The sequence below is a fragment of the Clostridium oceanicum genome (genome assembly GCF_039521385.1).
GTDB classification, from domain to species: Bacteria; Bacillota; Clostridia; order Clostridiales; family Clostridiaceae; genus Clostridium_F; species Clostridium_F oceanicum.
The window spans coordinates 173,015-230,685 of the sequence record NZ_BAAACG010000003.1 but is presented as its reverse complement, the minus strand read 5'-3'; the positions used below and the strand labels follow the sequence as shown (position 1 = coordinate 230,685).

Below are 57,671 nucleotides of genomic sequence, written 5' to 3'. Positions count from 1 at the left end.
TGCCACCTTCAATTAAAGAATTTGTTTTAGGTATAAGACTATCTTTTATTACAAAGCCACCAATACCTTGAGGTCCTAAAAGACTTTTGTGACCAGTAAAAGTTATACAATCTGCGTTTATTTTTTTCATATCAATATCTAAAAATCCAGCAGTTTGAGCTGTATCTACTATAAAAATTAGATTATTTTCTTTGCATATTTGTCCAACTTCTTCTAAAGGGAGAACAGTTCCACACACATTAGACCCATGGGTCATAATTATAGCTTTCGTGTTATCTTTTATTAAAGGAAGAATATCTTTTGGATTTAATTCACCTTGTAAATTACATTTAACTTTAGATATTTCTATTCCTTTCTTTGATAAAGAACTTAAAGGTCTCATAACTGCATTGTGTTCCATAGAAGATATTATTACATGATCATTTTTTTTAAGTAAACCTTTAATTATAATATTTAAACTTTCTGTTATGTTTTTAGTAAATACAACATTTTCAGCTTTATCATAATTAAATAAAGAACAAATGAGTTCTCTTGTTTCAAAAAGTATATTTTCAGCAGTTAAAGAATTAGCGTATACTCCCCTATTAACATTACAACCTATATTTGTTATGTAGTTAGAAATACTTTGGGAAACTTTAGGTGCTTTAGGAAAAGATGTAGCTCCATTGTCTAAATAAATACCATTCATATTAAAACCCCCATTTTTATTATTAAAATAAATAGTGTAATTTTATAATTTAATGTGTCTTAATTAATAAAAATAATTAAAATACTGCTAGTTATGCTAAAAAATATGTCTATTTTAGTTACTTAGATTTTAACATACAAAGGAGTATTTTGGATATTACTATAAGTTTTGGTTATAGTTTGTAGAACCATCTATAAAAATAAACTATTTAACTTATTATGAATATTTTGTTAATCTGTAATTGGCATATTACAATAACTTAAAATGAAACAAAAAAGATGAGGGGGAAGTAAGAGTGGATAGTAAAAAAGGTATAATATTTACTGGAGCTGTAGTGGGAATAATTGCAGTTTTATTGGTTTACTTTGGTAATCCAGTTAATATGGGATTTTGTATTGCTTGTTTTATAAGAGATATAGCAGGATCACTTGGTCTTCATAGAGCTCCTGTAGTTCAATACATAAGACCAGAAATAATTGGTATGGTATTAGGTGCTTTTGTTATGGCAGTTTCAAAGAAAGAATTTGATTCTAGAGGAGGATCATCACCTTTTATAAGATTTATATTAGGATTTGTAGTTATGGTAGGAGCTTTAATGTTCTTAGGATGTCCTTTAAGAATGGTTTTAAGATTAGGAGGAGGAGATCTAAATGCTATTACAGGACTTTTAGGATTTATAGTTGGAATAGTAATAGGTATAGTCTTTTTAAACAAAGGATTTAGCTTGAAAAGAAACTATAGATTAACTAAGACAGAAGGATACTTATTTCCAGTTGTAAATGTATTTCTTTTTGTACTTTTAGTTGCTGCTCCAGCTTTTATACTTTTTAGTAAAAAGGGACCAGGAGCCTCCCATGCACCAATAGTTATTGCTTTAACTGCAGGTCTTATAGTAGGAATATTAGCACAAAGAAGTAGACTTTGCATGGTTGGTGGAATAAGAGATTTGATAATGTTTAAAGATAGTTATTTATTATCCGGCTTTATAGCAATTTTTATCTTTACTTTAATAGGTAATTTAATAATAGGAAAATTTAAACTTGGATTAGTAGGTCAGCCAGTTGCACATGCAGATGCTTTATGGAACTTTATAGGTATGACTCTTGTAGGATGGGCTTCAATACTTTTAGGGGGATGCCCTATGAGACAGTTAATACTTTCAGCTGAAGGTAATATAGATTCAGTTATGGCTGTTTTAGGAATGTTAGTTGGAGCGGCATTTTGCCATAATTTTAGTTTGGCTGCAAGTCCAAAAGGACCTACACCAAATGGGAAAATAGCTGTAATAATAGGATTAGTATTAGTACTTGGAATTTCTTATTTTAATATAGAAAAAGATGTTAATGTAAAGATGAAAGGGGATGCTAAAGTTGAAGCAAATTGATGCTAGAGGAGTATCTTGTCCTCAACCAGTTCTTATGACAAAAAAGGGCTTAAATGAAAATCCAGATGGAATAGATGTTTTTGTAGATAATGTAACTGCAAAAGGTAATGTACAAAGATTTATGAAAAATTCAGGGTATAAAGTTAATATAAAAGAAGAAAATGATTATTATGTAATGTCAGCGAGGAAATAAAATGGAGTATATTAGTATATTTTTTACTCATTCAGGAGCTATAAAGTATAGCAGGTTTTTAAAAAAGCAAAATATAAAAAATAAAACTTTACCAGTTCCTAGAAAATTAAGTTCAAATTGTGGTATAGGTGTAAAATTTTTTTATGATAAGGATGTAAGTGAAATAATAACAGAAGATATAGAAAAAATATTTAAAATGTCAGATAAAGAGTATTGTTGTATTTATAGAAATGAATAATTAAAAGGATTGTTTAAAATAAAGTAGACCCTATAAATTGGAGGCTAAGGAAAGTGCCTAATTTATAGGGTTATTTTTTATTTAATATAGTAATTTTATATGTTATGATTCTGTTATATTAAAATTAATTTATATAATTTATTATTTACAAATAAAGGTAATTTTGTTTAAATTATAAGAGGAGTATAAAATCCTATAGACTAATACAAAATATAATTTAAAGATTCAAATATTATGATTATATTTTTTTAATGTTCCTTATACAAATTGATATAAATTGAGAGGTATTATAATGATAGAAGATATTAAAAATTTAGTTCAAAGATTTCTTGATGATGAAGTGTTAGCTTTATCTTCTCAATTAGCATATAGCTTAATAATTTCTGTATTTCCTTTTTTAATATTTTTAATTACCTTAGTAGGTTTTTTGCCTATAAAAGCAGATGATTTATATTTAGGACTAAGAGAAATACTTCCTAAAGAAACATATCTATTAATATATAGTACTGTTACTGATATTATTAATAGTCAAAATAGCGATATTCTTTCTTTAAGTATATTTATAACTATATGGGCAGCAACAGCAGGATTTAGAGCTGTTATAAGAGGACTTAATAAAGCTTATGATATAGAAGAAAATAGATCTTTTATAAAGGTACAAATAATGACTTTAATTAGTACAATTGCATTAGCAATAATATTAATAATGACAATATTTTTATTAGTATTTGGTAGAGTTATAGGAAAAACAGTTGTAGCTAAATTAGGTCTTGCATATGAATTTAATAATATATGGAATATAATAAGATATGTAATAATGGTTTCTATTGCAATTTTAATATTTGCATTAGTATATTATTATACTCCTAGCATAAGATTAAGATGGAGAGATGTACTTCCAGGGGCACTATTTTCAACAGTAGCTTGGATAGTTGTATCTTTAGGATTTTCATTTTATGTTGATAACTTTAATAATTATTCTAGGTTGTATGGCAGCATAGGTGCTGTAATAGTATTTTTGGTATGGCTTTATTTAACATCTATAATAATAATTACTGGTGGAGAAATAAATGCAATGAGGGCATTTAAAAGAGAAGGGAAAGAAAAACCTAGAAGAAAAAACTATTTATAGATAATTATGTTGATTTATTTTAAAGGATAATGTATAATATATTCAAAAGTTAATAAAAACTCTTATCAAGAGAGGTGGAGGGACTGGCCCTATGAAGCCCAGCAACCAGTAAGGTAATTAATTCTTATCTTGCAAGGTGCTAATTCCAGCAGGTATGTACCTGGCAGATGAGATATAAAGGATATCAAACTTCTTGTATTAATCTGCAAGAAGTTTTTTTATTATACAAAAATAAGGGGGAAGAGTAATGGAGCAAAAAAAATTAAGTAAAGGAAATGTATTTGCTTTAATGCCATTATTGGTATTTTTGATTGTTTACGTATTTATAGGAATTATTTCTAGGGATTTTTATGCTGTATCTATGAGTGTGCCTTTTTTAATAGCAGGAATTTGTGCTATTTTTATGAATAGAAAAAAGACTATATCAGAAAAACTAGATATTTTTTGTACTGGAGCTGGAGATTCAAATATAATTTTAATGTGTATAATATTTATATTAGCAGGAGCTTTTGCGCAAGTAGCTAGAGATATGGGAGCTGTTGATTCTACAGTAAACTTAGGATTAAGTATATTACCAGGTAATATACTTATAGCAGGTATATTTGTTATAGCCTGTTTTATATCTATATCAATAGGAAGTTCTATGGGAACTATAGTAGCCCTATCTCCAATGGCCGTTGGAATATCACAAAAAACTGGTATAATTATGGCATTAGCAGTTGCAGCAGTTGTAAGTGGTGCTATGTTTGGAGATAACTTATCTATGATATCAGATACTACAATAGCAGCTACAAGAACTCAAAATTGTAAATTAAAAGATAAATTTAGAATGAATTTTTCTATAGCATTACCAGCAGCTATAATTACAGCAATAATTTTTGCTATTATAACAAAAGATAAAACAGCATTACTTCAAGGAAATTATAGCTATTCTTTTATAAAAGTTATGCCTTATATATCTGTTTTAATAGCAGCATTATTAGGATGTAATGTTATATTAGTTTTAGTTGGAGGCGTAGTTTTTTCAGGAGCCATAGGATTAATTTATGGTAATTTTAATATAATAACATTATTTCAATCTATAGGAAAAGGAATATCTGGAATGACTGAATTAGTTATTATATCACTTATAATAGGTGGAATGGTGGAATTAATAAAACATAACGGTGGAATAGATTTCTTGTTAAATTTAATAAAGAAAAATGTTAAAAGTAAAAAGGGAGCAGAAATTGGAATTGCTCTTTTAGTTAGCGTAGTAGATATATGTACTGCAAATAATACTATAGCAATTGTTATGGCAGGACCTATAGCAAAAGATATAGCAGATAAATATGATGTTGATCCAAGAAAAAGTGCAAGTATTTTAGATACATTTTCTTGCTTTTGCCAAGGAATAATACCCTATGGAGCTCAACTTTTAGCAGCAGCAGGAATAGCTAAGATATCTCCTTTTTCTATAATGGGATATTTATATTATCCTTATTTATTAGGAATAATATCACTTTTGGCTATAGTTTTAGGAGTACCTAAACTTAAAGCTTCTTCTGTTAAAGCACAATAGAATATTAATATATAGTTATAAAAATATAGAAAAACTCTAATACTATCTAGTGTTAGAGTTTTTTTATATTTTTAATATTATTTATAATCGGGAAGAAGGCGGTTTTATGAAAAGAGTATATAGAGATTTTTCTTCATTTGTTGAACAGTCTGTTGCTAAAAGAATAAATTTTTTAGTTTCAGACGCTACTTTTAAAACTACATTCGAAGATAGAGTTAAAAAAATGATTGAAGATGTAAAGAAGAAAAAAAATGAAGAGATAGATTTAGTTATATTGTTTAATACAGAAGGTAATATAGCAATAATAGATGAGTATATAATAAGCAAGTTTATAACAAACAATTATATAAATTTAATAAGAATGTACTATAGAGTAGGTCAAACAAATAAGGTTATTAAGGACATAGTTAATAGTAATAATTCGGTAAAAGAAAATTTTCTTATTACTTCCTATAAAACTATATATAACTCTATCATAAAAATTTATGAAGATATGACATGTAGAAGAGATGTAATAATGAGGTATAAGATAAAATATCAACTTCTTGATTATAACAAAGAAGATATTTCAGCAATAGTAATAACTATTATGATTATGGAAGATATTTGTAAGTGCATTGGACTTAAAAAAAGAAGCTTATTGGATATAATTAAAAAATTTACTAAAAAAAAACAATAGCAAAATAATACTATAAATGACAAGAAGTCCAAGTAAATAATAACATAAATGTATTTTTATTACATTTAAAGCAGAAAAAAAGAGATATATATGAAATTAATATGTTTATGTTGTCAAGATAATGTGCACGTTTATTTATAACAGTTATCATGAAATGACAGAATTTTATATAGTATGTGTGTTAGCATATTATTAAAGTCAATAGTATTGGGGGGGAATATATGATAACTGTAGAAGAAAATTTAGTTAAGAAAGCTAATATTGATGGCAAACAGTACATATATCATTATGAATTATTACAAAATGACATATATTTTTCATCAGAATGTGATAAAGTTAAAGTCATATCTTATGGCATAGGCATAGAAAGAGAAGATTTTATAGATGGAAAACTTGTTGGTAAAAATAAAAACTACATAAAGAACGTTAGTCCTAGAAAAGTTAAAGTAAAAAAATTATTAAAAATGCTATATGACAATATAGTATCTCCAATACATTTAGTTGATATATTAGGAGAGTATGTTGATAACTATGTATTAGATTATGATAATGCTTTAAAGGAGAATTTATAATAAAGAGGAACTGGTATTTTACCAGTTTTTTTTTTATAAAATATAAATTGGATTAAGACTTTTTGAATATTGCAATATTCATAAAATAAAAAATATACAAACAATTAATTGATTAACTATTGAACTAATGGTATAATTTTCTTTGAGCAAACTAATCTTAAGCATTAGTAGATATATTTTAAAATTAATTTTTACATATCATTAAATTTATTTACAACATCATTTGTATTTTTATTTAAGCAATTTACATAATTAAAATTATACTCATTCAATTTTATAATACCGACCTTATAAATTTATCTAAAAACTTCCAATGTATACTAAAAAACAAATCATCTTAAAATTTCTTTATAACTGTGACTAATTTTTCATAAATATAATAGTAATCTTTACAGTAAACGTTTAACTTAGTTAGGCTAGTTTATTTATGTTTTTTATAAAATCGTATATTTAGCACTTATTTATTTTAAGGTGATTTATTAAAAAATTAGATTTAATTAAAAGGTTAGTTTTATGTACTAATGATGAATTTAAAAAACAAGGGGGAAAATAATGGAACAATTCATGAAATATTTAACTGTTATTAACGATTTTTTATGGGGTGCACCACTTTTAGTCATTTTAGTAGGTACTGGGATTTATTTAACTATAAGACTTAGGGGAATGCAAATTTCTAAATTACCTATGTCTTTAAAAAGTATATTTGATAAAGGTGAATCAGATTCAAAATCAGAACAAGGAGATGTATCTAGTTTTGCTGCTTTATGTACTGCCCTTGCAGCAACTATAGGTACAGGAAACATAGTTGGAGTAGCAATAGCAATAAAAACAGGAGGTCCAGGAGCCTTATTTTGGATGTGGATGGCAGCGTTATTTGGAATGGCTACAAAATATGCAGAAGGATTTTTAGCTATTAAATATAGAGTTAAAGATGAAAATGGTGAAATGTCTGGTGGACCTATGTATTACATAGAAAGAGGTATTAATAATAAAATTTTAGCAAAAATGTTTGCTGTGTTTGGTATAATAGCAGCTAGTTTAGGTATAGGAAGTTTAACTCAGGTTGATTCTATAGCAAGTGTTGTTAATGTTAATTTAGGAGTACCAGTACCGATAACAGTAGTAATTATAATGGTACTAGTAGCTTTAGTAATATTGAGGGGAATAAAAAGTGTATCAAAAGTTGCAGAAAAATTGGTGCCATTTATGGCTACACTATATGTATTAGGAGCATTAACTATAATAATAACTAATATAGATAAATTACCTGGAACTATAAGTCTTATAATAAAATCAGCATTTACACCAATGGCGGCAAGTGGTGGATTCTTAGGATCTACAATTATTTTAGCTATAAGAAGTGGTGTTTCAAGAGGAGTATTTTCTAACGAAGCTGGACTTGGAAGTGCACCAATTGCAGCGGCAGCCGCAAAAACTAAATCAGCAGTTAAACAGGGGCTTGTATGTATGACAGGAACGTTTTTTGATACTGTTGTTATATGTAGTTTTACTGGAATAGTTTTAGTTATAACTGGAGCTTGGAATACTAAAGGAATAGAGGGTGCAGCTATTACAAGTTTAGCTTTTCAAAAAGGATTACCTTTTCCAAGTGTAGTGGGAAGTTTCATAATAACATTAGGCCTTGTACTATTTGCTTTTACTACTATATTAGGGTGGAATTATTATGGAGAAAGATGTGTAGTATATTTATTTGGTGTAAAAGGCATAAAATTATATAAGATTATATTTATACTTTTAATTGGATTAGTAGCTATACCATCTTTTGATTTACATGTTATATGGAAAATAGCAGATATATCTAATGCCCTTATGGCTTTACCGAATTTAATAGCTATTATAGGTCTTAGTGGTATTATAGTGAATGAAACTAGAAAATATTTTAAAGAAATTAATGATAATAATCTTATAGAAGAAGATATAGAAGAAGTAATAAGTTAATTTTAATAGATTAAACCACATTTTTAGAAAAAAAGTTCTTTAGTGGTACTTTATTATATATTTTAAAAGTATAAAATATAATAATAAGATAACTAATTTATAAAATAAATATTTTAAAATAGTATTTATTTAAATGTACCTTATGAAATTGCTTATTAGTTAGGAGGAAAGACTTTGATAAAAGGGATAGGAACAGACATCATAGAAATCCACCGCATTAAAAAAGCTATAGATAGAAATGAAAATTTTATAAAAAACCTCTTTACTGAGAAAGAAGTTATATATTTTAAGAATAAAAAAAATATGCAGGAATCTATAGCAGGAAGATTTGCTGCTAAAGAAGCAATATCAAAAGCGTTAGGTACTGGATTTAGAAGATTTGGTTTTAAAGATATAGAAGTGTTAAATGATAAGTTAGGTAAACCTATAGTGAATCTTTATGGAAATGCATTAAATATTGCCAAAGATTTAGGAGAGTATAAAATTCATGTAAGTATATCTCACAGTAAAAAAGATGCTATTGCATATGCTTTGTTGGAGGTGATTTTATGAAAATAGCTTCATGTGAAATATCAAGAAAAATAGATAGCTATTGTATAAATAATCTAGGTATACCAGGAATTGTTTTAATGGAAAATGCAGTTTTAAAAGTTATAGATAATATAGATTTAAATAACTACCATAATTTTGTTGTAGTATGTGGAAGTGGAAATAACGGTGGAGATGGACTTGGAGTTGCAAGACATTTATATACTTTAAACAAAAACGTAAAAGTTTTTTTAATTGGATCTTCAAAGAAATTAAGTAATGATTGTAAGGTTAATTATGAAATACTTAAAAATATGAAAGTAAATATAACTAAAGTAGAAAATATAGAAGATGTAACAAATTTAAGAGATGCTATAAATAAAAGCGATATGGTTATAGATTCTATATTTGGCACAGGTATAACAAGGGATGTAGCAGGAGTTTATGATTCAGTTATATCTATAATAAATGAAAATAGTAAATATACTTTATCAATTGATGTACCTTCAGGATTAAATGGTGATACTGGAGAAGTTCAAGGTAATTGTATAAAAGCAAATAAGACTGTATCTTTTCAATTATATAAAGAAGGATTTTTAAATTATGGTACAGATAAATTTACTGGAAAGATAGTTGTTACAAGTATTGGGATACCAGAAAAAGTTATAGATAAGTTTTATGAAAAAAAATTTATTATAGAAGAAAAAAATATTAAGGAAAATCTTATTAAAAGAAAAAAATATGGACATAAAGGTACCTATGGAAAAGTATTAATTGTATCAGGCAGTAAAGGATTTTCAGGAGCTCCTTATATATGTACAGAAGCTGCAGTAAAATCTGGATCAGGACTTGTAAATTTAGTATGTCATAAGGATATATATGAAGTGGTTGCATCTAAATTAGTAGAAGCTATGGTATTTACTTATGAAGATAGTATTGTTGAATCTTTAATAGAGAAAAGTAATTCTATTGCTATAGGACCAGGTATGGGTAACAATTCATATACAAAAGGATTTTTAGAAAAAATAATAAAAAAATCTAATTGTCCTTTAATTATAGATGCAGATGGAATAAATGCTTTAAAAGATAATTTGGATATATTAAAAAAAGCAAAATCAGATATTATATTAACACCTCATTTTGGAGAATTTTCAAGAATAACTGGCTATTCAATAGAGGATATAAGTAAGAATAGATTAAAATTAGCAAAGGAATTTGCTAATAAATATGGAGTTATACTTCTTTTGAAAGGCTATAATACAATAATTACTGATGGAGAAAGCTTAATTATAAATTCTACAGGAAGTAGTGCTATGGCATCTGGTGGAATGGGTGATTGTTTAACTGGAATGATAACATCCTTTATAGGTCAAGGTTATAGTAGCATGAAAGCAGCATATTTAGCAGCATATATACATGGTTATACAGGAGATAAGTTAGCAAAATCAATGTTTTCTGTTAGTGCAAGTGATGTATTAAAAGAAATACCGATTTCTATAAAAGAATTCCAATATAAATAATTATATTTATATGAAGGTCTTTAGTAATATATATATATTTATAAGAATAATATTATTAATGAATTATAAGGCAATTCTAAATAAATAATTAGTCAGTATATTAGTGTTTTTGCTAACTACTTTTCTCTTAGAAATTAGTCATAGCAAAACTATTGTTAGAAGCTAACTTACTGTATTTAACAAAATATCTGTGGATTTTTGACTTGTTATTTATTTCTATATGCCTAAAGGAATATATTTTGGAGGCCTCATATGAAAAAAATAATTATTATAAGCTCTATAATTGCAATAGTTTTATCTTCTATATTATTTTTCTATTTTAAAAATAATGATAAAAATTATGGAGAAAGTTTACAGTATTTAAAGAACATAGATAACTATACTTGTAGTGCAGATATAGTTATAAAAAATGATAAGCAAGAAATTAAACATAAAGGAAAGCAATTTTATGATAAGAATTTAGGATATAGAATGGAACTTAATGAAAAAAGAGTATTTTTGTATAATGACAGTAAAATATTTGTGAAAGATATAGGTAACAACATAAAATATGATACGGATAAAGACTTTGATAAAATATATAAATTAACTTTTATAAGTGAGTATATAAGTTTACTTTATACAAATGAAGAAATAAAAGTAGATAATGTGGACATAAATGATACTGCCTATGAGGTTATAAAAACAATAATACCAGGTAATAACAGAAACACTTCTAGAGCAGAATTGTATGTAAGCAAAAAAGAACATATACCATATAAGTTAATAATTTTTGATAATAAAAACCGTCAAAGTGTTAATGTTATGTACAAAAATTTTAAACCAAATGTAAGTCAAAATAAAGACTTATTTAATCCTAATAAATTATAGATAAAAATTTAAAAGGTTGGTGGGAGTTTGTTAAGATACTTAAGACCAGTTTGGGCGGAAATTGATTTAGATAAATTAAAAAATAACATGAGAGAAATAAGAAGAATTTCTAAAAGTAAAGAAGTTATTGCAGTAGTAAAAGGAAATGCATATGGACATGGAGCTATAGATATTGCTCCTGTATTATTAAAAAATGGTGCATCTTCTTTAGCTGTAGCTGTATTAAGTGAGGCATTAGAACTTAGAAAGGCTAAAATAGATTGCCCAATAATGATACTTGGATATACTTCTCCTTCTTTAGGGGATATACTTATAGATAACAATATAGAACAAACAATTTATTCTTATAAAGATGCTTATGAATTATCAAAATTGGCAAGAATAAAAAACAAGACTTTAAATATTCATATAGCTTTAGATACAGGAATGGGAAGATTAGGTTTTTTACCTAAGGATGATAGCATAGAAGAAATATGTAAAATAAATCAATTGCCTAATATAAATATTAAAGCAATATTTTCTCATTTTTCTGATGCTGATGAATCAGATAAAGAATATACATTATTTCAAATTAAAAGATTTAAATGGTTTATAGATAAATTAAAAGAAAGAAATATAGAAATACCTTTAAAACATGTAGCTAATAGTGCAAGTATTATAGATTTAGAAGATATTCATCTTGATGGAGTAAGGCCTGGAATAATAATTTATGGATATTATCCATCCCATTATGTTTTAGAAGAAAAACTTAAATTAGAACCAGTTATGTCTTTGAAAACTAATATAGTTCACATAAAAACATTACCTAAAGGGGAATATATAGGATATGGTAGAACTTTTATAACAAAAAGAGAAAGTGTAATAGCTACTTTGCCTGTAGGTTATGGAGATGGATATAATAGATTACTTAGCAATAAAGGTAAAGTTATTATAAATAATCAGTTTGCACCTATAGTGGGACGTATTTGTATGGATCAGTGTATGGTTGATGTTACAGATATAAAAGATGCTAAAATTGGAGATCCTGTAACAATTATGGGAAGTTCTAATGATTTAAGTTATACAGCTGAAGATATAGCAAAAGAAATAGGTACAATAAGCTATGAAGTTGTATGTAATATTAGTAAAAGAGTACCTAGAGTCTATGTTGAAAAGGGCAATATAGCTAATATTAGAAACTATTCATAAAAAATCAATTAATACAATAAAATACATTATGAATTTCTTTGACAGACATTTTAATGAAATATATAATTAATCTATACATTTTTAGCATAAGCTGAAATAGGAGGTATTAATTTTAATATGTCAGGGGAAAAAAAAGTTGTTGTAAATCTCTCTGAAACACTATATAAAGAATTAGATGAAATATTAAAGCAAGAATCTAAAAAAAAGAGTGAATTTTTTAGGGAAGCTATAATACTATATATAGAGAAGAAAAAAAAGTTAGACCAAATAGAACAAATGAAAAAAGGTTACATGGAGATGGCAAAAATAAATAGTGATTTTGCAGAAAGCGGTTTTGTGAAAGATATAGAAGATTTGAAAAAATATGAAGATATGCTTTCGGAGAGTGATTTTCCAAATGACAACTATAGTGAAAAGAGGAGATATATTTTATGCTGATTTGAGCCCAGTTGTAGGGTCAGAACAAGGGGGAATAAGACCAGTTATCATTATACAAAATGATGTTGGTAACAAGTACAGTCCTACTGTTATAATCGCAGCAATAACTTCTCAAATAAATAAAGCTAAGCTTCCAACACATGTAGAAATATCCTCAGAAGCTTATGGTTTAAATAAAGATTCGGTAGTTTTATTAGAACAAATTAGGACTTTAGATAAAAGAAGATTAAAAGAAAAGATTGGTCATATGAGTCAAGACGATATGCAAAAAGTAGATAAAGCGCTTTTAATAAGCATAGCTTTAAACTAGAAAAATAAGGATTTTTTATTCCTTAGAATTATTCAAGAACCAGTGACAATTTTCACTGGTTCTTTGTCTTTATTTATATATAAAATTAAAATTTTATGATACAATAGTTATAGTTAATACCTAGGATAATAAAATTAAACGGAGGTAAAGTAATGAAAAAAAACATAGAAGAGCTTAAACAAGTATCTAATCAAATAAGAAAAGATATAATTTCAATGCTTACAGAATCTGCTTCTGGTCATCCAGGCGGATCTTTATCTGCAACAGATATACTTACAACTTTATATTTTAATGAAATGAATATAGATCCTAAGAATCCTAAGGATCCAAATAGGGATAGATTTGTACTTTCTAAAGGACATGCAGCTCCAGCACTTTATAGTACTCTTGCAAGAAGAGGGTATTTTGATGTGGAAAAATTAAGTACATTAAGAAAATTAGGTTCAATTCTTCAAGGTCATCCAAACATGAATGATGTTGATGGGGTAGATATGTCTACAGGATCTTTAGGTCAAGGAATATCTACAGCAGTAGGAATGGCTTTAGCTGCTAAATTAGATAATAAAGATTATAGAGTATACACAATTTTAGGAGATGGAGAGTTAGAAGAAGGTCAAGTTTGGGAAGCATCAATGGCAGCAGCTCATTATAAGTTAGATAACTTAACAGCTTTTGTTGATTGGAATGGATTACAAATAGATGGACCTTGCAAAGAAGTTATGTCAGCAGATCCAGTACCAGAGAAATTTAAAGCTTTTGGCTTCAATGTAATAGAAGCTGATGGACATGATTTTAATGAATTAATAGATGCTATAGAAAAAGCTAAAGAAGTTAAAGGAAAACCAACTATGGTTGTTTGTAAAACTGTAAAAGGAAAAGGTGTATCTTTTATGGAAAATGAAGCTGGTTGGCATGGAAAAGCTCCAAGTAAAGAAGAATGCGAAAAAGCTTTAAAGGAAATCGGAGGTGACATGTAATGACAAAAAATATAGCAACTAGAGAAGCTTATGGAAAAACATTAGCGAAATTAGCTTCAGAAAATAAAAATGTAGTAGTTTTAGATGCGGATCTTTCAAAATCTACTAAAACAGCAGAATTTAAAAAAGTTTGCCCAGAAAGATTTATAAATATGGGAATTGCTGAAGGAAATATGATGGGTGTAGCAGCAGGATTATCAACTTGTGATAAAATACCATTTGCTAGTACCTTTGCTGTATTTGCAACTGGAAGAGCTTTTGAACAAATAAGAAACTCAATATGTTATCCTAACTTAAATGTAAAAGTATGTGCAACTCATGCAGGTATAACAGTAGGAGAAGATGGTGGTTCTCATCAATCTGTTGAAGATATATCTTTAATGAGAAGTTTACCAAATATGACTGTAATTTCTCCAAGTGATGCTGTTGAAACAGAAAAAGTTATAGAAGCAGTAGCTAAGTATGATGGACCTTGTTATGTAAGGCTTGGAAGAGCAGCTGTACCTGTAATAAATGATAATGAAGATTATAAATTTGAGATAGGTAAAGGTGTAGAATTAAAAGAAGGTTCAGATATTACAGTAATGGCTACAGGAATAATGGTTTCAACATGTATGGAAGCTTGTGAAGAACTTGAAAAAGAAGGTATAAAGGCAAGACTTGTAAACATACATACTATAAAACCTATAGATAAATGTATAATAGAAAAAGCAGCTAAAGAAACAGGTTGTATAGTTACAGTAGAAGAACATAGCATAATTGGTGGATTAGGTTCAGCAGTTTGTGAAGTAGCAAGTGAAACTTGTCCAGTACCAGTTGTGAGAGTAGGCATAAAAGATGTCTTTGGTCAAAGTGGTAAACCAGCTGAATTATTAGAAGCTTATGGTTTAACTAAAAAAGACATAGTAGAAAAAGTAAAAGAAGCAATGAAATTAAAATAATTGCTGACGAATAATAAAGGGTTGGTGGATAACACCTTCCCTTTTCTATTTGCAAAATTAGAGAAATATTTACTGATAATTAATGATTTTAATCTTAATATGAACATATAATTGAACTATTTTTTATATTTTGGAATATTTTTATAAGTTTATTTATATTATTTATTTAGGTAAATATTTTAAAATAGGATGAGGATACTATTTATATAAGGCACATTCAAATTTAGTTATTTTTATATGCCTAAAATATGTTTTTATATATTATGTGGGGAGGTAAAATTATGAAGAAAATAAAAGAGTATGGTCTTATAACTTTAGGGGTTTTTTTAGTTGCAATAAGTGTAACATTTTTCTTAAAGCCTAATAACATAGCAGCTGGAGGAACTACTGGTATAGCAATTATTATTAATAGTTTTTTTCCTGCTTTATCAGTAGGACTTCTTATGCTTATAATGGAGATCTTTTTATACATAATAGCATTTATAGTTATAGGGAATAAGTTTGGAGCTAAGACTATATATGCAGGGCTTATGCTAGCTGGTATAGTAGGAGTATTAGAAAAAATTAATCCAAATAATCATGCAGTAACAAATGATTTGTTTTTAGCAGCGATATTTGGTATTTTTATATCAGCAATAGGAATGGCTATAGTTTTTAATCAAAATGCCTCTACTGGAGGAACAGATATATTAGCTAAAATACTTAATAAATTTTTTCATTTAGATATAGGAAAAGCTTTACTAATAGTAGATTTTATTGTTACTTTATTTGCAGCGGCTTCCTTTGGCATAGAAATAGGTATGTATGCTTTATTTTGTGTAATTATTAATGGATTTATGATAGATTATGTAATTGAAGGACTTAATATGTCAAAGCAAATATTAATAATTAGTAAAAATTATAAAGATATAAGTAAATATATAATAAATGACCTAAATAGAGGGTGTACAGTGTTTACTGGAACAGGAGTATATACCAATTCTTCAGGATATGTTTTATATACTGTATTAAATAGAAAAGAGTTTATAAAACTAAAGAATTATATAAAAGAAGTAGATAGGAGAGCCTTTATAACAGTTAGTGATGCACACGAAGTTTTAGGGGAAGGATTTAAAGATATAGTAGGAGAAAACTAAAAAATAAAATAGATGTAGCCTAAAGATATCTGTATTCATATACAGATATTTTTTGTATATTTTACAATAATTTAATTTTTTATTTTCACATTCAATGTGATATAATGTTCATAGTCAATTATATTTATAGTGTATGACGAAACAAGTCATAATAAGGGGAGATTAGGTTAATGATTGAATTTAAGAATGTTAGCAAGATGTATGATAAAAATAAATACGCTCTATCTGATATAAATATAAATATAGAAAAAGGTGAATTTGTATTTTTAGTAGGGCCTAGTGGTGCTGGTAAATCTACCTTTATAAAACTTTTACTAAAGGAGATTGAGCCAACTAATGGGAAAATAGTAGTTGCTGGAACAGACATTACTTCTATTAATAGAAAACAGGTACCTTATTATAGAAGAAAGTTAGGAGTAGTATTTCAAGATTTTAGACTTATACCATCCTTAAATGTATATGAAAATGTAGCTTTTGCTATGAGAGCTATAGAGGCAAATCATAGAGATATAAAGAAAAAAGTTCCTATGGTTTTATCTTTGGTTGGATTGTCTAATAAATACAAAGCTTTTCCACATGAACTTTCAGGTGGAGAACAACAAAGAATTTCTTTAGCTAGAGCTATAGTAAACAACCCATCATTGTTAATTGCAGACGAGCCTACTGGTAATCTAGATCCAGAGACATCTCTAGAAATAATGGATGTTTTAAATGATATTAATCGTGCTGGAACTACAATAGTTATGGCTACTCATGCTAAAGATATAGTAAATCAGATGAGAAAAAGAGTAATAGCTATAGAAAATGGTGCTGTTGCTAGTGATAAAGAAAGAGGTGTTTACGTATATGAAGATTAGTACAATTAAATATTTTGTTGTAGACTCCTTAAGAGGATTAAAAAGACATAAGACATTAAGTATTGCGTCTGCAGCTACAGTAGCTGCTACTTTATTTATTTTAGGTGTATTTGTTTTATCAATGATGAATGTGCAACAGCTTATAAAACAAGTAGAATCTAAAGTAGAAGTTAGAGTAGTTCTTAAAGATAATATAAACATTAAACAAGAAAAAGATTTAAAACAAAAGGTAAATGAAATTAGTGATGTAGAAAAAATTACATATGAAACAAAAAATGATGCTTTAGATAAATTTAAAGAACAACTAGGAGAAGAAAATGAAAGTTTAGTTGAAGGGTTAAAAAAAGAAAATCCCCTTCCTAATTCATTAATTATCAAAGTTAAAAAACCAGAAGCAGTATCACAAGTAGTTAAAAAGATAAAAGGTAATGCTGGTATAGAAGAGATAAAAGATGGAAGAGAAATAGTAGACAAGATTACTCAAGTAACTGGTACTTTAAAATGGATAGGCTTAGCTTTATTTTTAGTATTTATAGGAGTTTCATTATTCCTTATAGGTAATACTATAAAAATAACAGTTTATTCAAGAAAAAGAGAAATCAATATAATGAAATATATAGGAGCTACAGATTGGTTTATAAGATGGCCTTTTATATTTGAAGGTATAATTATAGGTATAATAGGATCTTTGTTATCTGTAGGAATACTTTATTGGATATACGGAATAGTTTTCCAAAAAGCATCTGTAGGCTTAGTATTTATTAAGTTATTACAACCTTCTTATATAATATCTAATGTATTATGGATATTTATTATAGGAGGAGTTATAATAGGTGCTCTTGGAAGTATACTATCTATAAGAAAATTCTTATCAGTATAAACATAAATAATTAATAAAATTAACAATTTTAGCATGCATAGATATAAGAATATTTTGGATATATATTTTCTTATAAACTGTGCATGCTAATTTTATAGGGACTTTTTAAAAATGAACTTAATGTTAAAATTATACTTTATTGCTTTATATATTATAATATACATATATAATACTATATAAGTAAGGCTTGAATTGAAGAGGTGAATAATTTGAAAAGTAAAAAGAAGTGGATAATATGGACCGTAGTTATTGTTATACTTACTAATATTGGGACTTTTGTTTTAAGTAATCTTATACCGTTGTATTTACCAAATGGTAAAGTTATAATAGGTTCTAAAGAGTATGACTATATATCAAAGTATAGTAAGATGTTTTTAATCAGAAATCAGCTTTATAAGTACTATGATGGTAAAATAGACGAAAATGACTTGATAAACGGTTCTATAAAAGGTATGGTATCCTCATTAAAGGATCCTTACACTGTGTTTATGAATGAAGAAGAGTATAAAAGTTTTAATGCACAAACAGAGGGAAACTATAGTGGTATAGGCATACAAATAGATACTAAAGATGATAAAATAATAGTAGCAAAAGTATTTGATAAGTCACCAGCTAAAAAGGCTGGAATATTAGCAAATGATGAAATTGACAAGGTTAATGGAGTTAAGGTTTCAGGTAAAGATACAACTAAAGCAATTTCTCTTATGAAGGGAAAAGAAGGAACAGAAGTTACTATTGAACTTAACAGAAAAGATAAAGGTTCTTATAAAGTAACAGTTGAAAGAGCAAAAGTAGCTTTACCTACAGTAAAAGGAGAAATAATAGAAAACAATCTAGGTTATGTAAAGGTAGATATGTTTGATGAACATACAGGTGATGATTTTAAAAAGTCATTAAATAACTTAAAATCTAAAGGAATGAAATCACTAATTATAGATTTAAGAGAAAATCCAGGTGGATTATTAGATCAATGTATAGATATGGCTTCTAATTTTATACCAAAAGGAAAAGAAATTGTTTCAACTGTAGATAAGTATAAAAATAAAAAGTCTTATAATTCAAAAGGTGGAGATTTCATAGGACTTCCAGTAACTATACTTGTAGATGGAAACACTGCTAGTGCATCAGAAGTATTTTTAGGAGCTATGAAAGATTATAATTTAGCAACAGCTATAGGAACAAAAACTTTTGGTAAAGGTGTTGTTCAAACTATTTTAGAAATTAGAGATGGAACAGCATTAAAAGTTACTATTTCTAAATATTATTCACCAAATGGTAAAAACATAAATCATATTGGTATAAAACCAGACGTTGAAGTTAAGTATCCTAAAGAATTATTAAATAAAACTTATAATAGAAGTTTAGATCCACAATTTAAGAAAGCACTACAAACTGCAAAAGACAAAATCAAATAATGACATATTTTCAGCTTTATGGTTTAGTTAGATTTTGTCCTAACTAAACCATAATTATAGAGAGGAGAACTTTTTTTAATGCACATACTAATGAATACATTAAGAGCTTTAGCATATACGCTTACTGAACCTTATTTTTTAATAGTTTTAGTATTACTAGCTATAATACTATACAGAAAAAATAAGAGAACTACAATTATGCAAAAGATAGTTATAGGAGAAAAAGTTAATACAGCATTTGAGCTTACTATATCTCAGGTGGTATTAGGCATATTTGCAGGAGTATTTGCTAGTATAATTATGGCTTATTTGGGAATATTTTTTTCAGAAGATTCTTCTATAGAACTGATATTTTTGGTATCTATATTTTTTATGCTTTTTAATCCTAGATTTATATGTTTTTCCTATTCAGGCTCAGTTTTAGGAATATTAAGTATATTATTGTTATGGATTTCTAAAGTTACAAATAATCCTTCATTAAATTTTATAAATATAGATATTTCAGCTTTAATGGCAATGGTGGCAGTGCTACATTTTGTAGAAGCTATATTAGTTATGATAGATGGTGATAAAGGATATATTCCTGTTTTTTCTAATAGAAATGATCGTATAATAGGAGGCTTTGCCCTTCAAAGATATTGGGTTATTCCTATAGCTTTATTTATTATGTTAAATAGTAATGAAGCAGCTTCTTTCTTATCTTCAGGTACACCAATGCCTAATTGGTGGCCACTAGTTAACACATCAGTTCCTAAAAGTATACTAAATGCTGCAGTGGTAAGTTTAATACCTTTTTATGGTGTTATAGGATACAAAAGTGTTACTTTTACTGAGAGTAAGAAAGATAAAGCTATAAGATCTGGTGTATTCATAATGATGTATAGTATAACATTGTTTATATTGTCACAGTTAGCAAATTTTAATATATTTTTCAAGCTGTTAGTTTTGGTATTTGCACCATTAGCTCATGAATTTATGTTGAAATTTCAAAAGAATATAGAACTTAATAAGGAGCCTAAATATATAAGTTCAAAGGATGGAATAATGGTTTTAGATGTAGCTGAAAATTCTATAGCTAAAAAAATGGGAATAAAAAGTGGAGATTTACTTATTGAAATAAATAACGAGATAATCAATAATGAAGAGGACATATTAAAATCTATAAAACAAATGTACGGACATATATCTTTAAAAGTTAAAAATCAAATGGGAAATTTGAATACCTTAAGTTATGACAGTGTAGGTTCTTATGAAAGGCTAGGGATTGTTCTTGTTCCTAAAGCATTACCTAAAACTGATTCTATTATAAAAATAGATAACACTAAATTTAAGGATGTACTTAATAATATAAAAAATAAAGATAAGGATGAATAGATATGCCTAAATTTCAATTGGTTTCTAAATTTAGTCCAACTGGTGATCAACCAAAGGCAATAAAGAAAATTTCTGACTCAATAAAAGATAAGGGTAAATTTCAGACTCTTATAGGAGTAACCGGTTCAGGAAAAACTTTTACTATGGCTAATATAATACAAGAAGTTCAAAAACCTACTTTAGTATTAGCTCATAACAAAACCTTAGCAGCTCAATTATGTTCTGAATTTAGGGAATTTTTCCCCAATAATGCAGTAGAATATTTTGTATCTTATTATGATTATTATCAACCGGAAGCTTATGTTGCCCAAACAGATACTTTTATAGAAAAAGATGCTTCAATAAATGATGAGATAGATAAACTAAGACACTCAGCTACAGCATCATTATTTGAAAGAAATGATGTAATAATAGTTGCTTCAGTATCTTGTATATATGGACTTGGTAATCCAGAAGAATATAAGAAATTAACTTTATCCTTAAGAGAAGGAATGGAAAAGGATAGAGATGAAATTATTAAAAAATTAGTTGATATACAGTACGAAAGAAATGATGTTAATTTTGTTCGTGGAACTTTTAGAGTAAAAGGAGATGTATTGGATATATTTCCAGCATCATCTAGTAGTAAAGCTATAAAGATAGAGTTCTTTGGAGATGAAATAGAAAAAATTAAAGAGTTTGATTCTTTAACTGGAGAAACTATATGCAAACTAAAACATGTAGCTATTTTCCCTGCATCCCATTTTGCTACCTCAAAAGATAGACTTGAAATAGCTATAAAAAGTATTGAAGAGCAGTTAGAAGATAGAGTTAAAGAATTAGTTTCTCAAGATAAAATATTAGAAGCCCAAAGACTTAAGCAAAGAACTAATTTTGATATAGAGATGATGAGAGAGGTTGGATATTGTACAGGCATAGAGAATTATTCTCGTGTACTAGATGGAAGAGCTAAAGGAACACCACCTCAAACCTTAATAGATTATTTTCCAGATGATTTTATGCTTTTTATAGATGAAAGTCATGTTACTCTTCCACAAGTTAAGGCTATGCAAGCAGGAGATAGGTCTAGAAAACAGTCTCTAGTGGATTATGGATTTAGATTACCTTGTGCTTATGATAATAGACCTCTTACATTTGGAGAATTTGAGAAAAAACTTAATCAAGTATTATTTGTAAGTGCAACTCCTTCCAAATATGAATTTGAACATTCAACTAACGTAGCAGAGCAAATAATAAGACCTACAGGGCTTTTAGATCCAGAAATATTTATAAAACCTATAAAGGGTCAAATAGATGATTTGTATCAAAGGATAAAAGAAACTAAAGATAAAGGATTTAGAGTATTAGTAACTACTCTTACTAAAAGAATGGCAGAAGATTTAACAGACTACTTAAAAGATTTAGGGGTTAAAACTCAGTATTTACATTCAGATATTGATACTATGGAAAGAATGAAGATTATTCATGATCTTAGAAAAGGTGAATTTGATGTTTTAGTTGGTATAAACCTTTTAAGAGAAGGATTAGATATTCCAGAAGTAGCTTTAGTTGCTATACTAGATGCAGATAAAGAAGGTTTTTTAAGATCAGAAACATCTCTTATACAAACCGTTGGTAGGGCAGCTAGAAATTCTAAGAGTAAAGTTATAATGTATGCAGATGTTATAACAAAATCTATGAAAAAAACTATAGATGAAACAAAAAGAAGAAGGAAAATACAAATGGAATATAACAAAGAACATGGAATTATTCCAAAGACTATTAATAAGGAAATAAGAGATGTAATTAAAATAAGTGATATAGCAGAAGAAAATGTTAAATATGAAAGTTTAGAAGAAGCTATAAAGGCTACTAATAAGAATATAGATGATTTAATAAAACAATATGAAGAAGAGATGAGAGAAGCTGCTAAAAATTTAGAGTTTGAAAAAGCAGCTAACCTAAGAGATACCATATTTAAACTAAAAAAACAAAAAGAAACAGAAAATTGAGGAGTGTAATCATATATAATGAAAAATAAAATTGTTGTAAAAGGTGCAAATGTTCATAATTTAAAGAATGTGAGCTTAGAAATACCAAGAGATAAATATGTAGTATTTACTGGACTTTCAGGTTCAGGTAAGTCATCCCTTGCCTTTGACACACTATATGCAGAAGGACAAAGAAGATATGTAGAATCTTTATCTGCTTATGCTAGACAATTTTTAGGACAAATGAATAAACCGGAAGTGGATAATATAGAAGGATTGTCACCAGCTATATCTATAGATCAAAAAACTACTAGTAGAAATCCACGTTCAACTGTTGGAACAGTTACTGAGATTTACGATTATTTAAGACTTTTATATGCTAAAGTAGGAGTTCCACATTGTCCAAAGTGTGGTAAAGAAATAACACAGCAAACTGTAGATCAGATGGTAGATAGAATAATGAATATGCCTGAGAGAACTAAGATACAAGTTTTAGCTCCTGTTGTAAGAGGAAGAAAAGGAGAACATGTTAAAGTATTAAATAATATTAAAAAAAGTGGATTTGTTAGAGTTAGAATAGATAATCAAACAATAGATATAGAAGAAGAAAATGTAAAACTTGAAAAGAATAAAAAACATACTATAGAGGTTGTAGTAGATAGATTAATAATAAAAGAAAGTATAAAAAGTAGATTATCTGATTCTATAGAAACTGCATTAAAATTGGCAGAAGGGCTAGTTGTTATAAATGTAATAGGAGAAGAAGATATATTATTTAGTGAAAACTTTTGTTGCCCAGATTGTGGTATTAGCATAGGAGAGTTAGCTCCTAGAATGTTTTCTTTTAACTCTCCTTTTGGTAAATGTGATCTTTGTGATGGTCTTGGGACTTTAATGGAGATAGATGAAGATTTAGTAATACCAGATAAAAGTAAAAGTATTTTAGATGGAGCTATAATATCTTTAGGAAGTGGAAGCTTAAGAGAAGATTCTATGACTTTTAATATGTTAAAGGCTTTATCTCAAAAATATAACTTTAAATTAAATTCACCTATTAAAGATTTAAGTAGAGATATAATAGATAAAATACTTTATGGATTAAAGGGAGAAAAAATTAAAGTAAAATATAAAAAAGAAGACAGAAATATAGAATTTAATCATGCATATGAAGGAATAATAAATAATCTTAGAAGAAGATATATAGAAACTAATTCAGATTACATTAAAAAAGAAATAGAAAGATATATGAGTAATAACCACTGTCCTAAATGTAATGGTGCAAGACTAAAAAAAGAAGCTCTTTCAGTTACTGTAGGAGATAAAAACATATATGATTTTTGTAATATGGCTGTAAAGGATGAATTAGAATTTTTAAATAATGTAACATTATCTGAAAAAGATAAAATAATAAGTAATCAAATATTTAAAGAAATAAAGAGCAGATTAAAATTTTTAATTGATGTAGGATTAGATTACTTAACATTATGGAGAAATGCATCTACACTTTCTGGTGGAGAATCTCAAAGAATAAGATTAGCAACTCAAATAGGATCTAGTTTAGTTGGAGTTTTATATATATTAGATGAACCTAGTATAGGTCTTCATCAAAGAGATAATGATAGACTTATAAAGACTTTAAAAAATTTAAGAGATTTAGGAAATACATTAATTGTAGTAGAACATGATGAAGATACTATAAGAGAAGCGGATTTTATTGTTGATATAGGACCAAGAGCAGGAGAACACGGTGGAGAAGTAATTGAAGCTGGAAGTTTAGATGACATATTAAAAAATGAAAAGTCTATAACAGGACAATATTTAAGTGGAAAAAAAGTTATTGAGGTTCCTAAGGAAAGAAGAAAATCAAAGAAAAAGTATATAACTATAGAGAAGGCTATGCAAAATAATTTAAAAGGAATAAATGCTAAATTTCCTATAGGATTATTTACCTGTGTTACAGGGGTATCAGGTTCTGGTAAAAGTACTCTTGTAAATGAAATAATGTATAAAGGTATACATAAAAAACTAAATAAATCAAAAGATAATCCTGGGAAACATAAAAGTATAAAGGGTATAGAAAATATTGATAAGATAATAAATATTGACCAAAGTCCTATAGGAAGAACACCAAGATCAAATCCAGCTACTTATACTGGAGTGTTTGATTATATAAGAGAAACTTTTTCAAATACCAAAGAAGCTAAAATGAGAGGTTATAAACCAGGAAGATTTAGTTTTAATGTAAAAGGTGGAAGATGTGAGGCTTGTAATGGTGATGGAATAATAAAAATAGAAATGCAGTTTTTATCTGACGTATATGTTCCCTGTGAAGTTTGTAGTGGAATGAGATATAATAGAGAAACTTTAGAAGTTAAATATAAAGGAAAAAATATATCAGATGTATTAAATATGACTGTAGAAGAAGCTTTAGAATTCTTTGAAAACATACCTAAGATAAAAAATAAACTAAAAACACTTATGGATGTTGGACTGGGATATATAAGATTAGGTCAGCCATCTACCCAACTTTCAGGAGGAGAAGCTCAAAGAATTAAACTAGCTTATGAACTTTCAAAGAGAAGTACAGGAAGAACACTATATATATTAGATGAACCAACAACTGGTCTTCATATGGATGATGTAAATAAATTAATAAAAATTCTTCAAAGATTAACGGATACAGGGAATACTGTAATAGTTATAGAACATAATTTAGATGTAATTAAATGTGCTGATTATATAATAGATTTAGGTCCTGAAGGAGGAGAAAAAGGAGGCCAAATAATAGCTAAAGGTACTCCTGAAGAGATATGTACTGTTAACAATTCGTACACAGGACAATATTTAAAAAAAATGTTATAATCTATTTAGGACTAGCATATAAAATTATAGATGCTAGTCTTTTCAATAAAATATATCTTATAATGTTCTAAAGTAATATGGAAGGTTAAAGAAGGTGAAGCTATGGATTTAAGTAAATTAAGCCTTATTTTTAAGATAGTAATTATAGCAATAGTATATATCATAATTTTTTGGGCGCTTAGAATAATGTACAAAGATATGAAAGGTGGAAATAAAAAAGGTAGATCTAGAAGAAGTAGAAAATCTTTTGGCCTTGAAATAATACGTACAGTTAAAAATTCTGGTCTTAGGAAAGGGTCCGTTGTGCCTATTCGGGGAGAGTTAACCATAGGTAGAAAATCGGAAAATATGTTAGTTTTAGATGATCCATATGTGTCAGGTAAGCATGTTAGAATTTACATGAAAAATAGTCAATATATAATAGAAGACCTCGGAAGTACCAATGGAATAATATTAAATGATAAAAAATTAAAAAGTTCTAAAACTCAACTTATGTCAGGAGATAAAATAGATATAGGAAGTACTACCTTTAGGGTTATAGGATAATTTTAGTTATTTGTTAAAGTGTAGGATGGTGAAAATAGTGGATACTATAAAGGGAGAAAGAAAACTTTTAAGATATACTTATTTATTATGTATAGTCTGTTTTTTGAATTTAGCTATACTAAAGCAACCCTTTGATAAAGGTGCTATGGTTATGGCAGCAGTAACATGTTTACTTATTGGATATTCTTATTTTATAATAAGAAGATTTTTTCCTGATGGAGACAAATATATATTTATATTTTCTAGTACTTTATCAGTTATAGGTATTGTTATGTTATATAGAATAGATGTATCAACTTCTATAAAACAAATAATATGGTTTGCTATAGGAGTTACAGCTTATATTTTAATAGTAGTATTATTGCCAGATTTAAAAAGATTCTCTAAATATAGATATATATATTTAGCATTTACTATTTTATTTATGGCCATGGGTACACTATTTGGAAAAGAATTATATGGTGCTAAAAACTGGGTTAGTATAGCTGGATTTAGATTTCAACCCTCAGAGCTTGGTAAGCTATTTTTAGTTGCATATTTAGCATCAGCTTTAAAAGATTATGATAATAAATTTATCAAATTAATAGAACCTGCCATAGTTGTTATGGTGTGTTTAGGATTCATGGTATTACAAAGAGATTTAGGATCTGCCTTAATATTTTTTGGTATATCTATTACAATTCTTTATATTGCTACTTCTAAATTAAAATATATTTTAACATGTTTAGGATTATTTTCAGGAGGAGCATTCATATCATATAAGCTTTTTGATCACGTTAAGACAAGAGTTCTTATATGGAAAGATCCTTGGCCTTATGCTAGTGGTAAAAGTTATCAAATAGTTCAATCTATGTTTTCTATAGCAACAGGAGGAATATCTGGTACAGGACTTGGACTTGGACATCCAGAATATGTTCCAGTAAAAACTACAGATTTTATATTTGCTGTAATATGCGAAGAATTAGGTATACTTATGGGATTTGCTATAGTAATACTATATTTTCTTTTATTTTATAGAGGCATGAGAGCGGCAATTTATGCAGATGATAACTTTTCAAGATTATTAGCAGTAGGGTTTAGTGGAATGATAGCTTGTCAAGTACTTGTTATAGTTGGTGGTGTTATGAATATGATTCCACTTACAGGAATAACCCTTCCTTTAGTTAGTTATGGAGGAAGTTCCATGTTAAGCATATTTTTTGCACTAGGAGTACTTCAAAAGATATCAGAAGAAGGTAGGTAATATTATGAAGAATAATTTTTCAAATAATACAAAAAAAGTATTAATGGTTTTTCTAGTATGCTTTATAGGACTTATATCTTACATAACCTACTTTGAGTTTGTAGTAGGACCTAAAATCGTAAATGATGATCATAACAGAAGATTATGGGTTAAAAGAAATGAAGTATTAAGAGGAACTATATACGATAAAAATATGAAGCCTTTAACTAAAAGTGAAAGAGTAAACAGTGAATTTCAAAAAAGAGAATATACAGGCGGAGATATGTTTGCCCACGCTTTAGGGTATGTAAATATAAAATATGGTATAACAGGATTAGAAAAAAAATATGATGAACAATTAATGCATACCGATGTAAAAGATACATTGTTAAATTTCTTAAAAACTAAAGGTAAAGTAGAAAATAAGGTAGGACATAATTTAAAAACTACATTAAGTTATAACGTACAAAAGAAAGCTTATGATCTTTTAGGAAATAGAAAAGGTGCAGTTGTAGCGTTAAATCCTAAGACAGGGGATATTATAGCTATGGTATCAAAACCATCCTTTGATCCTAATAGATTAGATGAAATATGGGCAGATATTAATAAAGATAAAAGTATACCGCTTTTAAATAGAGCCACTGCCGGATTATATCCACCAGGATCTACCTTTAAAGCCGTTACGGCTGTGAGTGCTTTAGAAAATATACCTAATGTTAGAAATAAAGGATTTGAAGATAACGGAAGTCTAGAATTAGGGGGAGGATATACTCTTCATAATTTTGCGGGAGAAGCATTAGGTAGTACTAATTTTCAGCAAGCATTTGTACATTCTAGTAATGTAATATTTGGAGGACTTGGAGTAGAGCTTGGAAATTCTAAACTTAAAGAAACAGCAGAAAAATTTTATTTCAATAAAAACATACCAATGGATGGAGTTATAGGAGAAAAAAGTAGATTTCCAACACTAAAAAGCTATGAAAAAGGAAACATGGCACAAACTGCTATAGGTCAAGGATCTGTTTTAGCAAGTCCTATGCAAATGGCAGTAGTTACTGCAACTATAGCTAACAACGGAACTATGATGAAACCACGTATAGTAAATGAAATATTAGATAGTAAAGGGAAAACTATAAATAAAATAGAACCAGTATCTAATGGTGATGTTATAAGTTCAAATAGTGCACAAACTGTGAAAGAGTATATGAGAGAAGTTGTAAAAACAGGAACAGGACGTAATGCTAGTGTAGAAGGAATAGAAGTTTGTGGTAAAACCGGAACAGCAGATCATGCAGGAACAGAAAAGGGTGAAGCTCCTCATTCTTGGTTTATAGGATTTGCTCCTTATAATGACCCAAAAGTAGCTGTAGCAGTTATAGTAGAAAAAGGTGGTCAAGGAGGACTTCAATCAGCTAATATTGCAGGACAAGTGATACAAGAGAGCTTAAGAAATTAAGATTAAATATATAATATGACTTAGTATAATAAAAGGGGGGAACAATTTAAACCTATGAAAATATCAGACATAACTAGTGAAATAAATGGACACATGGTCCAATTTAATGCTTTAGTTAGTGATAAAAGAACTAACTATAAGAAAGATGGAAGTCCCTATATATTATTAATACTACAAGATGACACTGGATCTATTGCTTTTCCTATTTGGGATAATTATGATTACATGAATGGTATGTTAAAACCTAATTCTGTTATAGCAGTAAAAGGTGTAGCTGCTACTTTTAACGGAAACATGCAAATAAGAAACCCAGTATTAAAGCCTTGTCCGGGAGAAATAAATTATTCTGAGTTTGTTCCAGAATATGAAATACCAGAAGAATTATTTGATTATTTTAATGATGTTATAAATAATCTAGAAGAAAAGTATAAAAAAATAGCTATAGCAGCTACTGGAGCTATGGGATATAGTGAAAAAAGATGGAAAGATTTTATTACTTGTGTAGCTGCTGAAAAGTTTCATGGCAATAAACGAGGCGGATTATTTTTACATACTGTAGGAGTAATGAAAACTATGGAAGGCATAATAAATAATTATGTTAATAATCCATTTTACATGAGTGCTAAAGATGTAATAAATAAAGATAGACTAATGCTTAAGGCTATTGTTCATGATGTTATGAAGATAAAAGAGTATGACTTCAATGGCATAATAAGAAGAAAAACTATAAAATTAGATCATTTAGTTATGGGTGCCGCTTATTTAAATCAGATAAATGAAGAAGTGGGAAGTATTCTTTCAGAAGAAGATATGGATGATATATGTTATTCAATATTATCTCATCATGGAGAATATGGTAATTTTGAGCCTAAGACTATAGAAGATATATTGCTAAATGCAGCTGATATAATAGATAGTCAAGTAGTAAATGCCATAGAAAACAAAATATAAAATTTATCCTAATGTAAAAGCTATGAATGTAAGGTCTATCCTATATTCATAACTTTTATTTTTTATTGTTAATGAATTAATAAATTTATTAGGTTAAAAGTAAGTGATAGTTTGTTTATATATATGCCTTTCCTTTATAAAGTATATTTATATAGGTATATGAAAATAAACAAACTATTTAAATGTAGGTAAGTTTTTAATTACAATTTAATAAAATAAGGATAATGAGTTTTAAAACCTTATAAAATACAACATATTCTACTAAATTTCCTCTAAGTTTTGAGCAAATGATAAAAAAGTATATTTTGATGATATAATATATACAATAAAGTAGATGATTAAATATTAGACCATTGAGGAGATAATAATATGAAAGGTAGAACTCATGCAGGTGTAGGTGTAGCTTTATTTTTATTTTTATATAATAAATTACCAGCAAGGTTTGATTATTTAGGCCTGCTAATAGTATTTTTAGCATCTTTATTACCGGATATAGACCACCCTAAAAGCATATTTAATAAATATATACTTATATTTAAAAATAAAACTACTAAATTAGCTTTTTACAGTGTAAGTGGTATATTAGTATTGTGGTATGATTATTTATATACTCATAATCCAGGATTTAAAGCAGTTGGAATATTACTGATTATAGTAGCAATATCTTCTCATAGAAATGGATTTACACATAGTTTATTTGGAATGATTGTTTTTTCATTTGTAGCAGGATATATAGGTAATATGTACAATATTCACTATATAGTATATTATTTTATGATAGGATATGGGTCACATCTACTTTGTGATATGGCAACTAATAGAGGGGTGCCACTTTTATACCCTTTTAATAAAAAGAAGGTTAAATTTCCTATAACTTATAAAACTAATTCTAAAATTGGAGGAGTAATTGAGAATATTCTAATTACTATAATTTTAGTATTTACAATATATAGATTACCATCAATTTTTCCTAAATAATAGGAGTGATTAAGTGTTTGATTTTAAATATCAATTAAAAATTTTACCAGATAAACCTGGAGTATATTTGATGAAAAATAATCTAGGTGAAATAATTTATGTAGGAAAAGCTAAAATTTTAAAAAATAGAGTTAGGCAATATTTTAGAAAATCAGTTAACCATTCTAAGAAAGTTGAATCTATGGTTGAAAAGATAAGTGAATTTGAATATATAGTTACAGATTCAGAAATGGAAGCTTTAATACTAGAATGTAACTTAATAAAAAAATACAGACCTAAGTATAATATATTATTAAAAGATGATAAGCAATATCCTTTTATAAAGGTGACTATTAATGAAGATTTTCCAAGAATAATATCTACAAGAAAAGTGATTAAAGATGGAAGTAAGTATTTTGGACCCTATGTAGATGGATATTCAGTTAGAGATATATTAGAAATGATTCAAAAAACTTTTCCCATAAGGAGATGCAGAAAGGTTATAAAAGAAAATGAAAACAAATATGATAGACCTTGTCTTAACTATCATATAAAAAGATGCAAAGCTCCCTGTGTTTCTAATATAACAAAAGAAGAATATAGAAAAATAATAGATGATGTTATAAAACTTTTGTCTGGAAAATCTTACGACATTACAAGTAAACTTAAGAAAGAAATGAAAGAAGCTTCAGAAAACTTACAGTTTGAAAAAGCAGGAGAATATAGAGATAAATTATTATTAATAGATAAAATATCAGAAAAGCAAAAAATTATATTAAATAATTTTGAAAATGATGATTACATAGCTTTAGCTAGAGATGAAAAAGATAGTTGCATACAAATATTTTTTGTTAGAAATGGTAAAATAATTGGTAGAGAACATTTTATAATACAAGATACTTTTGATATGAAAGAAGAGCATATCATTAATAATTTTATAAAAGAATTTTATGGGGGAGTAGCTTTTATTCCTCATAATATTTTTGTGACCAATATAGAAGAATGTGATCTTTTAGAAAAATGGCTAAGTTCAAAAAAACAAAGGAAAGTTTCTATTAAAATTCCTGTTAAGGGAGAAAAGAAGAAAATATTAGATTTAGTAGAAAAAAATGCAGAAACTACTTTAAATAATTTTAAAATAAAGTATTTAAGGGATAATAAAAAACATATAGATATATTGAATACTATTAAAGATATATTGAAATTAGATGAAGTACCTAAAAGAATAGAAGCCTATGACATATCTAATATACAAGGATTTGATTCTGTAGGAAGTATGATAGTTTTTGAAAAAGGGATTCCTAAAAAAAGTGATTACAGAAGATTTAAAATAAAAACAGTAAAAGGATCTAATGACTATAAAAGTATGGAAGAGATTCTAACTAGAAGATTTAAACATGGATTAGAAGAAATTAAATCTATACAAGAGAGAAATTTAAATTTAAGTGCTGGAAAGTTTTGTGTTTTTCCTGATTTAATATTAATGGATGGTGGAAAAGGTCAAGTTAATATAGCATTAGAAGTTTTATCGAAATTTGATATACATATACCAGTTTGTGGAATGGTAAAAGATGACAAGCATAGAACAAGAGGACTTATATACGATAATGAAGAATTATCTATTACAGATAGAGAGTTAATAAAATTTATTACAAGAGTACAGGATGAAGTACATAGGTTTGCTATAAGTTATCATAGAAGCTTAAGAGGAAGAAAATCTATTCATTCTATATTAGATGATATACCAAATATAGGTGATAAAAGAAGAAAACAGTTGCTTATGAAATTTGGAGGAATAGAGAATATAAAAAAAGCTAGTTTTGACGATCTTATGAAAGTTCCTTCTATAGATAAAAAAGCGGCTAATAGTATTTTGGATTTTTTTAGTATGTAATTACATTCAAATAAACAATTAGTTATTTGAAGATGTTTTGTGAATTGTTTTTTCTTGAAACTACTGATAACACCTTATTATAACAACTTAAATTATTGTATTTAAGAAGAGATTTGATAAGTTTTATTTATTAGTTACTTTCAATGTAATAGAATTTTAACCTTATTATAGTAAAATAAGCATATAATTGATATAAGGATAAACAAGGAGGAAAAAATATGAAATACGTTGTTGATACACATACCCATACTATAGTTAGTGGCCATGCCTATACTACTTTTTTAGAAAATGTAGAACAAGCATCTAAGATTGGTTTGAAAGTTCTTGGAACTACAGATCATGGTCCTAAAATGCCTGGGGGACCTCATATATTTCATTTTGGAAATTTTAAAGTTTTACCTAGAAAGTTAAAAGGTGTTACATTGCTTCATGGTTGTGAAGCTAATATTATAGATTTTAAAGGAATGCTTGATATACCAGATTTTATACAAGAAAAAATGGATGTTATAATAGCAAGTTTGCATGATGTATGTATAAGACCAGGTAGTAGAGAAAAAAATACAGAAGCTTTGCTTAATGCTATGGAAAATCCAAATGTTGATATACTTGGACATATTGGAAATAGATCTTTTCCTATAATTGAAGAAGAAGTAGTAAAAAAAGCTAAGGAAAAAAATAAAATAATAGAAATAAATAATGGATCTTTTAAATCTAGAGTAGGAAGTGAAATCACTTGTGAAAAGGTAGCGAAATTATGTAAAGAATATAAAGTTAAGGTTATATTATCTACTGATTCACATATATGTTACCAAATAGGTAATTTTGATTTGGCTCAGAAAATATTAGATAAGGTTCATATGCCAGAAGAGCTAATAATGAACACAGATGAAAACAAAATCTTAAAATATCTAAAATCAAAAGGAAAGTTAAAGGATATAAATCTTGATTAACAATTGAGCATACATTATACTAAGATATGTACTAAAGTTAGTAATATAAAGTTCAAGGAGAATAATTTATGAATCAATATAAAAAATTTAAAGAAGAATTTGAGAGTATCGTTGGAAAATCAAACATTTTTATAGATGAGCCTATGAAGAAACATATTTCTTTTAAAGTTGGAGGACCAGCTGATTTATTAGTAATTCCTACTGAAATAGATCAAGTAAAAAAATGTATTAGTATATGCAAAGAAAATTGTATACCTTACTACATTATAGGAAATGGTTCTAACTTGCTTGTAAGAGATGGTGGCATAAGAGGTGCCGTTATAAAATTATGTAAATTGAATTCTATAACTGTAGAAGGAGATAGTATAACAGTAGGAGGGGGAGCCTCTTTAACTAATGTTTCAAACGTAGCCTTAAAGAATAACTTAGGAGGATTTGAATTTGCTTGTGGTATTCCAGGTAGTGTTGGAGGAGCTGTAACTATGAATGCAGGTGCCTACAATGGAGAAGTGGCACAAGTTATTGAAAGTGCTAAAGTTATTGATAAACAAGGGAATATTAAAGTATTAGATAAGAATCATTTAGAATTAGGTTATAGAATGAGTGCAATACAAAAATATGGATATATAGTTTTAGAAGTTGTTTTTAGATTACATAATGAACAATATGACCATATAAAGGATAGAATAGTTAATTTAAATAGAAGAAGAAGAGAAAAACAACCTTTAGAATATCCTTCAGCAGGAAGTACATTTAAAAGACCACAAGGATATTTTGCAGCAAAGCTTATAGAAGATACAGGACTAAAGGGAGTATCTGTTGGTGGAGCACAAGTTTCAGAAAAACATTCAGGGTTTATAGTTAATAGAGAAAATGCAACAGCAAAGGATATACTAAATCTTATAGACGTTGTTCAAAGCAAAGTTAAAAATAAATTTGGCGTAGATCTTCATACAGAGGTTAGGATAATAGGTGAAGAAAAATAACTTTTCTTCACTTAATTTATAAATGAAGGGAGGATAGCTTAAGTTATATAAAATAGCTTGAGCGATCAAATGGGGTATAGTATTAGAGAAGAAGTATTAGGCATGGACATTTATAAGGCAGGAAAGCCAATAAGTGAGGTTAAGAGAGAATTACAACTTAAGAAAGTAATCAAATTAGCTTCAAATGAAAATCCTTTAGGATGCTCTCCTAAAGTAAAAGAGGTTTTAAGTGATCTTGTAGAGCATACTAATTTATATCCAGATGCATCAAATCATGAACTTAAAGGGGAAATAAGTAAAAAATTTAATGTTGATATGGATGAAATATTTTGTGGAACAGGATCAGATTCTTTAATTAAAGTTATATGTAATACACTATTAAACCCAGGAGATGAATGTATTATGGGTGAAGTAACATTTTCACGTTATATGCATTCAACACAACTTATGGGAGGAAAATCTGTTATAATTCCTATGAAAGATAATGCATTAGATATAGAAAAAATGGTGGATAGTATAACAGACAAAACTAAAATAATATGGTTTTGCAATCCTAATAATCCTACAGGTACTATTTTTACTAAAGACCAATTTGAAAAAGTAATAGATAAAATACCTTCTAATGTAGTTATTATTATGGATGAAGCTTATATTGAATATGTAACTAGTAAAGATTTTCCAGATTCTTTAGAACTTAGAAAAAAATATCCTAATATAGTAATATTAAGAACTTTTTCTAAAGCTTATGGACTTGCAGGATTAAGATGTGGTTTTGGAATAGGGGATAAGGAATTAGTTAAATATTTTAATACTGTTATAGGACCTTTTGATGTAAATTTATTTGCACAAAGAGCTGCTACAGCAGCATTAAAAGATACTAAGTTTATAGATGAAGTTAGAAAAGTAAATATAGAAGGAAAAAAATATATATGTAAAGAGTTTGAGGCTATGGGACTTAAATATGTTCCAACTGAAACTAACTTTATAATGGTTAACATAGAAAGAGAAGATAAAGAAGTATTTGATAGTTTGCTGAGAAAAGGTGTAATAATAAGACCAGGTTCTTTATTAGGAATGCCAAAGTGGCTTAGAGTTACTATTGGAAGTATGGAACAAAATAAAGTATTTATAGAAGAACTTAAAAATTGTTTAAAATAAATTAATTTTAAAATAGGAGAGTCATATAAAATATGACTCTCCTATTTTAATTAGAGTTAGTATTTTTTCACTGTATCTTTTTAGTTTATTGTTAAATATGTATATGATATAATTGTATAGAAATAATACTATATATTATTAATCGTAATTTTATATTTTAAATTTATGGAGGTAAAAAATGAGGTTTGTTATAGTTACAGGTTTATCAGGAGCAGGCAAAACTCAAGCTATAAGAAGCTTGGAGGATTTAGGCTTCTTTTGTGTAGATAATCTTCCTCCTACGTTAATACCTAAGTTTGCTGAAGCTTGTTATAAAACAGAAGGTAAGATTCAAAAGATTGCTTTAGTTATAGATATAAGGGGAGGAAAGTTTTTCGACGACTTGTTTGAAAGCTTAAATTATTTAAAGAAAGAAAGTTATAAATATGAAATATTATTTTTAGATGCTTCAGATGAGGTTCTTATAAAAAGGTTTAAAGAATCTAGAAGGAAACATCCTCTTTCACCAGCAGGGAGAGTATTAAATGGTATTTCAGAAGAAAGAAATAGGTTAAGAGAAGTAAAAGACAGATCAGATAATATAGTAGATACGTCTACTTTGTCTACTAGGGAACTTAGAGGTGTTATAAATAAAATCTATGGAGAAGAAGGTCAAGTTGAAACTCAGCTTATGATTACAGTTGTATCCTTTGGATTTAAATATGGAATACCTTTAGATTCAGATTTAGTTTTTGACGTTAGATTTTTACCAAATCCTTATTACATTCCTCATTTAAAGAAACATTCAGGACAAGATGATTTAATCAAAGATTATGTTATGAGTTTTGATGTTAGTAAAAATTTCGTAGAAAAATTAGAAGATATGTTAAAATTTCTAATTCCTAATTATATAAAAGAGGGTAAAAGACAGCTTATAATATCTATAGGATGTACAGGAGGAAGACATCGTTCTGTATCTATTGCTAACACCATTTATGAAAGACTTAAAGAAAAAGATTTTAAAGTTAATATAGATCACAGAGATATTAATGAAGATGTAAGTAAAAAAGGTGGTAAAAAGCTATGAAGCTCATGGATTGGCTCAGACCAGGGATAAAAGTTAAGCGTTGGGTACTTTTGGCAGTTATGGGGATATTACTGATAGTTTTTGGCATGTTAGAATTTGTTAGAAATAAATTCTACAGTAATTATTATATTGCTTTTTATGTTTTCCTTATACTATCAGGAATATTTGTATTATATGTATCTGTAACGCAAGGAATGAAGGCTATCATAGCGCTTATAAATAAAGGGTATTTGAGCCTTTCATTAGATTCTAAAAAATTGGAAAACCTTATATATGAAAAAAGATTATTAGTAAAAGGTCCTAAGATAGTAGCTATAGGTGGTGGAACTGGACTATCTACAATGCTTAGAGGATTAAAATATTATACATCTAATATTACAGCTATAGTAACTGTTGCAGATGATGGAGGTGGATCTGGAGATCTAAGAGAAGATTTAGGTATGCTTCCACCGGGAGATATAAGAAACTGTATATTAGCTTTGTCAGATACAGAACCTTTAATGCAAGACTTACTTCAGCACAGGTTTAAAGATGGAAGGCTTAAGAATCAAAGTTTTGGTAATTTATTTCTTGCAGCTATGGATGGAATATCTAATAATTTTGAAGAAGCAGTTCAAAAGGTAAGTTCTGTTTTAGCAGTTACAGGTAAAGTAGTTCCTGTAACTTTAGAAAATATAGTTTTAAAAGCTAAGCTTAAAAATGGAAGCATAGTGGAAGGTGAATCTAATATACCTTATAGAGCATTAAAAGATAAAAGTAAAATAGATAAAGTTTTTATAGAACCTAAGGATGCAAAAGCACTCCAAGAAGCAGTAGATGCTATATTAGAAGCTGATGCTGTAATTTTAGGACCAGGAAGTTTGTATACTAGTGTAATACCTAATTTATTATTAAAAGATATAAATGAATCATTAATAAAAAGTAAAGCATTAAAAATATATATATCAAATATAATGACTCAACCAGGAGAAACAGATAACTTTTCAGTTTCAGACCATATAAAAGCAATATTTAAGCACTGTGGTGGAAAAGTACTAGATTATGTAATTGTTAATATGGGAAAAATAGATAAAGAATTAGAAGAAAAATATAATAAAAAATATTCTGATTTAGTAAAAGTAGATGAAGAAAAGGTTAATAAACTAGGAGTTAATGTTATTGGAGGAGATTTTATGAAAATAAAAAATAATCTTGTAAGACATAACTCTGAGAAATTAGCATCTATATTAATAGAAACAATTATGGATAAAAAGTTATTATATGATAGAAAGAAAATTATAGAATACTTCTACCTATCTGAAAGGTTAAAGGAAAATAAGAATAAATAGGAGCAAAGAACATGTCATTTTCATTAAAAGTTAAAAACGAAGTATGTAAGTATACAGACATAAGTAAAGAAGAAGCAGTTGCTATTTTGTCAGCAATGATGAAAGTAAGCGGAACTTTACTTTTTACTAATAAACAATTTAATTTTAAGATAACTACAGAAAATCCAGCAATAGCTAGATTAGTATTTAAACTTTTAAAAGAATATTTTGAGATACATACAGAGATTATGGTTAAAAAGAATAACTCCTTAAAGAAAAATAACGTATATATGATTGTTATATCAGAAGAAAAAGGAGTAAAATCATTATTAAAAGAAGTAGGTCTTATAAAAGAAAATATAAATGTTTTTAGTTTAAATTATAAAATATCTAAAGAAGTTATTAAATCAGATGCTTGTAAAAGAAGTTATATAAGAGGAGCTTTTTTAGGTGGAGGAAGTATAAGTAATCCTGAAAAAACTTATCATTTAGAATTTGTAACTCATAATAAAGATTATGCAGTAGATTTATGTAGTTTAATAAACTCATATGATTTAAATTCTAAAGTTATAAAGAGAAAAAATAGTTATATAATCTATCTTAAAGAAGGAGAGCAGATAGTAGATCTATTAAATATTATTGGAGCCCACTCTTCTTTATTGCAACTAGAAAATGTTAGAATAATGAAGGAAATGAGAAACAATGTTAATAGGCTAGTTAACTGTGAAACTGCTAATTTAAGTAAAACAGTTAATGCAGCAGTTAGGCAAGTTGAAAGTATAAAATTAATAGAAAAAGAAATAGGTCTTAGTAGATTACCTAAAAATTTAAGAGAAGTTGCAGAATTAAGGATTAAATATCCTAATGAATCTTTAAAAGAATTAGGGAAAATGCTAAATCCTCCCGTTGGAAAATCAGGGGCTAATCATAGACTTAGAAGAATAGAGAAGATAGCAGAAGAATTAAAAAACGGAATTTAGCCATTTGAATTTGACTTATATAACATAAAAAGCCACTATGTTTTTCTCATGGTGGTTTTGTGTTTATATGCTATAGGTTAATGATAGATAATAGTTTATATTATACAGAGGAAAATTAAAATATTAAAAATAGATAGAAAGTTTATAAATTTATTAGGTTAAAGTAAAAATTTATAATTAGTATATTTCTTAAAAGTGATTACAATATTTATAAAAGGATGATTATATATGGAACAAGAGAAAAATGAATACAATTGGGTAAGTTTACATCAACATACTGAGTATTCTTTACTAGATTGTTCTGCTAAAGTATCCAGTATAATATCTAGAGCTAAAGAGCTTGGAATGAAAAGTATAGCAATAACAGATCATGGAGTTATGTATGGTTGTGTAGAATTTTATAAAAAAGCTATAGCTGAAGGTATAAAGCCTATAATAGGATGTGAAGTATATGTTGCAGAAAAATCTAAAGATATAAAGCAAAATGATAGAGAAAATGGAACATATCATTTAGTTCTATTAGTAAAGAATGAAACTGGATATAATAATTTAATGGAAATAGTGTCAAGTGCATCTATAGATGGGTTTTATTATAAGCCTAGAACAGATCATGAGTTTTTAAAAGAGCATAGTGAAGGATTAATAGCTCTTAGTGCTTGTTTAGGTGGAGAGATTCAATCACATATATTAAAAGGTAATAAGGAAAAAGCAAAGAATACAGCTCTTTTTTATAAAGATATATTTAAAGATAGCTTTTATTTAGAACTTCAATATCACGGTATTGAGGATCAATTAAAAGTAAATGAAGAGCTAGTTAAAATGTCAAAGGAGCTAGATATACCTTTAGTTGCAACTAATGACGTTCATTACATAAAGAAGGAAGATTACAAATCTCATGACATTTTATTATGTATACAGACTGGTAAAACTGTTGATGAAGAAAATAGAATGAGATATCCATCAGACCAATTTTATTTAAAATCACCAGAAGAGATGCATGAAATGTTTTCCTATGTTCCTGAAGCTTTAGAAAATACAGTTAAAATAGCTGAAGAATGCAATTTTGATTATAATTTTCATGATTCTAAGCTTCCTAGATTTCCTTTAAAAGAAGGTACAGACCCTTATGAATATCTTAAAGATTTATGTTATGAAGGATTAAGAGAAAGATACAGGGATATAACAGAGGAACTTACTAAAAGATTAGAATATGAGCTTTCCATAATAAAGACTATGGGATATGTTGATTATTTTCTTATAGTTTGGGATTTTATAAGATTTGCAACAGAAAATAAAATTATGACAGGACCAGGTAGAGGTTCTGGGGCAGGGTCTATAGTTGCATATACTTTAGGAATAACTAAGATAGATCCTATTAAATATAATCTTATATTTGAAAGATTTTTAAATCCAGAACGTGTTTCTATGCCAGATATAGATAGTGATTTTTGTTATGAAAGAAGAGGAGAGGTTATAGATTATGTTGTTAGGAAATATGGAGCTGACAATGTATCTCAAATAATAACCTTTGGAACTATGGCAGCTAGAGCCTGCATAAGAGATGTAGGAAGAGCAATGAATTATTCATATGCTGAAGTTGATAGAATAGCTAAAATGATTCCAACAGTTTTAAATATAACTATAAATAAAGGGATTGAAACTAATCCAGAACTTAAAGATGCCTATGAAAATGAAGAAAGAGTAAAAGAACTTCTAGATGTTGCTATAGCTTTAGAAGGACTTCCAAGACATACATCTACCCATGCAGCAGGAGTTGTAATAGCTTCTAAACCTTTAGTTAACTATGTTCCACTTCAAAAGAACGAAGATAGTATAGTTACTCAGTTTACTATGGGTACTTTAGAAGAACTAGGGCTTTTAAAAATGGATTTTTTAGGCCTTAGAACTTTAACTGTAATGAGAGATGCAGTTTCTATGGTAAAAGAAAATAAAAATAAAATTATAGATTTAGATAAAATAGATTTCTCTGATAAAGAAGTTTATAAAATGATAGGAGAAGGTAAAACCGTTGGAATATTCCAATTAGAATCACCAGGAATGACTTCTTTTATGAAAGATTTAAAACCAGATTCCCTTGAGGATATAATAGCGGGAATAAGTTTATATAGACCAGGCCCTATGTCAGAAATACCAAGATATATAGAAAATAAGAAAAATCCAGAAGATATAGAGTATGATGCTCCTCAGCTTAAAAATATACTAGGAGTTACATATGGTTGTATTGTATACCAAGAACAAGTAATGCAGATAGTAAGAGATTTAGCTGGCTATTCTATGGGGCGAAGTGACCTTGTAAGACGTGCCATGTCTAAGAAAAAACATGCTGTAATGGAGCAGGAAAGAAAAAACTTTATATATGGAAATAAAGAAGAGGGTATAAAAGGATGTATAAACAATGGTATAGATGAGAAGGTTTCTAATAATCTTTTTGATTTAATGATGGATTTTGCATCTTACGCCTTTAATAAATCTCATGCAGCAGCCTATGCAGTTGTAGCCTTTCAGACAGCTTACTTAATGAGGTATTATCCTACAGAATATATGGCGGCTATGTTAAACAGTGTTAAAGGAGATAGTACAAAAGTAGCCTTTTATACAAGATTTGCTGAGAAATTAGGTATTGAGATTGTTCCTCCTAATATAAATGAAAGTTATGCTAAATTTAGAGTTAAAGGGAATAAAATAATTTTTGGACTTACTGCAGTTAAAAATGTAGGAGAAAAAGCAGTAGAACATGTAGTTCAGATTAGACGTGAAAAATCAAAGTTTTTAGATTTAATAGATTTTTTCAATAAAGTAGATATATCACTTATAAATAAAAGATTTATAGAAAGTCTTATAAAAGCAGGAGCATTTGATTGCTTTAGTATATATAGATCTAGATTATTAGCTGTCTATGAAAAGATAATGGATGGTATGTATAATCAAAAGAAGAAAAATATAAAGGGACAAATAAATTTCTTTTCTAATATGGATAACAAAAATGATTTGAAAATTCAATATCCAAATATAAAAGAATTTAATAAAAAATATTTATTAGCTATGGAAAAAGAAATGACAGGAATATATTTTTCTGGTCATCCTTTAGAAGAATATGAAAAAACATTAAAGATGCAAACTTCAATAAAGATATCAGATATTATTTCTGAAGAACTTTTAGAAGATGGTATGATAGAAAATGAATTTAATGTAAGAGATGGAGATAAAGTAATAGTAGGAGGAATAATAAATACTGTAAAGAAAAAAATTACTAGAAGAAATGATATGATGGCTTTTATAGAATTAGAAGATTTATATGCTAGTATAGAAGTAATAGTATTTCCAAATATACTTAAAAAAGCTAATGAATTAATTAATGAAGATGAGGTTATTTTATTATATGGTAAAGTAAGTTTAAGAGAAGAAGAGCAACCTAAAATAATATGTGAGAAGATAGAGCCTTTGGTTAATATAGATAGTGAGAAACTATATATACTTGTTCAGGATAGAAAAGAAATGAAAGAAAGGCTTAATGAAGTTAAAAGTTTGTTTTTACAAAATAAAGGTAATATGCCAGTATATTTTTGTACAAAAAAGGATAGAAAAAAATTTAGATTAGATAGAAACTTATGGATAGAAGATAATGTGGATTTTCTAAGTTCATTAAGAAGTATATTTGGAGAAAATAATATAAAAATAATATAAACATATAAAAATAAATGAATAATTTTTTAATTTAATAGAAAAATATTAAGAGGAAGATATATATTTAAGAGTTTCTTTTAATATTTTTTTTCTTATTAATTTAACATGTACATAATAATTAAAGGGTATAATAATTAAAGAGTGAAACAATGTTTTGAAAAGGATATAAGTTCTATTTAACACTAAATTATGGCACTTGAATTTTGTATAAAAAAAAATCATATTATGTTATAATTAAAAACATAATGGAATTAGATTTGTTTATAATTGTAATATATGCGGGACAACATACGTCCCGCCGGTCATAGGAGGTATTTAGCATGAGGAAAATAGCTGTGTTAACAAGTGGAGGAGATGCTCCAGGAATGAATGCTGCAATAAGAGCAGTAGTAAGAACAGGAATCGAAAAAGGATTAAAAGTTATGGGCATTCAAAGAGGGTATAATGGACTAATTAATGGTGAAATTTTTGAAATGGACACTCATAGTGTTTCAGACATTATACAAAGAGGTGGAACAATATTAAGAACTGCTAGATGTGAAGAGTTTAAGACAGAAGAAGGTAGAAAAAAAGCTGCTGGAATATTAAAAGCTTTTGGAATTGATGGACTAGTAGTTATAGGTGGAGATGGTTCTTTCCATGGAGCTCAACTTTTATCTAAATTAGGAATAAACACTATAGGATTACCAGGAACTATAGACAATGACTTAGCTTATACAGATTATACTATAGGATTTGATACATCTATAAATACAGTATTAGATTCTATAAATAAACTAAGAGATACATCAACTTCTCACGAAAGAGCTAGTGTAGTAGAAGTTATGGGTAGAAATTGTGGAGATATAGCATTATACGCTGGTGTAGCTGGTGGAGCAGAAAGTATAATTACTCCAGAAAAAGGTTATGATAAGGACGAATTATGTAAGAACATTTTAGAAGGAAAATTAAGAGGAAAAATGCATAACCTAATATTATTAGCTGAAGGCGTTGGTGGTGCTAATGAATTAGCTAAATATATAGAAGAAGTTACAGGAATAGAAACAAGAGCTACAATTTTAGGACATATACAAAGAGGTGGAAGTCCAACTTGTATGGATAGAATTTTAGCTTCTAGAATGGCATATAAAGCTGTTGAACTACTAATAGACGGTAAATCATCAAGAGTAATAGGAATTAAAAATGGAAAAATAGTAGATTTAGATATAGACGAAGCTTTAGCAATAGAAAGAAGCTTTGATGAAAGATTATATGAAATATCATCAGTATTATCTTACTAATATATAAACATAGTATTATTTGAGGAGGAATCTTTATATGCAAAAAACTAAAATGATTTTCACTATAGGACCTGCAAGTTCTAGTGAAGAAGTTGTATCTAAACTTATGGAAGCAGGTATGAATGTATCTAGACATAATTTTTCTCACGGGGATCATCCAGAACATAAAGAAAGAATGATGATGATAAAAAAATTAAGAGAAAAACTTAATAAACCAATAGCTATTATGCTAGACACTAAAGGACCAGAAATTAGAACAGGTGATTTTTCAAAAAAGAAAGTTGAATTAGAAGAAGGATCAAAATTCACTGTATATTGTGATGAAGACATAGTAGGTGATGAAACAAAATGTTCTATTACTTACAAAGATTTATATAAAGATGTAGTTCCAGGTAATAAAATACTAATAGACGATGGATTAGTAGAATTAGAAGTTGAATCTATAGAAGATAATAAAATACATACTGTTGTTAAAAATTCAGGCGTTGTTTCAAATCATAAAGGAGTTAATGTTCCAGGAGTATCTATTTCACTTCCAGCAGTTACAGAAAAAGATATAGATGATTTGAAATTTGGTTGTGAAGTAGGAGTAGATTTAATAAGTGCTTCTTTTATAAGAAAAGCATCAGATGTTTTAGCTATAAGAAAGATATTAGAAGAAAATGGCGGAAATGATATACAAATAATATCTAAGGTAGAAAATCAAGAAGGCGTAGAAAATATTGATGAAATAATTAAATTTTCTGATGGAATAATGGTAGCTAGAGGAGACATGGGTGTAGAAATTCCAATAGAAGAAGTACCAATAATACAAAAAAGAATAATCGAAAAATGTAATAAAGCAGGAAAACCTGTAATTACAGCTACTCAAATGCTTGATTCAATGATAAGAAACCCAAGACCTACTAGAGCAGAAGCATCAGACATAGCTAATGCTATATTTGATGGAACAGATGCTATAATGTTAAGTGGAGAATCTGCAAATGGAAAATATCCAGTAGAAGCAGCTCAAACTATGTCAAGAATAGCACAATCTGCAGAAGAAAAATTAAATTATGAAGAAATATTAAAGAAAAAAAGAGAAGATCATACAATAAATGTTCCTAATGCTATAAGCGTTGCTACTTGTTCAACAGCTTCAGGATTAAATGCAACAGCAATAATTACAGCAACACAAAGTGGTCACACTGCAAGAATGGTATCTAAATATAGACCTAAATGTCCTATAATTGCAGTAACACCTAATGAAAAAGTTGCTAGAAAATTAGCATTAAATTGGGGCGTAGTTCCTACATTAACTGAAAAATTCACTTCAACTGATGAATTAATAGAAAGATCAGTTAGTATATCTTTAAATGCAGGATATATTAAAAAAGGTGATTTAGTAGTTATAGCTGCTGGAATACCAGTATCTTGTTCAGGAACTACTAATATGCTTAAAGTTCATATAGTTGGAGATATACTTACTCAAGGTAGAGGATCAGGAAACAGACCAACATACGGAAATATAAAAGTAGTTGATAGCCCTAAAGATGCTGAAAAAAATGTTGAAAAAGATGATATCTTAGTAGTTAAAAACTTAGATAGAAACTATATAAATGTTTTAGACAGAGTAGCAGGTATAATTGCAGAAGAAGGTGGTATAACATCTCACTTAGCTGTAGAATGTATAGCAAGAGATATACCATTTGTATGTAGTGCAGGAGATGCTACAAAAGTATTAAAAACAGGAACATATGTTACTGTAGATACAAGAAGAGGAATTGTATATAGCGGAAGAGCTAATATAGTTTAATATACTAAAAATAAGGATGACTAAAATGGTCATCCTTATTTTTTTCTAATGAAACTTGATTTTAAATTAGTAGTGTGATAATTTATAGTGCAAGGTATTCAAATAATAGGTTTTTATTTAAATAGTTAAGGGGAGTGGAAAAATGATATACAAGGAGCTAGGAAAAACTGGCCTGAAAGTTTCTACTGTTGGATTTGGAGGAATAACAATACAAAGAATAGATTCAAAGAAAGCCTCTAAAGTTATACATAAAGCAGAGGAACTAGGAATTAATTTCATTGATAGTGCAAGAGGGTATACTGTATCAGAAGAATATGTTGGTAAAGCTCTAGAAGGTAGAAGAGATAAATGGATAATAGCTACTAAATCTATGGCTAGAGATGAAAAAGGAATGATAGAAGAAACAAATACAAGCTTTAAAAATTTAAAGACTTCATATATAGATTTATACCAATTTCATAATGTTAAAACTATGGAAGACTATAATAAAATTTTAAGTGAAGATGGGGCATATAAAGTATTATTAAAGTTAAAAGAAGAAGGCAAGATAGGTCATATTGGAATAACGTCTCATAGTTTAGATGTATTAAAAATAGCTGTAGAAAGTGGTAAGTTTGAAACAATAATGTACCCTTATAATGTGGTAGAGAGACAAGGAGAAGAATTATTTAAAAGAGCTAAGGAATTAAACATTGGAGTTATAGATATGAAACCTATGGCAGGTGGAGCACTTAGAAATGGAACTTTAGCTTTGAGATATATATTAAGTAATGAAAATATAACAACTGCTATACCAGGAATGGTAACAGAAGAAGAAGTTATAGAAAATGCAGCTTGCTGTAAAGAAAAAATTATATTAGATGAAAAGGAAAAGGAAAAAGCAGATAACATATTAAAGGAATTAGGAACTGAGTTTTGTAGAAGATGTGGATACTGTGCTCCTTGTACAAAAGGTATAGATATTCCTTCTGTATTTGTTTTTGAAGCATATAAGACTAGATATGGTTTAGAAGATTGGGCTAAAGATAGATATTTTAATATGAAATTTACAGCAAAAGATTGTATAGGATGTGGAGTATGTGAAGAAAGATGTCCATATAATTTACCTATAAGAAAGATGCTAAAAAGAGTTAAAAAAGAATTTAATGAATAATTTCAATGATATTTTAATATATTTTAATATAATATTGTAAAAAGTGTAGTAAATAATGTATAATAAAATGATGCATGTCTAAAATTATTAATAGGAAATAATAGGCAACTGATCTTCTCTAGGGCACCGTAAAGGTGCTTTTTTTTTATTCCTTTAAAATTATAAATTTTATTAATATATAATTTTACTTTTAAATTCTCTATCAATAGATGTATAATATAACTTAAAATTATTTATTTGATAAAATATTCATATTTAGTAAATTATTTAAGGTTATAGGAGGAATCTATGTGCAGGTAGATATAAATAAAATTGTAAGCAAATTTAATTTAAATGATATAGAAGAGAAAATACTTGTTTATGTTATTGAAAACATAAAGGATATAAAAAAATTAGGTGTAAGAGGACTTGCAGAAAAGCATTATACATCTACAACTACTATTATGAATTTGGCAAAAAAGTTAGGATATTCTGGATTCTTAGATATGTATTATAATTTGAATTTTATGCTTAAAAACAAAAATGAGTATATTTTAAAAAGTAATAATAAATATAGTGGTATAGATTTAGATGAATTATTATCTTTAATAAGTTATAAAGACGTAGAGAAGTTTATAACTTTGTTAAAAGACAATAAAAATGAGGTTATATATACTTTAGGACAAGGATTTTCTATAGGAATAGTTCAGTATATAACTAAAAAATTAGTAGGTTTAGGTTTTAAATGTATATATTCAGATTCATATGAAAGCTATGATGTTAATCCTATAAAGGGAAAGATATTAATAACTATTTCTAAGTCTGGCGAAACAGATTTTTTAATAAAGAATGGAATATCAGCTAAGAATAATGGAATAAAATTAATATCATTTACTGGAGATAGTGAAAATACATTAGGAAAGATATCAGATATAAATTTTAAAATATATGATATGCATACTATGGATGATAGAAATAAACTTTCTAATTCATTTTTTCCTAATATATTGATGCTATTTGAATTTTTAATAGGAGAATATTTAGAAAAAATAGAGTAGCATTATTATAAAATAAAAAATAAATTCTATTTTATTAATATTTAAAAATTGTTTTAAGAATAAAAAACTATAAATGGATAGATAATAAAAACAATAACTATTAATAGAATAGGAGGAGTATAGATGGAAGGAAAGTTAACTTGTAGTGCAGAAAATTGTGTTCATAATATAAATGGTTTTTGTAATGCTAATAGTATAGAAGTTGAAGGGGAAAAATCAAATTCAACTTCTGAAACTCAGTGTAAAACTTTTGCATCTAAAGGAGTAATAAATTCTATGAGTAAAGTTGCAAATACTAATCTTGTAGGTGGTTTTAAACAGGTTTTTACTAATGAATCTGTAGAAATGAGTCCTCATATTAATTGTGAAGCATATAATTGTGTATATAATACTGATAGAATATGTACTGCAAAAAATATTCAGATAGATGGAGAGTCAGCAGATACTAGCGGTGAAACTCAATGTGAAACTTTTAAAAAAGAATAAATATATAAATTATTAAATTATAAACAAACTAATTCTATCCACATTTATAACATAAAACTTATTTATTTATGTTATAAATGTGGATATTTTTAAATTAACAATTGAAATTATTAATTATTATTTTGCATTTAATATATACTCTTTTGCAAGGGATGTAATCTTATCAAATTCTTTTTTTTCAATAAGATTTTTATCAACTAATTTTCCGCCTACACCAACACCTACGGCACCTGCATTTAAAAAGTCTTTAATATTATCTTTATTAACTCCACCAACTGCTAATAATGGAATATGAGAAAGAGGAGCTTTTAATGCTTTAATATATTGAGATCCTAAATTTGCTACAGGGAATACTTTTACAAAATCAGCACCTAATTCATATGCTTGGCAAATTTCAGAAGCAGAAAATGCTCCTGGCATAGATACTAATCCTAGTTGTTTAGTGTATTCAATAACATCTTTGTTAACATTAGGAGAAATAATATATTTTGCACCTGCTCTAGCTGCAAGGTTAACTTGTTCTTTGGTTAGAACCGTTCCTGCACCTACTAATACTTTACCTTCAAAATATTTTGCTATAGATTGAATAGCTTCTGTTGTTTTATTAAAACTTTGGGGATCATTTTGATTGAAAGTAACTTCTATCATAGTGATTCCACCTTTATATAAGGCTTTTGCAAGTGAAATACATATACTAGGTTCACAACCTCTTATGATGGCTATAATTTTCTCTTTATGTACTCTTTCTATAATAGATTCATTCATAATACATACCTCTATTCTTTTTAGTTTTGTAATTAGAAAAAGTAATTAGGAAAGGTAAATTTATTTATAAATTTCGTATATAGGAAACATTATACATAAATACAAAAACAGTATAACCTTATTTTCAAAATGAGTCAATAAAAAGTAAATATAATAGCAAAATATATTTTTCATCTCATATATTGACACAATAAATATAAGGTGATAAGATGAATTTGTAATTAGGAATAAGTTTCGTATATAGGAAAGGTGAGAAGATGAGTACAAATCATAAACCAACTTTAAGAGTTTTATCAGTAATAGAGGCTATTGCTTTGAAAAAAGATGGATATAAATTATCCGAGCTTTCTAAATTATTAAATATTCCAATAGGTACATTGTCACCTATTATTCATACATTAAAGGAAAAAAAATACTTAAGTTATAATCAATTATCACAGCAATATTGTACAGGAATTAAATTACTTGAAATAGGAAGTAGTTATATTAAAAATTCTAATCGTTATGATGATGTTATTGAAGTTATTGAAACTATTGTAGATGAATGTGGAGAGACTTGTCATTTTGGTGTTTTAGATGAAGGAGATATTTTATATATTGCTAAAGTAGATTCAGACCAAGCAGTACGTTTACATTCTGCTATAGGAAAGACTATTCCAGCTTATGGTACTGCCATTGGAAAAGCGTTATTAAAAGATTATTCTATGGAGGAATTACAAGAATTATATCCAGCGGGATTAAAGCCACTTACACCATATACTATTACAGATTTTGATATACTTTATAATCAACTACAGAATATAAAAGAATCTGGATTTGCTTACGAATGTGAAGAATCTAATGAATCTATTAGATGTATTGCTAAATCAATTTATAAAAATGGTAAAGTAGCTGCGGCTTTAAGTGTTGCAGTACCTATATTTAGATATAGTGAAGAAAAAAGAAAGCTTATAGAGCAAGTATTAACAGAGGGAGCAAAGACTATCGAAAAATTAATCTTATATTTAACGATTTAATTTTATTAAAGAAAATACATTGGACATGAAATGAGGGGAAAAATGATTGATATAGTTACTATTGGAGAAACAATGGTCAATTTTATTCCAGATCAAAGAGGATATTTACGTTATGCTAAAAATTTCAGTATGAAAATAGCTGGAGCTGAAAGTAATGTAGCTATCGGTGTGGCAAAACTAGGACATAGTAGTGGTTGGATTAGTAAACTTGGAAAAGATGAATTTGGAGAAATCATTTTAAAGGAACTAAGAAGTGAAGGTGTTGATGTTTCTTCTGTTATTCAAACAAGTAACAATCCAACCGGGGTTATGTTTAAGCAATTTAGTATTCAAAATGAAACAAATGTTATGTACTATCGTAGTAATTCAGCTGCTAGTACATTAGGTTTAAATGATATTGATATAGATTATTTAAAAAAAGCTAGGATAATTCATATAAGCGGGGTAACACCTATGCTAAGTGAAACATGTAAGGAAGCTATATACTCTATTTTAGATTTTGCAGAAAAATTTAAAATACCAGTTAGCTTTGATCCGAATATAAGACTTAAGTTAATGGATAAAGATGAAGCAAAAGCATGTTTATATCCATTTTTAGAAAAGAGCGATATTGTTATGCTTGGACAAGGAGAAGCAGAATTACTATTAGGTTTAAAAAATCCGGAAGAAATAATTTATAAACTTCGTGATCTTGGTGTGAAAAAAATTGCTATTAAAATGGGAGATAAAGGAGCAGTAGTTGCTGACTCTAAGACTATTGTAAATATTCCACTTGTAAAAACAGTTTTAGTAGATACTGTTGGAGCTGGAGATGCTTTTAATTCTGGTTTCCTTACAGGCCTTATAGAAAAACGTTCAATTGAAGAATGTGGCAATATGGGAGCCCTTATGGGAGCTTTAGCAGTTAGCACTAATGGAGATACAGAAGGATTAATTAGTAGAGAAGATTTTGATCATTTATATTATCATAAAAACATAATCTATCGTTAAAGAAAAATATTAAATTTATGATTAGGAGGAAAGAGTTATGAAAATTAAAGATATATTAGTACATATTATTTCTGCACCACTTGAAGTACCTTTTAAATTTTCACAAGGTTGGGTATATAACAGAAGTTCTGTTATTGTTGAAGTTATAGGTAGTGATGGAACAAGTGGTTTTGGTGAGTGCCTTTGTCATGGTCAACAAGCACCTCAAATTGCTGGAGCTTTTATTGAAAACTGTTACAAACCAGAGGTTATAGGAAAAGATAGTTTAGATGTGGAAGTAATTTGGGAAAAACTTTATAATCGTGCACGTCCATTTGGCCAACAAGGTGCGGCTATTAATGCATTAAGTGGACTTGATATTGCACTATGGGATTTAAATGGAAAACAACTTGGACAACCTGTTAGTAGATTGCTTGGAGGAAGATTTAGAGAAAAAGTAATGGCATACGCAACAGGGTTCTATAGACAAGAGGGTAAAAAATATCCTGAAGATGCTGTAAAAGAAGCTTTATCATATGTTGATATGGGATTTAAAGGGATGAAACTTAAAGCTGGTTTTACTCCTAAAGCAGATATTGAATATGTTCGTGCTGTTAGAAATGCTGTAGGACATGATGTTATGCTTATGGCAGATTTTAATGCAGCTTATACACAAGCAGCAGCAAGAAGAATTATTTTAGAATTAGAACCAGAAAAAGTGGAGTTTTTTGAAGAACCATTAGTACCAGAAGATATTGAAGGTTATAAAGCTATACGTAATTTAACAAGTTCTTATATTGCAGCAGGAGAAGAGATGTTTACTAAAATGTCAATTAAGAATTGGTTAAAAGAAGGAGCTTTAGATATATATCAACCAGATATTTGTTCAAGTGGTGGATTTACAGAATGCAAAAAAATGGCTGCACTTACTCAATCGTATAATACAATGCTTATGCCACATGTTTGGGGTTCTGGTATTGCTCTTGCAGCTTCACTACAATTTGTATCAAGTTTACCTAATACACCAATGTGTGATACTCCAGTAGAACCACTTTTAGAATATGATAGATCAAGTCATCCATTTAGATTAGATTTAATAAATGATGGTGTTGAATTTTCAAAGGGATACTTAATTACTCCTAATAAGCCAGGAATAGGTGTTGAAATTAATAGGAATATTTTAGAACAATACAAAGTGAAGTAATTTTTAGTAGAGGTTTTGAAAACGTATAAATATTTAGGGGGAGAAATTTATGTCAATGTCAGTTATTGCAGTTGTTATTAGTATTGTAGTTTTAGTTATTCTTATTGCAAGATTCAAAATTAATGCGTTTATAGCTCTTCTTCTTACTACACTAGGTTTAGCATTAGCATTAGGTAATTCTGGAGCAGAAGCAGTTGACTTAGTTATCAAAGGATTTGGCCAAACTATGGGTTCCTGTGGTATTATCATTGTACTTGGTGTAATTATTGGGTTTATTCTTGAGAAAACAGGAGGGGCAGAGAAAATTGCAGCATCTGTTTTAAGTGTGGTAAAAGAAAAAAAAGCATCACTAGCTATGTGTATTACAGGTTCTTTAGTTTCTATTCCTGTATTTGCTGATTCAGCTCTTATGATTTTATTCCCAGTTATAAAAAATTTATCTCGTAAAGCAAAGACTTCATTTATGGGAATTACATTAGGTACAGTAATGTGTTTAGCTATGACCCATTCTATTATACCACCAACTCCAGGACCTATTGCAGCGGCTGGACTTCTTGGTGCAGACTTAGGTAAAGTTATTTTTTATGGAATAATGATTGCTATACCAGCTACACTATCTGTATATTTATATTCTAGCAAAGTTATTGGTAAACGATGGAACCAATATGTTCCTGAAATAGAAGATAGGAAAACAGAAGAGGATAAAACTAATCTTTTTAAAGAATCTGTTAAAAACCCTAAGGGATATCCAACATGGGGTGCTTATATGCCAATAGTTATTCCAATTATTCTTATTGTTTTCCAATCATTTTGTGGAAACTTTTTACCTAAAGAACATATTCTTAATACTATCTTTGGATTTATTGGAAATCCTATTATTGCTTTGTTAATAGGTATTGCAGTTATTTGGATGCTTACTAGAGAGTATAAAACATCTGTTAGAGCAGGATGGCTAGATAAGGCTATGGATTCTACAGCTCTTGTACTTCTTATTACTGCAGCAGGAGGAGCTTATGGATATGTTATAAAATCTTCTGATATAGGAGCTTGTTTAAGTCAATCTTTAAGTGGACTTGGACTTCCAGGAGTATTATTACCATGGCTTATTTCAGCTACTATTGTAACAGCTACAGGTTCAACTACAGTAGCACTTACAACATCAGCAGCTGTGTGCGTGTCTTTTTTACCTACATTAGGTATTAGTCCAGAATTATGCGTTTTAGCTATTGCATCAGGTGGCATGTGCGTTCTTCATGTTAATTCTAGTATGTTTTGGCTTGTACAAAGAATGTGTAAAATACCAGTAACAGATTTACTTAAAGCCATAGTTCCACTTTCTATGGTATGTAGTTTTGCAGCTTTAGCATCAACTTATCTTCTTTCATTATTAGGTATCTAAATTATTAAATTGCAATTATAAACAAACTAATTCTATCCACATTTATAACATAAAACTTATTTATTTATGTTATAAATGTGGATATTTTTAAATTAACAATTGAAATTATTAATTTATATTTTATAATAGTGTAATGAGTGGAATAATATTTTTAAAATAAGGAGATAGTATGAAAAATAATATACCGGTAGAAAAAAATAAAGAATATATATTAGAAATAACAGGTACAGGTTTTAAAGGAGAAGGAGTAGCAAAGGTAGAGAATTATACTATATTTGTTCCAGAAGCTTTAGAAGGGGAAAAAGTTAAAGTTAGAATAGTTAAAGTGAACAAAAATTTTGGATTTGGTAAACTAATTGACTTTGAAGTTAAATCTAAAGATAGAGTAGAACCTATATGTTCAATATATAATAAATGTGGAGGATGCCAACTTCAACATTATTCATATCATAAACAGTTAGATTTTAAAAGGCAAAGAGTAGTAGATGCAATTAAAAGAATAGGTAAGATAGATATTAAAGATGAGGGCATTAAAGATACTATAGGGATGGAAGATCCTTATAGATATAGAAACAAAGTTCAGATGCCTGTTAGAGAAGAAGGCGGAAAAATAAAAATAGGATTTTATAAGTCTAGAAGCCATGATGTTGTAGAAGTAAAGGAATGTTTTATACAAGAAAAAGTAGCAGATAAAGCAATTTATGTTATAAAAGAATGGATGGAGAAATATAATATATCTGCTTATAATGAAAAGAAAAATAAAGGGTTATTAAAGCATATAATGGTTAGAAAAGCTTTTAAAAATAATGATGAAACTATGATAGTTTTAGTAACTAATAGTAAAACTATACCTTATAAGGATGAACTTATAGAAAGCATAAGAGAAAATATTCCTACAATAACAAGCATAATACATAATATAAATACTAAAAATACTAATGTTATATTAGGTCAAAAGTGTGTTACATTGTGGGGAAAAGATTATATAACAGATTATATAGGAAAATTTAAATTCAATATTTCACCTTTATCTTTTTTTCAAGTTAATCCAACTCAAACAGAAGTATTATATAATAAAGCTTTAGAGTTTGCTGATTTAAAAGGGAATGAACTAGTTTTTGATGCCTATTGTGGAACAGGAACGATTTCTTTATTTTTATCTGAGAATTGTAGAGAAGTATATGGAGTTGAAATAATAAAAGAAGCTATAGATAACGCTAAAATAAATGCTAAACAAAATAACATACATAATGCTAAATTTATAGTAGGAAAATCAGAAGAAGAAATTCCTAAATTAATAGATCAAGGAAAATTGCCAGATGTAATAGTAGTAGATCCACCTAGAAAAGGCTGTGATGAAAAATTACTTAAATCTATATCTAAAACTAATGCAAGTAAAATAGTTTATGTTTCTTGTGATCCAGGTACCTTAGCTAGAGATTTAGGCTTATTAGATAACTTAGGATATAAAACTGAGAAAGTTCAACCAGTTGACATGTTCCCTATGACATCCCATGTGGAAACTATAGTACTTTTAACCAAGGAAAATCAATAATATAAGTTATTAATTCTGATTAAAACTGTTTGTTTGCCACCCGTTTGCCACCCTTTGTTTATAGTCGGTGGCAAACTATTTTATTTCAGATATAATAGATTCAAATCTATCAACACTATCATGTTTTAGCTTACTAGTAATATGAGAGTATGTGTCCATAGTAGTAGCAAGTTTACTATGACCTAATCTATGTTGTATATCTTTTATATTTGCACCAGATTCTAATAACATAGTAGCATGAGTATGACGTAAAGAATGAAAATTAAAAGGTATTTGTAGTTCATAATTGACGATACGGCTTAAATATTTTAAACTATTAGTAGTTATTGGTACACCATTTTCTTTGGTACATACAAAATTTGAGTTTGTATAATGAGTACCATATTTTAATTTGTTTTCGTATTGATGTTTTTTATTTCGTTTTAATATATTGGTAAGTGTATTTCCAATTAAGATGGTTCTATAGGAACTTTGGGTTTTAGGAGTTCCAAAGACCCATTCTCTTTTTTTATATACAATTATTTTTTCAACTTTTATGGTATTATTTTTTAAGTCTACGCAGTCCCAAGTAAGACCACAAACTTCAGATGCTCTCATGCCAGTACTAAAAGCTATTTGTAGGGGTATATAAAAATTGCTACCTTCAGGGAAACGTTCAATAATTTTTTTGAAATTTTCTAAAGATATTACTTTTAATTTGTCTTTGTCATTTTTTACATTATCATATCTAGGCATAGTTACGTAGATCATAGGATTTTCTTTTATAAATTTATATGGGTATACAGCCATTCTTAAAGCTCCAGAAAGTACACCATAAAAATTAGATAATGTGGTTTTAGCAAAACCATTTCTGTATTTCTTATTTATAAATTGTTGTAGTATAGCTGGAGTTAATGATTTTAGTTTATAAACTCCTAAACTAGATTTTATGTGTCTATCTATGATTATTTTATAATTTTCTTGGGTATTGTATTTGCAATTTATCATTACATATTCATCAAACCAATAATCAAAATAATCTGAAACGCTTATATTACTTTCATCAATGATAGATCCACAATTTTCAAATTCTTTTATGGCACTTCTTAGAGCTTTTTCTGCTTCTCGTTTTGTATTACCTCCTTTCCTTTCTATTTTTTTTCTTTTACCATCAACTTTAGCAACGTCAAAGTAATAGTACCAACTACTACCTCTTTTTCTTACTCCGCCTTTCATAAAATTATGCTCCTTCCTCTGCGTTTTATTTATATAATCCAATTATTAAATTGGTTATATACATTATGAATGTATATTTATTTTTTATATTTATAACTAATTAGTTTAATCTGATTAAGTACTTCTTCTGAAAACTCTTCTGCATTTTCTTTTTTTATACCTAAGTAATCTAATATATATTTGTTTTGAAGAGTATATTTAATAATATCTTTAGGCGGTTTAGGCTCAATTTTTTGTTTTTTTGCATTTTCTTTTTTCTCCAAGATTAAACTATGATTATTTATGTATTCATATAAATACTTTAATTCTAAATCAGGATCTTCTTTCAATGCTTCTCTTATACTTTCAATTTCTTCTTCAGGTAAATTAGGTAATTGAAGTTTTATAAATTTATCAAGTATATTACTAATTTCATTTTGGCTTTGAAAAAAATCTAAAGGAACATTACATACTTTTGCTATATTTGATAAACATGAAAAGCTAGGAAAAGATCTGCCGTTTTCTATATCGCAAATATAACCCCTAGATTTACCTACTTCATGTGCAAGATCTGTTTGACTAAATCTTTCTCCTGTAATTTTGCCTTTATATTCTCTTGCTTTTCTTATAAGTTTTCCTAAATCTTTTTTAGGTAACAAGTAAACCAACTACTTTCTATTTAATATCGTATATATCTATTGTACGTAAATAACGTCTAGTAGTCAACTATAAAATGAATTTTTACAAAAATGATAGAATTTGTAAAATAAATATAAAATATAGTAATATAGGGGCATATAGCACATTTGAATTAACAATTACCAAAATGATATAGTGAATATGACGTAAATATCGTACAAAAATAAGGGGGTGAAGGTATGATGATAGAAGAAAAAATTATTGGGTTATCGTGGAATAAAAAATTAGAAATTTTAAGGAGAATTAATGGTTGGTCACAGGACAAAGCT

General features: G+C 27.8%; 51 protein-coding genes and 1 riboswitch (2 of these 52 running past the window's edge). Of the genes, 47 read left to right on the top strand and 4 right to left on the bottom strand.

Annotation, left to right across the window (positions count from 1 at the left end; all coding sequences use genetic code 11):
* A protein-coding gene (locus ABDZ71_RS02745; RefSeq protein WP_343758617.1) for an aminotransferase class V-fold PLP-dependent enzyme crosses the window boundary here: on the bottom strand, positions 1 to 688 show its 5' portion. Its footprint begins 467 nt before the window's first position; only the first 688 of its 1,155 coding nucleotides appear in the window; the start codon lies at positions 686 to 688; its stop codon lies off the left edge, out of view.
* 295 nt (positions 689 to 983) lie between these two features.
* On the opposite strand from ABDZ71_RS02745, the gene yedE reads away from it, so the two are divergent.
* The 41 genes from yedE to ABDZ71_RS02540 all read left to right on the top strand — a co-directional run bounded on the left by yedE (position 984) and on the right by ABDZ71_RS02540 (position 48,601).
* Entirely contained in the window at positions 984 to 2,072 is a 1,089-nt protein-coding gene (gene yedE, locus ABDZ71_RS02740) for a YedE family putative selenium transporter (protein WP_343758615.1), read from the top strand.
* Complete coding sequence (locus tag ABDZ71_RS02735; protein WP_343758613.1) at positions 2,050 to 2,265, top strand: sulfurtransferase TusA family protein; 216 nt, start codon at positions 2,050 to 2,052, stop codon at positions 2,263 to 2,265. The genes yedE and ABDZ71_RS02735 overlap by 23 nt, the downstream gene beginning before the upstream one ends.
* Before the next feature lies 1 nt (position 2,266).
* Complete coding sequence (locus ABDZ71_RS02730; RefSeq protein ID WP_343758611.1) at positions 2,267 to 2,503, top strand: putative Se/S carrier protein; 237 nt, start codon at positions 2,267 to 2,269, stop codon at positions 2,501 to 2,503.
* A gap of 292 nt (positions 2,504 to 2,795) precedes the next feature.
* A complete protein-coding gene (locus ABDZ71_RS02725; protein WP_343758609.1) occupies positions 2,796 to 3,635 on the top strand; it encodes a YihY/virulence factor BrkB family protein in 840 nt (279 codons plus the stop codon).
* 59 nt (positions 3,636 to 3,694) lie between these two features.
* Positions 3,695 to 3,809: riboswitch (SAM riboswitch) on the top strand.
* Positions 3,810 to 3,882: 73 nt separating this feature from the next.
* Positions 3,883 to 5,196 carry a Na+/H+ antiporter NhaC family protein gene (locus tag ABDZ71_RS02720; protein WP_343758607.1) on the top strand — a complete coding sequence of 438 codons (1,314 nt, stop codon included), beginning with the start codon at positions 3,883 to 3,885 and terminating at the stop codon, positions 5,194 to 5,196.
* Positions 5,197 to 5,302: 106 nt separating this feature from the next.
* Entirely contained in the window at positions 5,303 to 5,875 is a 573-nt protein-coding gene (locus ABDZ71_RS02715) for a hypothetical protein (protein ID WP_343758605.1), read from the top strand.
* A gap of 221 nt (positions 5,876 to 6,096) precedes the next feature.
* A complete protein-coding gene (locus ABDZ71_RS02710; RefSeq protein ID WP_343758603.1) occupies positions 6,097 to 6,447 on the top strand; it encodes a DUF6514 family protein in 351 nt (116 codons plus the stop codon).
* Between the two features lie 552 nt (positions 6,448 to 6,999).
* Entirely contained in the window at positions 7,000 to 8,406 is a 1,407-nt protein-coding gene (locus ABDZ71_RS02705; protein WP_343758601.1) for an alanine/glycine:cation symporter family protein, read from the top strand.
* A gap of 174 nt (positions 8,407 to 8,580) precedes the next feature.
* Complete coding sequence (gene acpS, locus ABDZ71_RS02700; RefSeq protein ID WP_343758599.1) at positions 8,581 to 8,958, top strand: holo-ACP synthase; 378 nt, start codon at positions 8,581 to 8,583, stop codon at positions 8,956 to 8,958.
* Complete coding sequence (locus tag ABDZ71_RS02695; RefSeq protein WP_343758597.1) at positions 8,955 to 10,454, top strand: NAD(P)H-hydrate dehydratase; 1,500 nt, start codon at positions 8,955 to 8,957, stop codon at positions 10,452 to 10,454. Before acpS ends, ABDZ71_RS02695 begins: the two co-directional genes overlap by 4 nt.
* Positions 10,455 to 10,706: 252 nt before the next feature.
* A complete protein-coding gene (locus tag ABDZ71_RS02690) occupies positions 10,707 to 11,324 on the top strand; it encodes a germination lipoprotein GerS-related protein (RefSeq protein WP_343758595.1) in 618 nt (205 codons plus the stop codon).
* Positions 11,325 to 11,351: 27 nt separating this feature from the next.
* Positions 11,352 to 12,512, top strand: a complete 1,161-nt coding sequence (gene alr, locus ABDZ71_RS02685) for an alanine racemase (protein WP_343758593.1) — start codon at positions 11,352 to 11,354, stop codon at positions 12,510 to 12,512.
* A 117-nt stretch (positions 12,513 to 12,629) separates the two neighbouring features.
* Positions 12,630 to 12,950, top strand: coding sequence for a CopG family ribbon-helix-helix protein (locus ABDZ71_RS02680; protein ID WP_343758591.1), 321 nt, complete (start codon positions 12,630 to 12,632; stop codon positions 12,948 to 12,950).
* Complete coding sequence (locus tag ABDZ71_RS02675; RefSeq protein ID WP_343758589.1) at positions 12,910 to 13,260, top strand: type II toxin-antitoxin system PemK/MazF family toxin; 351 nt, start codon at positions 12,910 to 12,912, stop codon at positions 13,258 to 13,260. The genes ABDZ71_RS02680 and ABDZ71_RS02675 overlap by 41 nt, the downstream gene beginning before the upstream one ends.
* 152 nt (positions 13,261 to 13,412) lie before the next feature.
* Complete coding sequence (locus ABDZ71_RS02670; protein WP_343758587.1) at positions 13,413 to 14,237, top strand: transketolase; 825 nt, start codon at positions 13,413 to 13,415, stop codon at positions 14,235 to 14,237.
* Positions 14,237 to 15,178: a transketolase family protein gene (locus ABDZ71_RS02665; protein ID WP_343758585.1), complete on the top strand. Its 942-nt coding sequence runs from the start codon at positions 14,237 to 14,239 to the stop codon at positions 15,176 to 15,178. The genes ABDZ71_RS02670 and ABDZ71_RS02665 overlap by 1 nt, the downstream gene beginning before the upstream one ends.
* A 281-nt stretch (positions 15,179 to 15,459) precedes the next feature.
* Complete coding sequence (locus ABDZ71_RS02660) at positions 15,460 to 16,314, top strand: YitT family protein (protein WP_343758583.1); 855 nt, start codon at positions 15,460 to 15,462, stop codon at positions 16,312 to 16,314.
* 170 nt (positions 16,315 to 16,484) lie between these two features.
* Entirely contained in the window at positions 16,485 to 17,171 is a 687-nt protein-coding gene (ftsE, locus tag ABDZ71_RS02655) for a cell division ATP-binding protein FtsE (protein WP_343758581.1), read from the top strand.
* The gene (gene ftsX / locus ABDZ71_RS02650) at positions 17,161 to 18,051 is read left to right on the top strand and encodes a permease-like cell division protein FtsX (RefSeq protein WP_343758579.1); all 891 of its coding nucleotides are present in this window, start codon (positions 17,161 to 17,163) and stop codon (positions 18,049 to 18,051) included. The genes ftsE and ftsX overlap by 11 nt, the downstream gene beginning before the upstream one ends.
* A 209-nt stretch (positions 18,052 to 18,260) precedes the next feature.
* Positions 18,261 to 19,466, top strand: coding sequence for a S41 family peptidase (locus ABDZ71_RS02645; RefSeq protein ID WP_343758577.1), 1,206 nt, complete (start codon positions 18,261 to 18,263; stop codon positions 19,464 to 19,466).
* 78 nt (positions 19,467 to 19,544) lie between these two features.
* Positions 19,545 to 20,840, top strand: a complete 1,296-nt coding sequence (locus ABDZ71_RS02640; RefSeq protein WP_343758575.1) for a PDZ domain-containing protein — start codon at positions 19,545 to 19,547, stop codon at positions 20,838 to 20,840.
* Positions 20,841 to 20,842: 2 nt separating this feature from the next.
* Positions 20,843 to 22,831, top strand: coding sequence for an excinuclease ABC subunit UvrB (gene uvrB / locus ABDZ71_RS02635; protein WP_343758573.1), 1,989 nt, complete (start codon positions 20,843 to 20,845; stop codon positions 22,829 to 22,831).
* Between the two features lie 18 nt (positions 22,832 to 22,849).
* Positions 22,850 to 25,672: an excinuclease ABC subunit UvrA gene (gene uvrA, locus ABDZ71_RS02630; protein ID WP_343758571.1), complete on the top strand. Its 2,823-nt coding sequence runs from the start codon at positions 22,850 to 22,852 to the stop codon at positions 25,670 to 25,672.
* 102 nt (positions 25,673 to 25,774) lie between these two features.
* On the top strand, positions 25,775 to 26,218 hold the full coding sequence (locus tag ABDZ71_RS02625; RefSeq protein ID WP_343758569.1) for an FHA domain-containing protein: 444 nt from the start codon (positions 25,775 to 25,777) through the stop codon (positions 26,216 to 26,218).
* A 25-nt stretch (positions 26,219 to 26,243) separates the two neighbouring features.
* Complete coding sequence (locus tag ABDZ71_RS02620) at positions 26,244 to 27,461, top strand: FtsW/RodA/SpoVE family cell cycle protein (RefSeq protein WP_425544683.1); 1,218 nt, start codon at positions 26,244 to 26,246, stop codon at positions 27,459 to 27,461.
* Between the two features lie 4 nt (positions 27,462 to 27,465).
* The gene (locus ABDZ71_RS02615; RefSeq protein WP_343758565.1) at positions 27,466 to 28,896 is read left to right on the top strand and encodes a peptidoglycan D,D-transpeptidase FtsI family protein; all 1,431 of its coding nucleotides are present in this window, start codon (positions 27,466 to 27,468) and stop codon (positions 28,894 to 28,896) included.
* 54 nt (positions 28,897 to 28,950) lie between these two features.
* Positions 28,951 to 29,847 (top strand): HD domain-containing protein, encoded by an 897-nt coding sequence (locus tag ABDZ71_RS02610; RefSeq protein WP_343758563.1) that lies wholly within the window; start codon positions 28,951 to 28,953, stop codon positions 29,845 to 29,847.
* A gap of 369 nt (positions 29,848 to 30,216) precedes the next feature.
* Positions 30,217 to 30,825 (top strand): metal-dependent hydrolase, encoded by a 609-nt coding sequence (locus ABDZ71_RS02605; protein WP_343758561.1) that lies wholly within the window; start codon positions 30,217 to 30,219, stop codon positions 30,823 to 30,825.
* Positions 30,826 to 30,838: 13 nt separating this feature from the next.
* Positions 30,839 to 32,698 carry an excinuclease ABC subunit UvrC gene (gene uvrC / locus ABDZ71_RS02600; protein WP_343758559.1) on the top strand — a complete coding sequence of 620 codons (1,860 nt, stop codon included), beginning with the start codon at positions 30,839 to 30,841 and terminating at the stop codon, positions 32,696 to 32,698.
* Positions 32,699 to 32,916: 218 nt separating this feature from the next.
* Positions 32,917 to 33,648: a phosphatase gene (locus tag ABDZ71_RS02595; protein ID WP_343758557.1), complete on the top strand. Its 732-nt coding sequence runs from the start codon at positions 32,917 to 32,919 to the stop codon at positions 33,646 to 33,648.
* 68 nt (positions 33,649 to 33,716) lie between these two features.
* Positions 33,717 to 34,634 (top strand): UDP-N-acetylmuramate dehydrogenase, encoded by a 918-nt coding sequence (gene murB, locus ABDZ71_RS02590; RefSeq protein WP_343758555.1) that lies wholly within the window; start codon positions 33,717 to 33,719, stop codon positions 34,632 to 34,634.
* 69 nt (positions 34,635 to 34,703) lie between these two features.
* Complete coding sequence (hisC, locus tag ABDZ71_RS02585; RefSeq protein ID WP_343758553.1) at positions 34,704 to 35,792, top strand: histidinol-phosphate transaminase; 1,089 nt, start codon at positions 34,704 to 34,706, stop codon at positions 35,790 to 35,792.
* A gap of 178 nt (positions 35,793 to 35,970) precedes the next feature.
* Entirely contained in the window at positions 35,971 to 36,858 is an 888-nt protein-coding gene (gene rapZ / locus ABDZ71_RS02580; RefSeq protein WP_343758552.1) for an RNase adapter RapZ, read from the top strand.
* The gene (locus tag ABDZ71_RS02575; protein ID WP_343758550.1) at positions 36,855 to 38,186 is read left to right on the top strand and encodes a gluconeogenesis factor YvcK family protein; all 1,332 of its coding nucleotides are present in this window, start codon (positions 36,855 to 36,857) and stop codon (positions 38,184 to 38,186) included. The genes rapZ and ABDZ71_RS02575 overlap by 4 nt, the downstream gene beginning before the upstream one ends.
* A gap of 11 nt (positions 38,187 to 38,197) precedes the next feature.
* Complete coding sequence (whiA, locus tag ABDZ71_RS02570; RefSeq protein ID WP_343758548.1) at positions 38,198 to 39,145, top strand: DNA-binding protein WhiA; 948 nt, start codon at positions 38,198 to 38,200, stop codon at positions 39,143 to 39,145.
* A 228-nt stretch (positions 39,146 to 39,373) separates the two neighbouring features.
* On the top strand, positions 39,374 to 42,850 hold the full coding sequence (locus ABDZ71_RS02565; protein ID WP_343758546.1) for a DNA polymerase III subunit alpha: 3,477 nt from the start codon (positions 39,374 to 39,376) through the stop codon (positions 42,848 to 42,850).
* 320 nt (positions 42,851 to 43,170) lie between these two features.
* Positions 43,171 to 44,130 (top strand): 6-phosphofructokinase, encoded by a 960-nt coding sequence (pfkA, locus tag ABDZ71_RS02560; protein WP_343758544.1) that lies wholly within the window; start codon positions 43,171 to 43,173, stop codon positions 44,128 to 44,130.
* 37 nt (positions 44,131 to 44,167) lie between these two features.
* Complete coding sequence (pyk, locus tag ABDZ71_RS02555; protein WP_343758542.1) at positions 44,168 to 45,925, top strand: pyruvate kinase; 1,758 nt, start codon at positions 44,168 to 44,170, stop codon at positions 45,923 to 45,925.
* Positions 45,926 to 46,067: 142 nt separating this feature from the next.
* Positions 46,068 to 47,078, top strand: a complete 1,011-nt coding sequence (locus tag ABDZ71_RS02550) for an aldo/keto reductase (protein WP_343758540.1) — start codon at positions 46,068 to 46,070, stop codon at positions 47,076 to 47,078.
* 290 nt (positions 47,079 to 47,368) lie between these two features.
* Complete coding sequence (locus ABDZ71_RS02545) at positions 47,369 to 48,115, top strand: MurR/RpiR family transcriptional regulator (protein WP_343758538.1); 747 nt, start codon at positions 47,369 to 47,371, stop codon at positions 48,113 to 48,115.
* A gap of 123 nt (positions 48,116 to 48,238) precedes the next feature.
* Complete coding sequence (locus ABDZ71_RS02540; protein WP_343758536.1) at positions 48,239 to 48,601, top strand: DUF1540 domain-containing protein; 363 nt, start codon at positions 48,239 to 48,241, stop codon at positions 48,599 to 48,601.
* Positions 48,602 to 48,718: 117 nt separating this feature from the next.
* Here ABDZ71_RS02540 and ABDZ71_RS02535 read toward each other — a convergent pair whose 3' ends face one another.
* The gene (locus ABDZ71_RS02535; RefSeq protein WP_343758534.1) at positions 48,719 to 49,366 is read right to left on the bottom strand and encodes a bifunctional 4-hydroxy-2-oxoglutarate aldolase/2-dehydro-3-deoxy-phosphogluconate aldolase; all 648 of its coding nucleotides are present in this window, start codon (positions 49,364 to 49,366) and stop codon (positions 48,719 to 48,721) included.
* Positions 49,367 to 49,623: 257 nt separating this feature from the next.
* Here ABDZ71_RS02535 and ABDZ71_RS02530 point away from each other — a divergent pair, with 257 nt between their 5' ends.
* The 5 genes from ABDZ71_RS02530 (at position 49,624) to rlmD (ending at position 55,509) form a co-directional block, all read left to right on the top strand.
* Entirely contained in the window at positions 49,624 to 50,382 is a 759-nt protein-coding gene (locus ABDZ71_RS02530) for an IclR family transcriptional regulator (RefSeq protein ID WP_343758532.1), read from the top strand.
* A 42-nt stretch (positions 50,383 to 50,424) separates the two neighbouring features.
* Positions 50,425 to 51,372 (top strand): sugar kinase, encoded by a 948-nt coding sequence (locus ABDZ71_RS02525; RefSeq protein ID WP_343758530.1) that lies wholly within the window; start codon positions 50,425 to 50,427, stop codon positions 51,370 to 51,372.
* A gap of 37 nt (positions 51,373 to 51,409) precedes the next feature.
* The gene (locus ABDZ71_RS02520; RefSeq protein WP_343758528.1) at positions 51,410 to 52,555 is read left to right on the top strand and encodes a mandelate racemase/muconate lactonizing enzyme family protein; all 1,146 of its coding nucleotides are present in this window, start codon (positions 51,410 to 51,412) and stop codon (positions 52,553 to 52,555) included.
* A 49-nt stretch (positions 52,556 to 52,604) separates the two neighbouring features.
* Positions 52,605 to 53,954 carry a GntP family permease gene (locus ABDZ71_RS02515; RefSeq protein ID WP_343758526.1) on the top strand — a complete coding sequence of 450 codons (1,350 nt, stop codon included), beginning with the start codon at positions 52,605 to 52,607 and terminating at the stop codon, positions 53,952 to 53,954.
* A gap of 169 nt (positions 53,955 to 54,123) precedes the next feature.
* Entirely contained in the window at positions 54,124 to 55,509 is a 1,386-nt protein-coding gene (rlmD, locus tag ABDZ71_RS02510; protein ID WP_343758523.1) for a 23S rRNA (uracil(1939)-C(5))-methyltransferase RlmD, read from the top strand.
* Positions 55,510 to 55,584: 75 nt separating this feature from the next.
* Here the strand turns inward: rlmD and ABDZ71_RS02505 are convergent, their stop codons facing one another.
* Entirely contained in the window at positions 55,585 to 56,724 is a 1,140-nt protein-coding gene (locus ABDZ71_RS02505) for a tyrosine-type recombinase/integrase (protein WP_343758521.1), read from the bottom strand.
* Positions 56,725 to 56,801: 77 nt separating this feature from the next.
* Positions 56,802 to 57,362 carry a helix-turn-helix domain-containing protein gene (locus ABDZ71_RS02500; RefSeq protein ID WP_343758519.1) on the bottom strand — a complete coding sequence of 187 codons (561 nt, stop codon included), beginning with the start codon at positions 57,360 to 57,362 and terminating at the stop codon, positions 56,802 to 56,804.
* A gap of 219 nt (positions 57,363 to 57,581) precedes the next feature.
* Between ABDZ71_RS02500 and ABDZ71_RS02495 the strand changes: the two genes are divergently transcribed.
* Positions 57,582 to 57,671 carry the 5' end (the start) of a helix-turn-helix transcriptional regulator gene (locus tag ABDZ71_RS02495; protein ID WP_343758516.1) on the top strand. 141 nt of this gene lie beyond the right edge of the window, so the window shows 90 of its 231 coding nt (coding positions 1-90); its start codon is at positions 57,582 to 57,584; the stop codon falls past the right edge of the window.

Coding starts and splice junctions, on each gene's coding strand:
- ABDZ71_RS02575 (WP_343758550.1), top strand. CDS start 36,855: ATGAAGCTCATGGATTGGCTCAGACCAGGGATAAAAGTTAAGCGTTGG.
- ABDZ71_RS02715 (WP_343758605.1), top strand. CDS start 5,303: ATGAAAAGAGTATATAGAGATTTTTCTTCATTTGTTGAACAGTCTGTT.
- ABDZ71_RS02525 (WP_343758530.1), top strand. CDS start 50,425: ATGATTGATATAGTTACTATTGGAGAAACAATGGTCAATTTTATTCCA.
- ABDZ71_RS02615 (WP_343758565.1), top strand. CDS start 27,466: ATGAAGAATAATTTTTCAAATAATACAAAAAAAGTATTAATGGTTTTT.
- whiA (WP_343758548.1), top strand. CDS start 38,198: ATGTCATTTTCATTAAAAGTTAAAAACGAAGTATGTAAGTATACAGAC.
- ABDZ71_RS02690 (WP_343758595.1), top strand. CDS start 10,707: ATGAAAAAAATAATTATTATAAGCTCTATAATTGCAATAGTTTTATCT.
- ABDZ71_RS02670 (WP_343758587.1), top strand. CDS start 13,413: ATGAAAAAAAACATAGAAGAGCTTAAACAAGTATCTAATCAAATAAGA.
- ABDZ71_RS02675 (WP_343758589.1), top strand. CDS start 12,910: ATGACAACTATAGTGAAAAGAGGAGATATATTTTATGCTGATTTGAGC.
- ABDZ71_RS02565 (WP_343758546.1), top strand. CDS start 39,374: ATGGAACAAGAGAAAAATGAATACAATTGGGTAAGTTTACATCAACAT.
- pyk (WP_343758542.1), top strand. CDS start 44,168: ATGCAAAAAACTAAAATGATTTTCACTATAGGACCTGCAAGTTCTAGT.
- pfkA (WP_343758544.1), top strand. CDS start 43,171: ATGAGGAAAATAGCTGTGTTAACAAGTGGAGGAGATGCTCCAGGAATG.
- ABDZ71_RS02530 (WP_343758532.1), top strand. CDS start 49,624: ATGAGTACAAATCATAAACCAACTTTAAGAGTTTTATCAGTAATAGAG.
- ABDZ71_RS02720 (WP_343758607.1), top strand. CDS start 3,883: ATGGAGCAAAAAAAATTAAGTAAAGGAAATGTATTTGCTTTAATGCCA.
- murB (WP_343758555.1), top strand. CDS start 33,717: ATGAATCAATATAAAAAATTTAAAGAAGAATTTGAGAGTATCGTTGGA.
- ABDZ71_RS02515 (WP_343758526.1), top strand. CDS start 52,605: ATGTCAATGTCAGTTATTGCAGTTGTTATTAGTATTGTAGTTTTAGTT.
- ABDZ71_RS02735 (WP_343758613.1), top strand. CDS start 2,050: ATGCTAAAGTTGAAGCAAATTGATGCTAGAGGAGTATCTTGTCCTCAA.
- ABDZ71_RS02730 (WP_343758611.1), top strand. CDS start 2,267: ATGGAGTATATTAGTATATTTTTTACTCATTCAGGAGCTATAAAGTAT.
- ABDZ71_RS02705 (WP_343758601.1), top strand. CDS start 7,000: ATGGAACAATTCATGAAATATTTAACTGTTATTAACGATTTTTTATGG.
- uvrA (WP_343758571.1), top strand. CDS start 22,850: ATGAAAAATAAAATTGTTGTAAAAGGTGCAAATGTTCATAATTTAAAG.
- ABDZ71_RS02725 (WP_343758609.1), top strand. CDS start 2,796: ATGATAGAAGATATTAAAAATTTAGTTCAAAGATTTCTTGATGATGAA.
- ABDZ71_RS02695 (WP_343758597.1), top strand. CDS start 8,955: ATGAAAATAGCTTCATGTGAAATATCAAGAAAAATAGATAGCTATTGT.
- ABDZ71_RS02535 (WP_343758534.1), bottom strand. CDS start 49,366: ATGAATGAATCTATTATAGAAAGAGTACATAAAGAGAAAATTATAGCC.
- rapZ (WP_343758552.1), top strand. CDS start 35,971: ATGAGGTTTGTTATAGTTACAGGTTTATCAGGAGCAGGCAAAACTCAA.
- ABDZ71_RS02610 (WP_343758563.1), top strand. CDS start 28,951: ATGAAAATATCAGACATAACTAGTGAAATAAATGGACACATGGTCCAA.
- ABDZ71_RS02550 (WP_343758540.1), top strand. CDS start 46,068: ATGATATACAAGGAGCTAGGAAAAACTGGCCTGAAAGTTTCTACTGTT.
- ABDZ71_RS02540 (WP_343758536.1), top strand. CDS start 48,239: ATGGAAGGAAAGTTAACTTGTAGTGCAGAAAATTGTGTTCATAATATA.
- ABDZ71_RS02640 (WP_343758575.1), top strand. CDS start 19,545: ATGCACATACTAATGAATACATTAAGAGCTTTAGCATATACGCTTACT.
- ABDZ71_RS02710 (WP_343758603.1), top strand. CDS start 6,097: ATGATAACTGTAGAAGAAAATTTAGTTAAGAAAGCTAATATTGATGGC.
- ABDZ71_RS02620 (WP_425544683.1), top strand. CDS start 26,244: ATGGTGAAAATAGTGGATACTATAAAGGGAGAAAGAAAACTTTTAAGA.
- rlmD (WP_343758523.1), top strand. CDS start 54,124: ATGAAAAATAATATACCGGTAGAAAAAAATAAAGAATATATATTAGAA.
- ABDZ71_RS02605 (WP_343758561.1), top strand. CDS start 30,217: ATGAAAGGTAGAACTCATGCAGGTGTAGGTGTAGCTTTATTTTTATTT.
- ABDZ71_RS02665 (WP_343758585.1), top strand. CDS start 14,237: ATGACAAAAAATATAGCAACTAGAGAAGCTTATGGAAAAACATTAGCG.
- ftsX (WP_343758579.1), top strand. CDS start 17,161: ATGAAGATTAGTACAATTAAATATTTTGTTGTAGACTCCTTAAGAGGA.
- ABDZ71_RS02595 (WP_343758557.1), top strand. CDS start 32,917: ATGAAATACGTTGTTGATACACATACCCATACTATAGTTAGTGGCCAT.
- ABDZ71_RS02680 (WP_343758591.1), top strand. CDS start 12,630: ATGTCAGGGGAAAAAAAAGTTGTTGTAAATCTCTCTGAAACACTATAT.
- ABDZ71_RS02660 (WP_343758583.1), top strand. CDS start 15,460: ATGAAGAAAATAAAAGAGTATGGTCTTATAACTTTAGGGGTTTTTTTA.
- ABDZ71_RS02625 (WP_343758569.1), top strand. CDS start 25,775: ATGGATTTAAGTAAATTAAGCCTTATTTTTAAGATAGTAATTATAGCA.
- ABDZ71_RS02520 (WP_343758528.1), top strand. CDS start 51,410: ATGAAAATTAAAGATATATTAGTACATATTATTTCTGCACCACTTGAA.
- ABDZ71_RS02505 (WP_343758521.1), bottom strand. CDS start 56,724: ATGAAAGGCGGAGTAAGAAAAAGAGGTAGTAGTTGGTACTATTACTTT.
- ftsE (WP_343758581.1), top strand. CDS start 16,485: ATGATTGAATTTAAGAATGTTAGCAAGATGTATGATAAAAATAAATAC.
- uvrB (WP_343758573.1), top strand. CDS start 20,843: ATGCCTAAATTTCAATTGGTTTCTAAATTTAGTCCAACTGGTGATCAA.
- hisC (WP_343758553.1), top strand. CDS start 34,704: ATGGGGTATAGTATTAGAGAAGAAGTATTAGGCATGGACATTTATAAG.